Source organism: Cobetia sp. PDI-12MA, from assembly GCF_059507695.1.
Window position 1 is genome coordinate 3,735,099 of the sequence record NZ_CM183351.1, and the last position, 57,671, is coordinate 3,792,769.

Annotated in this window: 49 protein-coding genes, 3 rRNA genes and 1 pseudogene (1 of these 53 only partly in view); 20 read left to right on the forward strand and 33 right to left on the reverse strand. The window is 61.4% G+C overall.

The annotated features are described in order from the left end of the window. Positions 1-49: the end of a tetratricopeptide repeat protein gene (locus AC5WNI_RS15755; RefSeq protein ID WP_175090753.1), read on the forward strand. 917 nt of this gene lie to the left of the window's left edge; only the last 49 of its 966 coding nucleotides appear in the window; the start codon falls outside the window, past its left edge; the stop codon is at positions 47-49. Positions 50-648: 599 nt separating this feature from the next. Here the strand turns inward: AC5WNI_RS15755 and AC5WNI_RS15760 are convergent. Beyond that, on the reverse strand, positions 649-1,803 hold the full coding sequence (locus AC5WNI_RS15760) for a MalY/PatB family protein (RefSeq protein ID WP_175090754.1): 1,155 nt from the start codon (positions 1,801-1,803) through the stop codon (positions 649-651). Positions 1,804-1,923: 120 nt separating this feature from the next. Here AC5WNI_RS15760 and AC5WNI_RS15765 point away from each other — a divergent pair, with 120 nt between their 5' ends. From AC5WNI_RS15765 to AC5WNI_RS15805, 9 genes and pseudogenes are all read left to right on the forward strand, one after another. Further along, positions 1,924-2,349 carry a hypothetical protein gene (locus tag AC5WNI_RS15765; protein ID WP_175090755.1) on the forward strand — a complete coding sequence of 142 codons (426 nt, stop codon included), beginning with the start codon at positions 1,924-1,926 and terminating at the stop codon, positions 2,347-2,349. Between the two features lie 583 nt (positions 2,350-2,932). Further along, entirely contained in the window at positions 2,933-3,370 is a 438-nt protein-coding gene (locus tag AC5WNI_RS15770; RefSeq protein WP_175090756.1) for a universal stress protein, read from the forward strand. Positions 3,371-3,450: 80 nt separating this feature from the next. Beyond that, complete coding sequence (locus AC5WNI_RS15775; protein WP_175090757.1) at positions 3,451-4,992, forward strand: alanine/glycine:cation symporter family protein; 1,542 nt, start codon at positions 3,451-3,453, stop codon at positions 4,990-4,992. A gap of 215 nt (positions 4,993-5,207) precedes the next feature. Beyond that, the gene (locus AC5WNI_RS15780; protein WP_217485973.1) at positions 5,208-6,230 is read left to right on the forward strand and encodes a zinc-binding dehydrogenase; all 1,023 of its coding nucleotides are present in this window, start codon (positions 5,208-5,210) and stop codon (positions 6,228-6,230) included. Beyond that, on the forward strand, positions 6,227-7,048 hold the full coding sequence (locus tag AC5WNI_RS15785; protein ID WP_175090758.1) for a hypothetical protein: 822 nt from the start codon (positions 6,227-6,229) through the stop codon (positions 7,046-7,048). Before AC5WNI_RS15780 ends, AC5WNI_RS15785 begins: the two co-directional genes overlap by 4 nt. Before the next feature lie 46 nt (positions 7,049-7,094). After that, positions 7,095-7,484 (forward strand): annotated as a pseudogene (locus AC5WNI_RS15790) (acyl-CoA thioesterase); the annotation flags it as partial. 95 nt (positions 7,485-7,579) lie between these two features. Then, positions 7,580-8,059, forward strand: coding sequence for a Cys-tRNA(Pro) deacylase (gene ybaK, locus AC5WNI_RS15795; RefSeq protein ID WP_175090760.1), 480 nt, complete (start codon positions 7,580-7,582; stop codon positions 8,057-8,059). 66 nt (positions 8,060-8,125) lie between these two features. Next, the gene (locus AC5WNI_RS15800) at positions 8,126-8,455 is read left to right on the forward strand and encodes a hypothetical protein (RefSeq protein ID WP_175090761.1); all 330 of its coding nucleotides are present in this window, start codon (positions 8,126-8,128) and stop codon (positions 8,453-8,455) included. Next, entirely contained in the window at positions 8,433-8,960 is a 528-nt protein-coding gene (locus AC5WNI_RS15805) for a DUF501 domain-containing protein (RefSeq protein WP_175090762.1), read from the forward strand. Before AC5WNI_RS15800 ends, AC5WNI_RS15805 begins: the two co-directional genes overlap by 23 nt. Before the next feature lie 97 nt (positions 8,961-9,057). Here AC5WNI_RS15805 and AC5WNI_RS15810 read toward each other — a convergent pair whose 3' ends face one another. Continuing rightward, a complete protein-coding gene (locus AC5WNI_RS15810) occupies positions 9,058-10,398 on the reverse strand; it encodes a sodium-dependent transporter (RefSeq protein ID WP_495928560.1) in 1,341 nt (446 codons plus the stop codon). A gap of 317 nt (positions 10,399-10,715) precedes the next feature. On the opposite strand from AC5WNI_RS15810, the gene AC5WNI_RS15815 reads away from it, so the two are divergent. After that, the gene (locus tag AC5WNI_RS15815; RefSeq protein ID WP_175090764.1) at positions 10,716-11,258 is read left to right on the forward strand and encodes an LOG family protein; all 543 of its coding nucleotides are present in this window, start codon (positions 10,716-10,718) and stop codon (positions 11,256-11,258) included. 123 nt (positions 11,259-11,381) lie between these two features. Here the strand turns inward: AC5WNI_RS15815 and olsF are convergent, their stop codons facing one another. Further along, positions 11,382-13,163, reverse strand: a complete 1,782-nt coding sequence (gene olsF, locus AC5WNI_RS15820; RefSeq protein ID WP_175090765.1) for a bifunctional ornithine lipid synthase OlsF — start codon at positions 13,161-13,163, stop codon at positions 11,382-11,384. 212 nt (positions 13,164-13,375) lie between these two features. Here olsF and AC5WNI_RS15825 point away from each other — a divergent pair, with 212 nt between their 5' ends. Then, on the forward strand, positions 13,376-14,344 hold the full coding sequence (locus tag AC5WNI_RS15825) for an NAD(P)H-quinone oxidoreductase (protein ID WP_043336555.1): 969 nt from the start codon (positions 13,376-13,378) through the stop codon (positions 14,342-14,344). A 207-nt stretch (positions 14,345-14,551) separates the two neighbouring features. Here AC5WNI_RS15825 and AC5WNI_RS15830 read toward each other — a convergent pair whose 3' ends face one another. After that, the gene (locus AC5WNI_RS15830; protein WP_043336558.1) at positions 14,552-15,052 is read right to left on the reverse strand and encodes a 3'-5' exonuclease; all 501 of its coding nucleotides are present in this window, start codon (positions 15,050-15,052) and stop codon (positions 14,552-14,554) included. A 266-nt stretch (positions 15,053-15,318) separates the two neighbouring features. After that, a complete protein-coding gene (locus tag AC5WNI_RS15835; RefSeq protein WP_043336560.1) occupies positions 15,319-15,804 on the reverse strand; it encodes a tetratricopeptide repeat protein in 486 nt (161 codons plus the stop codon). Between the two features lie 317 nt (positions 15,805-16,121). On the opposite strand from AC5WNI_RS15835, the gene AC5WNI_RS15840 reads away from it, so the two are divergent. From AC5WNI_RS15840 to yaaA, 3 genes are all read left to right on the forward strand, one after another. Next, a complete protein-coding gene (locus AC5WNI_RS15840) occupies positions 16,122-17,153 on the forward strand; it encodes an NADP(H)-dependent aldo-keto reductase (RefSeq protein ID WP_175090766.1) in 1,032 nt (343 codons plus the stop codon). 81 nt (positions 17,154-17,234) lie between these two features. Next, positions 17,235-17,687, forward strand: coding sequence for a DMT family transporter (locus tag AC5WNI_RS15845; RefSeq protein ID WP_175090767.1), 453 nt, complete (start codon positions 17,235-17,237; stop codon positions 17,685-17,687). 107 nt (positions 17,688-17,794) lie between these two features. After that, a complete protein-coding gene (gene yaaA, locus AC5WNI_RS15850) occupies positions 17,795-18,583 on the forward strand; it encodes a peroxide stress protein YaaA (protein ID WP_285461967.1) in 789 nt (262 codons plus the stop codon). A gap of 25 nt (positions 18,584-18,608) precedes the next feature. Here yaaA and AC5WNI_RS15855 read toward each other — a convergent pair whose 3' ends face one another. Further along, positions 18,609-19,214: an isochorismatase family protein gene (locus tag AC5WNI_RS15855; protein WP_254627233.1), complete on the reverse strand. Its 606-nt coding sequence runs from the start codon at positions 19,212-19,214 to the stop codon at positions 18,609-18,611. Positions 19,215-19,288: 74 nt separating this feature from the next. Between AC5WNI_RS15855 and AC5WNI_RS15860 the strand changes: the two genes are divergently transcribed. Beyond that, positions 19,289-20,188, forward strand: coding sequence for a Tim44 domain-containing protein (locus tag AC5WNI_RS15860; protein WP_175090769.1), 900 nt, complete (start codon positions 19,289-19,291; stop codon positions 20,186-20,188). Positions 20,189-20,954: 766 nt separating this feature from the next. Here the strand turns inward: AC5WNI_RS15860 and rrf are convergent. The 3 genes from rrf to AC5WNI_RS15875 all read right to left on the reverse strand — a co-directional run bounded on the left by rrf (position 20,955) and on the right by AC5WNI_RS15875 (position 25,879). Continuing rightward, positions 20,955-21,070: ribosomal RNA gene (gene rrf / locus AC5WNI_RS15865) — 5S ribosomal RNA — on the reverse strand. Between the two features lie 138 nt (positions 21,071-21,208). After that, positions 21,209-24,096 (reverse strand): 23S ribosomal RNA (locus AC5WNI_RS15870). 242 nt (positions 24,097-24,338) lie between these two features. Then, positions 24,339-25,879: ribosomal RNA gene (locus AC5WNI_RS15875) — 16S ribosomal RNA — on the reverse strand. The 16S, 23S and 5S rRNA genes sit together here, the layout of an rRNA operon. Positions 25,880-26,183: 304 nt before the next feature. Between AC5WNI_RS15875 and AC5WNI_RS15880 the strand changes: the two genes are divergently transcribed. Beyond that, positions 26,184-26,525, forward strand: a complete 342-nt coding sequence (locus AC5WNI_RS15880) for a hypothetical protein (RefSeq protein WP_282627960.1) — start codon at positions 26,184-26,186, stop codon at positions 26,523-26,525. Between the two features lie 3 nt (positions 26,526-26,528). On the opposite strand, the gene pssA is transcribed toward AC5WNI_RS15880, so the two are convergent. Next, positions 26,529-27,380, reverse strand: coding sequence for a CDP-diacylglycerol--serine O-phosphatidyltransferase (gene pssA, locus AC5WNI_RS15885; protein WP_175090355.1), 852 nt, complete (start codon positions 27,378-27,380; stop codon positions 26,529-26,531). Between the two features lie 209 nt (positions 27,381-27,589). Beyond that, complete coding sequence (gene ilvC, locus AC5WNI_RS15890; protein ID WP_043337232.1) at positions 27,590-28,606, reverse strand: ketol-acid reductoisomerase; 1,017 nt, start codon at positions 28,604-28,606, stop codon at positions 27,590-27,592. A 320-nt stretch (positions 28,607-28,926) separates the two neighbouring features. Here ilvC and ilvY point away from each other — a divergent pair, with 320 nt between their 5' ends. After that, positions 28,927-29,856 (forward strand): HTH-type transcriptional activator IlvY, encoded by a 930-nt coding sequence (gene ilvY / locus AC5WNI_RS15895; RefSeq protein ID WP_175090354.1) that lies wholly within the window; start codon positions 28,927-28,929, stop codon positions 29,854-29,856. 91 nt (positions 29,857-29,947) lie between these two features. Here ilvY and ilvN read toward each other — a convergent pair whose 3' ends face one another. From ilvN to rluD, 5 genes are all read right to left on the reverse strand, one after another. After that, positions 29,948-30,439 (reverse strand): acetolactate synthase small subunit, encoded by a 492-nt coding sequence (gene ilvN / locus AC5WNI_RS15900; protein ID WP_043337227.1) that lies wholly within the window; start codon positions 30,437-30,439, stop codon positions 29,948-29,950. Then, positions 30,439-32,163: an acetolactate synthase 3 large subunit gene (locus tag AC5WNI_RS15905; protein WP_175090353.1), complete on the reverse strand. Its 1,725-nt coding sequence runs from the start codon at positions 32,161-32,163 to the stop codon at positions 30,439-30,441. The genes ilvN and AC5WNI_RS15905 overlap by 1 nt, the downstream gene beginning before the upstream one ends. Positions 32,164-32,739: 576 nt before the next feature. Then, the gene (clpB, locus tag AC5WNI_RS15910; RefSeq protein ID WP_175090352.1) at positions 32,740-35,388 is read right to left on the reverse strand and encodes an ATP-dependent chaperone ClpB; all 2,649 of its coding nucleotides are present in this window, start codon (positions 35,386-35,388) and stop codon (positions 32,740-32,742) included. A gap of 307 nt (positions 35,389-35,695) precedes the next feature. Beyond that, a complete protein-coding gene (gene pgeF / locus AC5WNI_RS15915; RefSeq protein WP_175090351.1) occupies positions 35,696-36,472 on the reverse strand; it encodes a peptidoglycan editing factor PgeF in 777 nt (258 codons plus the stop codon). A 39-nt stretch (positions 36,473-36,511) separates the two neighbouring features. Continuing rightward, a complete protein-coding gene (gene rluD, locus AC5WNI_RS15920; protein ID WP_054556942.1) occupies positions 36,512-37,465 on the reverse strand; it encodes a 23S rRNA pseudouridine(1911/1915/1917) synthase RluD in 954 nt (317 codons plus the stop codon). A gap of 94 nt (positions 37,466-37,559) precedes the next feature. Here rluD and AC5WNI_RS15925 point away from each other — a divergent pair, with 94 nt between their 5' ends. Further along, entirely contained in the window at positions 37,560-38,363 is an 804-nt protein-coding gene (locus AC5WNI_RS15925; RefSeq protein WP_054556941.1) for an outer membrane protein assembly factor BamD, read from the forward strand. 126 nt (positions 38,364-38,489) lie between these two features. Here the strand turns inward: AC5WNI_RS15925 and AC5WNI_RS15930 are convergent, their stop codons facing one another. Further along, positions 38,490-40,124, reverse strand: coding sequence for an NAD+ synthase (locus AC5WNI_RS15930; protein ID WP_175090350.1), 1,635 nt, complete (start codon positions 40,122-40,124; stop codon positions 38,490-38,492). Positions 40,125-40,304: 180 nt separating this feature from the next. Here AC5WNI_RS15930 and AC5WNI_RS15935 point away from each other — a divergent pair, with 180 nt between their 5' ends. Further along, entirely contained in the window at positions 40,305-40,568 is a 264-nt protein-coding gene (locus tag AC5WNI_RS15935; RefSeq protein WP_166020093.1) for a PP0621 family protein, read from the forward strand. Positions 40,569-40,617: 49 nt separating this feature from the next. Here the strand turns inward: AC5WNI_RS15935 and thiO are convergent, their stop codons facing one another. The 16 genes from thiO to ispH all read right to left on the reverse strand — a co-directional run bounded on the left by thiO (position 40,618) and on the right by ispH (position 57,661). Continuing rightward, a complete protein-coding gene (gene thiO, locus AC5WNI_RS15940; RefSeq protein ID WP_175090349.1) occupies positions 40,618-41,763 on the reverse strand; it encodes a glycine oxidase ThiO in 1,146 nt (381 codons plus the stop codon). Positions 41,764-41,895: 132 nt separating this feature from the next. Next, a complete protein-coding gene (locus AC5WNI_RS15945) occupies positions 41,896-42,351 on the reverse strand; it encodes a type IV pilin protein (RefSeq protein WP_153636655.1) in 456 nt (151 codons plus the stop codon). Between the two features lie 210 nt (positions 42,352-42,561). After that, positions 42,562-44,736, reverse strand: coding sequence for a pilus assembly protein (locus AC5WNI_RS15950; RefSeq protein ID WP_175090348.1), 2,175 nt, complete (start codon positions 44,734-44,736; stop codon positions 42,562-42,564). 1,243 nt (positions 44,737-45,979) lie between these two features. Then, positions 45,980-46,519, reverse strand: a complete 540-nt coding sequence (locus AC5WNI_RS15955) for a pilus assembly PilX family protein (RefSeq protein WP_175090347.1) — start codon at positions 46,517-46,519, stop codon at positions 45,980-45,982. Next, the gene (locus tag AC5WNI_RS15960; RefSeq protein ID WP_175090346.1) at positions 46,516-47,517 is read right to left on the reverse strand and encodes a PilW family protein; all 1,002 of its coding nucleotides are present in this window, start codon (positions 47,515-47,517) and stop codon (positions 46,516-46,518) included. Before AC5WNI_RS15960 ends, AC5WNI_RS15955 begins: the two co-directional genes overlap by 4 nt. After that, positions 47,517-48,023, reverse strand: coding sequence for a hypothetical protein (locus AC5WNI_RS15965; protein WP_153636659.1), 507 nt, complete (start codon positions 48,021-48,023; stop codon positions 47,517-47,519). Before AC5WNI_RS15965 ends, AC5WNI_RS15960 begins: the two co-directional genes overlap by 1 nt. Next, entirely contained in the window at positions 48,007-48,552 is a 546-nt protein-coding gene (locus tag AC5WNI_RS15970; protein WP_175090345.1) for a GspH/FimT family pseudopilin, read from the reverse strand. The genes AC5WNI_RS15965 and AC5WNI_RS15970 overlap by 17 nt, the downstream gene beginning before the upstream one ends. A 242-nt stretch (positions 48,553-48,794) precedes the next feature. Next, a complete protein-coding gene (locus AC5WNI_RS15975; protein ID WP_438940930.1) occupies positions 48,795-49,223 on the reverse strand; it encodes a type IV pilin protein in 429 nt (142 codons plus the stop codon). A gap of 56 nt (positions 49,224-49,279) precedes the next feature. Next, positions 49,280-49,618, reverse strand: a complete 339-nt coding sequence (locus tag AC5WNI_RS15980) for a hypothetical protein (protein WP_175090343.1) — start codon at positions 49,616-49,618, stop codon at positions 49,280-49,282. Positions 49,619-49,628: 10 nt separating this feature from the next. Continuing rightward, entirely contained in the window at positions 49,629-53,267 is a 3,639-nt protein-coding gene (locus AC5WNI_RS15985; protein ID WP_175090342.1) for a pilus assembly protein, read from the reverse strand. Between the two features lie 13 nt (positions 53,268-53,280). After that, the gene (locus AC5WNI_RS15990; RefSeq protein WP_175090341.1) at positions 53,281-53,859 is read right to left on the reverse strand and encodes a pilus assembly PilX family protein; all 579 of its coding nucleotides are present in this window, start codon (positions 53,857-53,859) and stop codon (positions 53,281-53,283) included. Continuing rightward, positions 53,859-54,848: a prepilin-type N-terminal cleavage/methylation domain-containing protein gene (locus AC5WNI_RS15995; RefSeq protein ID WP_175090340.1), complete on the reverse strand. Its 990-nt coding sequence runs from the start codon at positions 54,846-54,848 to the stop codon at positions 53,859-53,861. The genes AC5WNI_RS15990 and AC5WNI_RS15995 overlap by 1 nt, the downstream gene beginning before the upstream one ends. Continuing rightward, positions 54,845-55,345, reverse strand: a complete 501-nt coding sequence (pilV, locus tag AC5WNI_RS16000) for a type IV pilus modification protein PilV (protein ID WP_368447793.1) — start codon at positions 55,343-55,345, stop codon at positions 54,845-54,847. The genes AC5WNI_RS15995 and pilV overlap by 4 nt, the downstream gene beginning before the upstream one ends. A 62-nt stretch (positions 55,346-55,407) precedes the next feature. Continuing rightward, positions 55,408-55,908 carry a GspH/FimT family pseudopilin gene (locus tag AC5WNI_RS16005; RefSeq protein WP_175090338.1) on the reverse strand — a complete coding sequence of 167 codons (501 nt, stop codon included), beginning with the start codon at positions 55,906-55,908 and terminating at the stop codon, positions 55,408-55,410. A gap of 74 nt (positions 55,909-55,982) precedes the next feature. After that, positions 55,983-56,471, reverse strand: a complete 489-nt coding sequence (locus AC5WNI_RS16010; protein ID WP_175090337.1) for a type IV pilin protein — start codon at positions 56,469-56,471, stop codon at positions 55,983-55,985. Positions 56,472-56,692: 221 nt separating this feature from the next. After that, entirely contained in the window at positions 56,693-57,661 is a 969-nt protein-coding gene (ispH, locus tag AC5WNI_RS16015) for a 4-hydroxy-3-methylbut-2-enyl diphosphate reductase (protein ID WP_175090336.1), read from the reverse strand. Positions 57,662-57,671: the final 10 nt, after the last annotated feature.

The following is a 57,671-nucleotide window of genomic DNA, read 5'->3' on the forward strand; positions in this document are numbered from 1 at the left end:
TGAGCTGACCGTGCGCTTCCGTCGCCAACTGTTCGCCCTGATGTACTGATCGTGCTGGTGCGCTGATCGTAGCAATGAGTTGAACACGACACGCAGACGACAAGGCCCCGCCTCCGGTCAAGGAAGCGGGGCCTTGTCATTGATGGTCAGCCGTCGCGCCGACTCAAGGACTAACGACGACGGCTCCAGCCCTTGAGAAGCGAGGGACGGGCACGCGATTCGCGCACGCTGGGCGGAAAGTCCACCTCAAGCTCATGGCCCGCGGACATCACGGCGCCTGACGCAGGCGGGGCAGCAGATGACGCCGCGGGAGCACGGCAGCGGGAAGATGGCGGCGACGAACGCGCCAGGCGCAGGCTTCCGCCCTGACAACACCATTCACGACAGGCCGTCGCGCCTGCATCCCTGCTTGCTGGCCGCCCCTGTCGCGGCGTCTCTGCCACCTCATGTCTCATCGTCGCATCTCCTGATGACAAGCCCCTCCCGATGAGCGGCCTAGCTTCAGAGTTGACGATAATGATTCTCAATTCAAGTTTGCAATGAGCGATAGCTGCCAACGAAACGCTGCAGGCTGACCCAGATCAACTCCGGCTCTGTCGACTACCCTTCTTGGCCGCTTCGCTCGCCCCCTCGATCCCTTCGCCAACCTCAGTCTTTCTGCAGGCGCTCATCCATCTGCTGCAGCGCCTTCTCCAGCTGCACACTCGTGGTGCCGTAGTTCAAGCGCACGAAGCCCGGCCAGCCGAAGTCGGCGCCATCCGACAGCGCGACATCGCATTCCTCGAGCAGCGTCTGCTGCGGAGACTCCCCGAGCCCTGCCTTGCGCATATCCAACCAGGCCAGATAGGTGGCTTGCGGGCGCGACATGCTGACGCCGTCCCAGCGTGCCACATGGCTTTCCAGCAGATCGAGGTTGTCACGCAGCACGCTCAGCAACTCCTGACGCCACGGCTCACCCTCGCGCCACGCCGCCTCGGTCGCGGCCATGCCCAGCACATTGGTATCGGGCATCAAGCCATTGGCGGCGCCGGTGAAGCGTGCACGCAGCCTGGGGTCGGTGATCACCGCGCAGGCGAACGTCAGCCCAGCGGTGTTGAAGGTCTTGGAGGGCGCCCACAGGGTCACGCAGCGCGCCGCCAGTCGTTCGTTCAGGCTGGCCAGCGGGATATGGCGGGCCGTCGGGTCCACCACCAGATCGGCATGCAGCTCATCGGAGACCACCAGCAGATCGTGACGCTCGACCAGCTCCGCCAGCGCCTCGAGCTCTTCCTCGCGCCAGACGCGGCCGGTAGGATTGTGCGGGTGGCACCATAGCAGCAGCTCGGTCTCGGGCGTGATGGCCGCTTCCAGGGCCTCCAGGTCCAGACGCCAGGGGCCGCCTTGCGTCTCGGGCTCTGCCAGCGGCGCCATCTGCGCCAGTCGCCCGGTCTTCTGGGCCACCTTGAGGAAGGGCGGGTAGATCGGGGTCGTCGTGACCACGCCCGCGCCGGGAGAGGTCAATGCCAGACTGGCCAGGTGCAAGGCCGGCACCACGCCCGGCAGCCAGACGATGGCGTCACGCGGCACCTCCCAGCCATAATGCTCGCGACTCCAGTCACACAGGCTGTCATCGAGGCTCTCCGACGGCTTAGCATAGCCGTAGACCGGGTGCGCCACTCGCTCGGCCAGCGCTCGTGTCACGGCGGGCGGGGCGCTGAAGTCCATGTCGGCAATCCAGAGGGGCATGACGTCCGAGGCGTAGCGATCCCACTTCTGGGAAGGGTACTGGCGTCGATCGAGCGGGGTGATGAAATCGAATGGCAAGATGGAGTCTCCCTGTGGCGGGCAAATTTGGCAGGCAACGCGAGCAGTGCGCTCGACTCACACCGCCTTCTGGCGGCGAGAAGAATACCTGTGGACCAACTACAGCATAAGGCTTTGTGCATGTCTGAAGACACCTTTTACCCACAGGCCCAGCGCGGGCTGCCCGGTCTGTTGCGCGCCTGGCTGACCCATGGCCGTGGCGACAGCGAGCGCCTCGCCGTGCTGCTGGCTGATACCGCGCGCGTCGCAAGTCTTGGCCAGCCCACCAGCAACCCCGATGGCGAGACACTGGAACAGTGGGCCGTCGAGGGAGGTGCGCCGCTGTGGGCGCCCAAGGCAGCGCTGTTCCTGTTGATGCAGATGCCGGCACGCCCGGTGCCGCAGGGGCCGGATGATGCCTGCGCCTGGGCCTACTGCTGGTTGCGCATGCGCGAACACGACAGTCCCGCGGCCGCCCTGATGGCGCTGCCGGAACACCTGCGTCAGCCGCTGGCATGGCCCATCGAAGCCGCCTGGCAAGACCTGACGCACCAGCGGCTGATCTAGCCGCGCCGGTTGTCGAGCGCCCGCAGCGCTGTTGGTGAGCAGCGCTGCGTTTTTCTCCGTTTTCCTCTCCTTCCTCACCTCTCTCCTCGACCTACCCTCCTCTGCTTACCCGCTCTTGTCCGCTCTATTCTCTTGTCCGCTCTGCTCTATCTCTGTCCGCACCCTCCTTGCCGCTACTTCTCCTTGCCGCTACTTCTTCTTGTGGCTCCCTCTCCTTGCCCCTGCGTCACTCCCCGGTCACATCCTCTTCACTCCCGCTCCCCCTGCCACTGAAAGCGACCTTGATGGGGGGCCTGCTGGCGCCCGATAGGACAGCTCGTCCCGCTCTCGGCATTGCTGACAGCCATGGGTAGCAGTTTTCTCAGCGAATATTGTCACCACCGGCTAATGGCGTAGCGGAAACCTGAGTCTCGTCAACGCGTAACTGACGCCATTTCGTTTAATCATCGTTTTGTGAAGCGACACACCCGCAGGGATTTCTTGTGTGAGCGAGGAGTAAAGTTCTTTCAACCGCAACGAAACGGTAATTCAACAAGAATCCGCTGGCGCGACACGACGACCAGCAAGCTTCAGGAGAAGCTCCATGACCACCTCCCTGATTGTCGGACTGGATGGAACCCCGGGCGGCGACAGTGCCATTGCCTATGCCAAGCGCGTCGCCTCTCTGGTGGGCGCGGAAACCAGGATCATTCTCTGCTACGTGGTCGAATGGTCGCCCTACAGCTTCAACACGCCGGAGGAGAACGCCCAGCGTGCCAGCCGCCGCGAGAACGAGATCAAGCTGGCCCACGAACGTGTACTGACGCCCACCATCAGCGAGCTGGAAAAGGAGGGCTATCAGGTCGAGGGGCGTGTCCGCCACGGCGATGCCGCCGAGATTCTCAGCCTGCTGGCGCGTGAGGTGAATGCCGAGCAGATCATCGTCGGCCGCAAGGGGGAAAGCGTCCGCTCACGCATCTTCGGCAGCGTCACTGCCCATCTGATTCAAGAGGCCTCGGTGCCCGTCACCATCGTTCCCTGAGACAGGCGCCTCCCGCACCAGCCGCCTGCAGAGATTTGCACCAGACAATAACGACAATTCGCTTTTCGAGGTTACCTCTCATGAGTCGATTCCGCTCCCTGGCCCCCTGGGCTGCCGCCATGGCAGCCCTCATGGCCGCAAGCTCTGCCCGTGCCGAAGGCATGGACCAGGCCATCAGTGACATCGTCGGACCGATCGTCAACCCGATCGTCTCGACCATCTTCTATTCAGTGCCGGTGGCCGGCACCCAGTTCCCGCTGATCGTCGGCTGGCTGATCATCGCTGCCGTCATCTTCACGCTCTATTTCGGCTTCGTGCAGTTCCGCCTGTTCGGCCATGCCATCCGCCTGGTCAAGGGCGACTACACCGACCCGAAGGATGAAGGCGAGGTATCCCACTTCCAGGCACTGGCCACGGCGCTGTCCGGCACGGTCGGCCTGGGCAACATCGCCGGTGTCGCGGTCGCCGTTTCGCTGGGCGGCCCGGGCGCGACCTTCTGGATGATTCTGGCCGGTCTGCTCGGCATGGCCTCCAAGTTCTGTGAATGTACGCTTGGCGTGAAGTACCGCAACGTCAACGCGGATGGTTCCATCTCCGGCGGCCCGATGTACTACCTGTCCAAGGGTTTCGCGGAAAACGGCAAGGCGGGGCTGGGCAAGATTCTGGCAATCTTCTTCGCCATCTGCGCCATCGGTGGTTCCATCGGCGGCGGCAACATGTTCCAGGCCAACCAGTCCTATCAGCAGGCCGTCAACGTCACCGGCGGTGATGCCAGCTTCCTGGTCGGCTACGGCTGGCTGTTCGGTCTGGTGATGGCTGCCATCGTCGGCATGGTCATCATCGGCGGCATCAAGTCCATCGCGCGTGTCACCGAGAAACTGGTGCCGATGATGGCTGTCATCTACGTGATCGCGGCACTCATCATCCTCGGCTTCAACTTCAGTGCGATTCCGGCCGCCTTCGGCGCCATCATCGAAGGTGCCTTCGCACCGGTCGCGGTCGGCGGCGGTATCGTCGGCGTGCTGATCCAGGGCTTCAAGCGTGCTGCCTTCTCCAATGAAGCCGGTATCGGCTCCGCGGCCATCGCCCACTCTGCCGTCAAGACTTCCCAGCCGGCGACCGAAGGGATCGTCGCCCTGCTCGAGCCGTTCATCGATACCGTCGTCATCTGCACCATGACTGCGCTGGTCATCGTCATCACCGGCGCCTACCAGGTCGAAGGCCTCGGCGGCGTCCAGCTGACGTCCTACGCCTTCGAGACCGCCTTCCCGTGGTTCCCGTATGTGCTGGCCCTGGCAGTGTTGATGTTCGCCTTCTCCACCATGCTGTCCTGGTCCTACTACGGCCTGAAGGCCTGGACCTACCTGTTCGGCGAGAGCAAGGGCTCCGAGATCATCTACAAGCTGATCTTCCTCGCCTTCGTGGTCATCGGTGCCTCCATGAGCCTCGGCCCGGTCATCGACTTCTCCGACGCCATGATCTTCGCCATGTCCATCGCCAACATCATCGGCCTCTACTATCTGATGCCGGTCGTGAAGCGTGAGCTGGCCCAGTACATCGCCAAGCTGAAGTCCGGCGAGATCGCACCGGTGGACAAGAAAGCCAAGCGCCAGAACGCGTGATCCCCATCACGCCCAGGCAGGCCTGACACACCGTCAGCCGCCGTATCACCCCAGGCCCCTGCCCATCGGCAGGGGCTTTTTCGTTGTCGATCATGCAATTCCGTGCATTGGATGGCTGAAACCACCCAAGTCGGATTGCCGCAACGCAGCGCAATGGGTAGGGTGTGGCGCTCACTGGCCACACTGGCCGGAACCCGTATCAACGAGGACGTCTCATGCTCGCTTCCATGCATGCCATGGTGCTGCGCAATCCCGGCCCGGATGCCGACTTCGTGGCGACCGAATGCCCGCTGCCCACTCCCGGCCCCGGCCAGGTGCGCATTCGTGTCGCTGCCTCCAGCGTCAATCCACTGGATCTCAAGCTGGCCAGCGGTCAGGTGCCTCTCCTGCCGCCAGCGCCCTGCGTGCTGCACGGCGACGTGGCCGGTGTGATCGATGCCGTCGGCGATGACGTGCTGGCCTTCTCGCCCGGCGACGAGGTGCTCGGCTTTGCCGGCGGTGTCGCCGCTCATCCGGGTGCGCTGGCGGAATACATGCTCGCCGATGAACGCCTGATCACCCGCAAGCCGCGCCGCCTGAGCTTCATGGAAGCCGCCGCGTTGCCGGCAGTGTTCATCACCGCCTGGCAGGCACTGGTGGAGCGTGGCCGGCTGGAAGCGGGACAACGCGTGCTGATCCACGGCGGCGCCGGTGGCGTCGGCCATGTGGCATTGCAGATCGCCCGTTGCATCGGCGCGGAAGTCGCGACCACGGTGTCCAGCGATGACAAGGCCCGGGCAGCACGCGACTGCGGCGCGGACCACGTCATCCGCTACCGCGAGGAAGCCGTGGCCGATTACGTGGCCCGGTTGACGGGAGGCGAGGGCTTCGACCTGGTCTTCGATTGCGTCGGCGGCGACAACCTGGCCGCCAGCTTCGCCGCCAGCAAGCTGGGCGGGCGCATCGTGACCATCAACGCGCGCACCACGGTGGATCTCTCGCCGCTGCACGCCGGCAGCCGCAGCCTGGAAGTGCTGTCGATCCTGCTGCCGCTGACCGCTGGCATCGGACATGAACAGCAGCGCCAGGCGCTGGGCAAGCTGGTAGAGCTGGTCGAGGAAGGCGAATTCAAGGTGCGCCTCGATGAGCATCAGTTCGACTTCAGCGAGGTCGCCGAGGCTCATCGTCATCAGGCCTCCGGCAAGGCAGTGGGCAAGATCTCGCTGGTGCGTCGTCAGTTCTGGGACGCCGCCCAATGAGCGCAGCACTTCAGGGTGAGCTGGGCCTGCAACTGCTCAAGCTGCTGATCTCGGTGGCGGTGGTGATCGGGCTGTCACTGATCGCGGAGCGCCTCTCGACGCGCATGGCCGGGCTGCTGTCCGGCTACCCGCTGGGTACGGCCATCACGCTGGGCTTCATCGGCGTGGAGATTTCCCCCGAGTTTGCCGGCCAGAGCGCCGTCTATACCCTGGCCGGCTTCTCCTCGACGCTGGCGCTGGGGGTCGGTTACTGGCTATGCGGGCGTGCCCAAGGGCTGCGCGGCGTCATCAACGGCACCCTGGGCGGCCTGCTGGGCTGGCTGATCGCCAGTCTGGCACTGGCGCAGTTCGAGTTCACACGCGTCAGCGGCGTGATCGTGACGCTGATCGCCATCGTGCTGTGCATGCGCCTCTATCGCGGCGTACCGGAAAGCACGGCGCGCAAGTCACCCTTCTCCTGGGTCTCGCTGCTGGCGCGCGCCGGACTGGCCGCCGGCATCGTGTTCGGCATCACCGCGCTGGCCCACCTGCTGCCGCCCTCCTGGGCAGGCCTGGTGGCAGCCTTCCCGGTCACCATGTACCCGCTGCTGGTGATTCTGCATCTCACCCAGGGGCCGGTAGCCGTCGCGACCGTCATCAAGCACTACCCGGCCGGCCTCGGCTCGCTATTGTGCTATGCGCTGGTGGTCTCGCTCAGCTACCCCGGCATGGGGGTCGGCCTGGGCACCCTGCTCGGTTTCATCGTGGCGACGGCGTGGCTGGGCGTGTTCACGCCGTTGCAACGTCGACTAGCCTCACGACGTACAGCCAGCGCCTGAGCTTCCTGATAGGCTGAAATGCCGCATGGATGCCCAGGAGCGACGCATGTACTTCAAGACACTGGAACCGGCCTTCTTCGACACCGATGCCCTCGGGCACATCAACAACACGCGCCTGCCGGCCTGGTTCGAGTGGGCGCGCAATGACCTGTTCCGCGTCTTCGTGCCGGACCTCGATCCGCGCAAGTGGCCGCTGATCATGGCGCGCATCGAGGTCGACTTCCTTGCCGAGCTGCAATACGGCCAGCCGGTGGAGATTCGCACCTGGCTGTCGCGCCTCGGCGGCAGTTCCTTCACCGTGACCCAGGAGGCGTGGCAAAGCGGCGTCTGCGGCGCGCGCGGCCACTGCGTGCTGGTGCAGTTCGATCATCATGCCAAGCAATCCTTGCCCATCGAGGGCGAGCTGCGCGCGACCCTGGTCAGCCATGTGCACGAGCACACCGACAGCGCCGAACTGGATGTCCCGGCCCTGCGCGAGGCCGCCCGGGCTCTCGGGACGCACAGCGCCACCTCCGAGGGGAGCGTGCCGGCATGACACCCGCGCTCAAGCTGCTAAAGGGCAAGCCGCACCGCACACTCGAATATGCCCACGACCCGCGCGCTTCCGCCTACGGGGAAGAGGCCGCCCGCACGCTGGGGCTTGATCCCACCCAGGTCTTCAAGACACTCGTCTGCCAGCTGGAAGGCGGCAATGCACGTCAGCCGCTGGTGGTCGCCGTGGTGCCGGTCAGCGGTACGCTCGACCTCAAGGCACTGGCACGCGCCTGCGGGGCACGCAAGGCGGCGCTGGCAGCGCATGATGCCGCCGAACGTGCCACCGGCTATGTGGTCGGCGGCATCAGTCCGCTGGGGCAGAAGAAGCGCCTGCCACTGTGGGTCGATGACAGCGCCGCGACACAGGCGGAAATCTTCATCAGCGGCGGCCGTCGTGGACTGGAGATAGCGCTCGCCCCCGCGTTACTGTGTGAGCTGGGCAATGGCCAGTTCGCCCCGCTGGCTCGTGACGACTGATGGCCACGGGCGTGGCACACCATGACGCCCCCCGCCACCACAGCACCGCGTCAGCGAGGAGGCCCGATGGGCATTCGCTACAGCAAGTGGATCTATCCGGACATGATCGAGCTGCATGCGCAGGTCGAAGCGGCGCTGGAGCAATGGTTCAGTGAGCGCTTCGCCGACTACCCGCACATCAGCTTGCCGGGCCTTGACCCCTACGATTATGATGGCTGGTTCAATCGTCTGGCCCCGGAGCTGATGGCGCGCGGCAGTGACTACTGCGAGCGTGAATGGCATGGCTATGTGCCGAGCCCCCAGCAGCTCAACCAGGCTTTCTTCCGGGCCGTATCCCGGTCCAACAAGTGTGTGCTGGAGCCTGACCGCAAGCATGGTGATCCTGACCAATCATAGTCCCGACGCGCGGGAGCTCGAGATCATCGAGCGCCAGCTCGGGCGCAAGCCGCGCGGCATCCAGGCCGTGGCCGCCACCGATGGCGAGGGCACCCCGCTGGTGCTGCGCATGCATTCGCTGGTGGACGGCAAGCCCTTCCCGACCCTCTATTGGCTGTGCGATGAACGCCTCAAGATCTCACTGTCACGCATCGAGGCCGAAGGCGTCATCAAGGGGCTGGAAGAACGCCTCAAGACCGACGAGGAACTGCTGGCGCGCTACCGTGCCAGCCATGAGGCCTACGTCGCCGAACGCTGGAGCTTCATGAGCGAAGCCGAGCGCAACGCCATCGAGTCCCAGGGCTTCACTGAGCTGATGCGTGAACGTGGCGTCGGCGGCATCCGTGACTGGAATCAGGTGCGCTGCCTGCACACCCAGTACGCCCAGCATCTCGCCTACGCCGAGGGCAACGCCATCGGTCACTGGGTCGATGCCCATTACGACGTGCTGTCCGAGCTGCCCTGAGCTCTGGCGACGCTCGCCCCGATGCCGTCGGCTTGAATGCAGAAGACGAAGAAGCCCGCCAATTGGCGGGCTTCTTGCGTCGGGACGAGCGTCAGGTCTACAGCGAGTGCGCGAAGACCAGCGCGATGCACAGCGGGCAGATCAGGCGCACGTACCACGGCCAGATCTTCCAGAACAGGCTGGACTCGATGTCCGGCGCCCCGCTCTGGATCTCCTTGAGCAGCGCATGGCGCGACATCGCCCAGCCGACCAGCAGGCTCATCACCAGCGCGACCAGCGGCTGGCTGTACTGGGTGGTCAACATGATCACCAGGCCGAATAGTGCCCCGAAGTTGGCGGCGATGGTCAGGCTGATGGCCATGATGGCGGCACCGACGGCCAGAGTGGCGGCACGCCGACCCAGCCAGCCACGCTCGACCACGAAGGATACCGGCACTTCCAGCATCGAGATGGAAGAGGTGATGCCCGCCACGCTCATCAGCGCGAAGAATGCCACCATCAGGACGTCACCTGCGCCGCCCATCTGGCCGAACAGCGCCGGCAGCGTGTCGAACAGCAGAGTATCCGAGCTCTTGAGCAGGCCGTCGGCATCGAAGATCTCGACCCCCAGATGACGCGCGGCATACATGGCCGGAATCACCAGCAGACCGGCGAGGAAGGCGATGCCGACATCGATCAGCGTCACCAGCACGCCCAGACGCGGCAGGTGCTGCTCCGGCCCCAGATAGGAGCCGTAGATCAGCATCGCGCCCACGCCGAGCGACAGCGAGAAGAACGCCTGGCCCATCGCGCTCAGCATCAGGTCGGCATCGAAGATGCGGTCCCACTGCGGCGTCAGGTAGACACTCAGGCCTTCATCGGCACCCGGTAGGGTCAGTACGTAGCCGATCAACCCGACCAGCAGCATCAGCAACAGCGGCATCAGACGCGTGGACCACTTCTCGATCCCGCCGCGCACACCACCGACCACGATCGCCATCGTCAACGCGAGGAAGACTGCCGTCAGCGAGACATTGCGCGTGAAGTCGAAGGTGGTCAGCCAGCTGGCGGCGGAGCTCATGCCCAGCGCCTCGCTGACCGGCGCGGCGGTATAGCCCAGCAGCCAGCCCGCGACGATGGCATAGAAGGCCAGAATCAGGCTGGCGGTCAGCATGCCCGTCCAGCCCGCCAGCGCGCCGAAGCGCTTGGTGATGCCTCGACCGAGACTCATGCTGGTGACGATGTTGGCCTGACCATGGCGGCCGATGACAAGCTCAGCCATCAAGGCCGGCCATGCCAGCAGGAAGGCCAGCACCAGATACATCACCACGAAGGCTCCGCCTCCGTTGTTGGCCGTCTGGGACGGGAAGCCCCACACGTTGCCAAGTCCTACTGCCGAACCAGCGGCGGCCATCAAGAAGCCCAGCCGACTGGCAAAGCGTCCGCGCACCTGCGCCATCTGCCTCTCCTGCCTTGTTGTTCCGCGTCCGTCGAAGACGACGTCGCGATGAGTTGGGGTGCATCCCGGTGCAAGCTCACGGGGCGCCAGCGCCCGCCAGCCGTCGCCTGCGGGGGCGGCAAGGGTAGCAGAGCAGGCCCGCGAATGCAGGCGACAACGCCGAAACTCAGCACGCGGCCCGCATTGGCCACGGGGCAATGCCGAGTTCCTCATGGGCGTCATAGCGTCGCCGCACAACTCGCGTAGGATAGGAAGGACATGACATCAAGGCACGGCAGCAGCAGTGAGCGCCGCCGAGAAACATTCAGGAGAGCAACATGCATCGCATCTGTGTCTATCTGGGCTCCCGCGAGGGCGTCTCCCCGCAGCACCGTCAACTGGCCGAGGCTCTGGGCACGGCCATCGCCGAACGCGGCTGGGGACTGGTCTACGGAGGTGCGCGCGCCGGGCTGATGGGGGCATTGGCAGATGCCGCGCTGGCAGCAGGCGGTGAGGTGATCGGCGTGATCCCGCAGGTGCTGGTCCGCAACGAGAAGGCGCATACCGGTCTGACGCGCCTGATCGAGGTGGCGGACATGCATGAGCGCAAGGCGCAGATGGCCGCATTGGCAGATGCCTTCGTGACCCTGCCCGGCGGGATTGGCACCCTGGAGGAGTTGTTCGAGACCTGGACTTGGCAGTATCTGCGCTTTCACGCCAAGCCGATCGCTGTCCTCGACAGTGACGGCTTCTTCGCGCCCCTGCTCGAGTTTCTGGACCGCACCGTCGAGGCAGGCTTCCTCGATGCGGACACTCGCGCACGCCTGATCAGCGAGCGCGAGATCGCGCCCCTGCTGGAGCGTCTGGCGCCCGAGACGTGAGGCATGAGACGTAAGGCCTGACAGGCTGTCGTGTCACTCCCCATCAAGCGCGTACGCCGCCGCCATGGGGAGTGACGATGCGAGCGGCCGCCTCAGTTCAGCGCGCTCTTTCAGCAGTGCGCCTCAGCTCAGCACCGCCTCGCCAACAACCTCAACGGTATCGTCCGAGGCGGCCTGTTGCTGAACGGGGCTGCCGATATAACGCGCCCGCTTGCTGGCGGTGACCTGCTCGACATCGACCATCACCAGGCCGTCGATGCAGTAACCGAAATCGGCGTCGACACTGAAATCGAGAAAACGGGTGCCACCGGGTTCGGTGACCTCGGCGTACTGCTTGTAGAGCGTCGGTACCGTCACGCCCATCGCATCCAGCTGGGCACGCAGGCGGCGGAAATCGCCATCGGCATCCTGGCCATCGAACAGGCGCTCCGCCTCATGGGCGGCGCTGCCCGGCACGCTCCGGGCGACAGGCGCCCGCGCGCGCGCCAAGCCTTCATCGTCGCCATAATAATGACGGTAGTAGCTGACGGTCAGCGCCCTGGCGGGCTCCGGGTAGCTGTTGGAAAGCGTGACCGGGCCGAACAGCCAGCGAATCTCGGGATGACAGCGCAGATAGGCGCCCAGCCCCTGCCACAGGTAATCGAGGCTGCGCCGCCCCCAGTAACGCGGCTGCACGAAACTGCGCCCCAGCTCCAGACCGTCCTGCATGCGCTCGAACATCTCCGGTGTAAAGCGGAACAGGGTCGGGCTGTAGAGCCCCTTCTCGCCATGTACCGCCATGATCTTTCGCACCTCTCCGATGCGATAGGCACCGGCGATCTCGAGGTCGGCGTCATCCCACAGCACCAGATGCCTGTAGTGGGCGTCATAGCGATCGATATCGCGCCGCTCGCCGGTGCCCTCGCCGACACGCCGGAAACTGATCTCGCGCAGACGACCGATCTCGCGCATCACGCTGGAGCCCGGGAAGGCATCGAACAGGTAGATCTTCTTGCCGTCACGAGTCTCGCCCAGCAATTCACAGGGCGTCAGCTCTTCCCGCAGCGCCTGGCGTTCCTCCGGATGGCCGATGGCCTTCTCTGTCACGAACAGGCCACGCTTGCCGCGCCCGATGCGATACAGATGCTTGCGTAGCAGACGCGTCTTGGCGTTGGTATTGAGGGCATCACTGTCGAGGCGCTCCAGCGGAATCAGCTCGCCGATGCGCAGCTTGAGCTGCCGCTCGCGCTGGCGAAACATCTCGTGGGCCAGCAGGGGCGTGCCGAAGCTGCGATTGATCGACGACAGCGCATAGAAGAGCGTCGAGTTGCGACCGCTGACGTGGATAGGCAGCACCGGCGCATTGGTCTTGCGCGCGAAATGCAGGAAACCCGACAGCCACTTGCCGTCGCGCGGCCCGGTCGGGCCTGCACGCGAGACCTCGCCGGCCGGAAAGATGATCACGGCCTCTTCATTCATCAGCGCATCGCAGATCTGACCACTGCTCTTGCGATAGCCACGTCGACTGAGGTTGTCCAGTGGCAGCAGCAAGGGTGCCAGCGGCTCGACCTTCATCAGGATGTCGTTGGCGACGATCTTGACGTCGCGGCGCACTTCGCCGACCAGCTTGAGCAACGCGAGTCCATCCAATGACCCCAGCGGATGATTGGCGACGATGACGACACGCCCGTAGGCCGGAATGTTCTCGCGCTCCCGCGAGGACACCGAGTAGCCGAAGGAAAAGTGATCGAGCACGCGGTCAATGAAATCAAAGCCGCGCTGGTCCGAGTTCTCGCCGAGGAAGGCATTGATCTCCCCCTCATGCACCAGGCGTCGCAGCATGGCCAGAGCTGGCCGTCGGATCAGCGGGTGACGTTTGGCAAAGGCAGGATACTTGGCAGCGATGACGCGGGCAGTATCGATCATGCTCTCTCCTTGGCCGCACGGAGTGCGGAGCGCGATGTCTGGATCATGGGGCTTGATATCACGTCAGGTTCGCGCCACTTCATGACAGATGCGTCACAGTCCCCGTACAGTGAGATGACAGTCGCCCACGTGGACCGCGGCCGATGCGCCTCGGCACAGAGATCATCCGCGTACGAACAGGCAGCGCGACTGCCACGCCAAGGAGAGAGCGAATGTTTGCGATAGCCGTCGAGAATGAATCACTGGTCTGGCAGGAAACCGAGGCCCCGCACGGGATTGCCTCGGATGAGGTGCGTATAGAAGTAGCCTGGGCCGGCGTCAATCGCGCCGATCTGATGCAGCGTGCCGGCCAATATCCGCCCCCCGAAGGCGCCAGTCAGATTCTGGGACTGGAAGTCAGCGGCACCATTCGTGAGGTTGGCCGCCACGTCGAGCGCTTCAAGGTCGGTGATCCGGTCTGTGCGCTGCTGTCCGGTGGCGGCTATGCCGAGGAGGTGGTCGTCAATGCCCTGCAGGTGTTGCCAGTGCCGGAGGGCTATAGCCTGAGAGACGCCGCCGCCCTGCCGGAGATGTTCGCCACCGCCTGGCTGAACCTGTTCATCGAGGGCAATCTCAAGCACAAGGAGCGCGTACTGCTGCACGCAGGTGCCAGCGGTATCGGTACTACCGCCATCCAGCTTTGCGGGCTGTTCGGGCATCCGTGCTTCGTGACCGTCGGCAGCCAGGAGAAGCTGGAGACCTGCCTGCGCCTCGGCGCGGATGCCGGCTGGAACCGCCACGATGGCAGCTTCGTCGAGGCCGTGAACGACTGGGGCGGTGCCGACATGATTCTCGACCCGGTAGGCGGCGGTTATCTGGCCGACAATCAGCAGGTGCTGAAGCAGGACGGCCGCATGGTGTTGATCGGCCTGATGGGCGGGCGCATGGATGAGCTGGATCTGGGCCGCATGCTGATGAAGCGTCAGCGCCTGATCGGCTCGACCCTGCGTTCGCGCTCTCCCGATGGCAAGGGCATGGTGCTGGATGCGCTCTACGTGCATGTGTGGCCACGCCTGGCGCGGGGTGAGCTGCGCCCGCATATCGACAAGAGCTGGCCGATCCAGGAAGCCGATGCCGCGCATGCCTATGTGCAGGACAACGCCAGCACCGGCAAGGTGCTGCTGGCGGTGACAGGCGCCTGAGCCTCATCATGGCGCTGATGACATCCGCAGCATGAAAAAACGGCAGTATAAAAAAGCGGCAACCCGTTGGGCTGCCGCTTTTTTGGCTTTATTGGCACGATCTCGTGCTTGCAGCTCCGCCTGACAACTTCTGACCTGACAACACCCGGCTTGACTGCAGTGTCGCTAATGCCGCCAAGCGTAGACCCCGAGGCGCCTCGCGCAGGCTTATTCGCTGCGCCCGATCGACTGGGCCTTCTGCCAGGTAAGTTGCAACAGGCGGGCGTCGTCTCCGGCGCGATGGCGCTGGATGCCACCCTCGGCGATCACCGCTTCCTTGAGCTCCGCCCAGCAATTCAGCTGCTCCTCATCGAGCAGCCGTCTGAGCGCCTCGAGACGGAAGCGCGGCAGCATGCCGGCATGATAGAACAACAGCGAGAGCCAGGTATTGTCGTAGCCCCAGCTGTCGCTGTAGGCGATTCCGGCCTCACCCAGCTCATCATTGACCCACTGCGCCACCTCGCGCACTGGCCGCCCTTCGCGTGCCAGCCGTGCCCGTGAGATGCCGTGCAACAGCTCCGCCTTGGGGTCCCAATGCACCCACTCATCAAGAGGCTGTATCAGGAAGGCGCAACTGCTGCCGTCGGCACGCGCCAGCCCGATCTCGATCGGATAGCTACCACGGCCAAAGCCGGAGGCTTCAATATCGAGCAGAATAGGCAGCGTCACACGAATCTCCCAAGGTATCTCAGGCAGACAGGGCCCGGGCGAGAAGAGGTTGAATGTCCTCAGGTTACGGGAATTGCCCCCTGCTTGGCGAGTCCTGAACACGACGCTGTCAACGCAGACATCAGGTCGATCTGCTCCATCACGCAGGCATCACGTTCAAGAGACGCGCCCGGGAAGGCCAGAGACGACAACGCCCTCACGAAGAGGGCGTTGTCAGTGGCAGCGAGGGCAGTACAGCAGCTGGTGCATCCGATCAGTACATCAGCTCAGTGCAGGTCTGCCTCACCACCCGTGCGGGCGTGGGCTTCCCACTGCTCGGCCTTGTGCGGGCAGACCGCCAGGCCAAGGGAACCTTCACGATAGGCTCGCGCCAGGCGCTGGGCCGCGAGAGCATGGCGGCACTCGGCCGCACGCGCGTACCAGGTCACGGCCTTGGCCGGATCGCTCTGATACTGGGCACAGCCATACTCATAGATACGCGCCGCCTGATACTGGGCATGCACGTCACCGGCCTGCGCGGCCTTGATGACGAAACGCGCGCCCTTGGCCTTTTCCTGAGCGGAGTTGCCGCGCTGGAACAGCATGTGCCCGTACAATGACAACGCACCGGTGTGACCGGCGTTGGCGCAGTGATTGAACAGACGCATGGTCAGACGATGCTTCTGCTGAGAGCCGGACAGCCAGGAGGCGTGGAACAGACGCTCCGCCAGGCGGTATTTCAGTCCAGTCATCAGGGTTGGGGCCTGCGGCATGACGAGTAACCTTGATACAGAATAAGAGGGGTGACGCCGTGTCCTGGCCCGATCCTGAGCCCGCGACGCTATTCTCCTTGCCAACACTGTCAGTTTGCCCTTGCGGGCGGCCTAGAAAGACTGCTCCCCTGACAGCGGGGCGCCAAGCATACTCGCGCAATCGGGGGGACTCAAGCCCGCCTTGTGGGTTTTTGTTACGCTGCTAATATGTGCGCCATCCTTGGGATAAAGTACGCGCGCGAACCACGCGCCACGCGCGTGCTGGAAGCACTCGTCCTGCCCGCTACATTGACACCTACCCGATAAGGGGATCCTGCATGCAACGTAGAGCTCTTGGCCGTACTGGCATCGACGTCAGTCTGCTATGCCTTGGCACCATGACCTTCGGCGAGCAGAACAGCGAAGCCGATGCCCACCAGCAGCTGGACCGCGCGCTCGACGCTGGCATCGACTTCATCGATACCGCCGAGATGTACCCGGTGCCCCCGAATGGCGAGACCCAGGGCCGTACCGAGGAATACATCGGCAGCTGGCTGGCGGCACGCGGCAATCGTGATCAGGTCAAGATCGCCACCAAGGTCACCGGCCCGGGCATGGATTACCTGCGCGGTGGTTCACGCCTGACGCGTGAGCAGATCATCGCCGCCTGTGACGACAACCTGCGTCGTCTGGGCACCGATTACATCGATCTCTATCAGCTGCATTGGCCGGACCGCAAGACCAACTTCTTCGGCAAGCTGGGCTACCAGCCGACCGAAGATGAAGACATGACGCCGCTGGAGGAAAGCCTGTCAGCCCTCGGCGAGCTGGTCACCGCCGGCAAGATCCGCGCCGTGGGCCTGTCCAACGAGACGCCGTGGGGCGTGATGCAGTGCCTGAACCTGGCCGAGCGTCTGAATCTGCCGCGCGTGGCCAGCGTCCAGAACCCGTACAACCTGGTCAACCGCAGCTTCGAAGTGGGCCTGGCCGAGTTTGCGCACCGTGAAGATGTCGGCCTGCTGGCCTACTCGCCGCTGGCCTTCGGCACCCTGTCCGGCAAGTATCTGGACGGTGCCCGTCCACAAGGCGCTCGCCTGACGCTGTTCGAGCGTTTCCAGCGCTACAACGCCGAGCCGGCTCAGCACGTCATCGCCTGCTACGTGGACATCGCCCGCCGTCACGGCCTGAATCCGGCCCAGATGGCCCTTGCCTTCGTCAACACTCGTCCGTTCCTGACCAGCAACATCATCGGTGCCACGACGATGACCCAGCTGGAAAGCAACATCAAAAGCCTCGAGGTGGAGCTGAGCGAAGAAGTGCTGGCCGAGATCGAGATGATCCACAACACCGCGCCCAACCCGTGTCCCTGAATCACCTCTGACCCGTAGCGGATACACAACCCCCGACAGGCCGGCCATCATGACCGGCCTGCTCGTGACCAAGGACCCCTCATGAATCTCGCTGAATTGAGCATGATCCTCATGGCTGTCGCCGCCGGTGCCATGATGCCGATTCAAGCTGGCGTCAACTCCACACTGGCCCTGCAGACTCACAGCTCGCTCATGGCTGCCATGGTCAGCTTCGTGGTCGGCTCGATCGCGCTCGTCGTCATCGTGCTGGCCATGCGCCTGCCCATGCCGGGCGTCGGCGCCCTCAAGGCGGCCCCCTGGTGGAGCTGGACCGGCGGTCTGTTGGGTGCCTTCTTCGTCGCGGCCAGCGTGATACTGGTCCCCAAGCTGGGCGCTGCCACCATGATGGCCACCTTCCTGGCGGGGCAGCTGACGGCCTCGGTAGTGCTGGACCACTTCGGCTGGGCGACCTTCCCGCAGCATGATCTTTCGCTGGGGCGCGTGGCAGGCGTCCTGCTGCTGTTCGCGGGGGTCTTCCTGATCCGCCGCTATTGATGCCTCTGGCGTCACGCAGTGCAATCTATGGCCCCGATAGTCCTGACGGACTCGGGGCCATCTTGTCTGCCTGATATACTGAGACCTTTCCCTGCCTGGAGGTCTACATGCTGAGTGTGATTTCGCCCGCCAAATCGCTGGATTTCGACAGCGCCCCCGTGACCTCCCGTCATAGCCAACCCGATTTTCTCGAGCAGGCTCAACCACTGATCGACATCCTGCGCGAGCAGTCGCCGCAGGACATCGCAAGCCTGATGAAGCTCTCCGACAAGCTGGCCGGCCTCAATGCCGCTCGCTTCCAGGAATGGCAGCCGCCCTTCACGCCGGAGAATGCCAAGCAGGCAGTACTGGCCTTCCAGGGGGATGTCTATCAGGGCATGGCGGCAGAGACGTTCAGCGAGGAAGACTTCGAACGCGCACAACACAAGCTGCGCATTCTCTCCGGCCTCTATGGACTGCTGCGCCCGCTGGATCTTATCCAGCCATACCGCCTCGAGATGGGGACGCGTCTGAGCAATCCAGCCGGCAAGGATCTGTATGCCTACTGGCGCAAGACACTGACACCGGCACTGGAACAGGCCGTCGAAGAGAGTGGCACACCGATACTGGTCAACCTGGCCTCCAATGAATACTTCAAGGCCATCGATGCCAAGGCGTTCCGCCATCGCATCGTGACGCCGGTCTTCAAGGACGAGAAGAATGGCCAGTCCAAGATCATCAGCTTCTACGCCAAGCGTGCACGCGGCCTGATGAGCGCCTGGATGCTCAAGCACGATATCGAGACAGCCGAAGACCTCAAGGACTTCGACGTAGCCGGTTACCGCTTCTCCAATGCCGCCTCCGAGGTCGATACGCTGGTCTTCACGCGCAGTGAGGCCGACGCGGCACGCGCCTGATACGTGATGGCAGGCACTTCACGCCTCACCCCCCCAGCCCCGGGAAAGTCAGGTGTTCCGCGGCGCGCGGTTTGAAGTAACGGCGATGAATATCGCCGAACAGGACGTGGTCTGCACACCCAAGCCATTCATACGCCACCATCTCGGCACTGACGATACTGGCGCCCGCGGCCTCGCAGCGGGCCACTCCCAGCGCCGCCTCCCGCGGGCGGCGACTGGCGATCCCATCGGCGACCAACGCCACTCGATAGCCTGCGCCGCATAGGGACAGCACGGTCTGCATCACACAGACATGCGCCTCGGCACCACACACCACCAACTGGTCACAGCCACTCTGCTCCAATGCCTTGCAAAAGTCCTGCGCATCCAGCGCACTGAAACTGCGCTTGGTGAAGCAGCGTGTGCGTTCGCTCAACAGGTGCGTCATCGGGGCACTTGCGCCTAGCTTGTCGGGGCAATGCTCGGTCAGCCAGACGGGAATTTCCAGCGCCTGGGCGATTCCGCCCAGCCAGATGGCACTGTTGATGGCTTCGGTTCCGCCATTCAGAACCGGCATCAGGCGAGCCTGGAAATCGATCAGCAACAACAATGATCGCCTCGCCATCAGATGTTGAGACTTTTCGTCGTCCATTGGTCCTCCCACGACGATTCTAAGGCTAGAATGGAGCTTCCACTTACACGCTAGCGCATCCAAGGAGATCCCACATGCGCCATCTGTTCATCATGCTGATGGTCGGCTTGCTCGGCTTCGGTCTGAGCGTCGAACACGCAGAGGCCAAGCGCCTCGGCGGCGGCAAGAGTTTCGGTAGCTACTCACGCTCCGCTGACAGCGGAAAATCCTCCAGCTCACTGTTCGGCAGCAACAAGGCCACCAACAGCAGCACTGCAGCGAAGTCCAAGCCCTCCAGCGGCTTGTCCAAGTTTGCCGGGCCTATGGCAGGCCTGCTGGCAGGCGGTTTGCTGGCATCGCTGTTCTTCGGCGGCGCCTTCGATGGTCTGCGCATGACAGACTTCCTGATCATCGCGGTGATCGCCTTCATTGCCTTCAAGTTCCTCAGCGCGCGCAAGAAGGCCGCCATGGCGAGCGGCGGGCCGGCAGGTAGCGGTGGTGGTACCTCTACACGCCACGATGACCAGCCCCGCAATGTGCAGGCGCGTGAAGCGCATCAACCGCAAGGCGAGTCGCTGGCTCCTGCCGGTGGTATCGGGGCAGGCCTGACAGGCGGCGCCCCGACCAGCGAACCGGCCTGGTTCGACAAGGAGCAGTTCCTCGGCGGTGCTAAGGAACACTTCATGACCCTGCAGCGCGCCTGGGACAACAATGACCTGCCGCGCATTCAGGAGTACGTCACGCCAGAGCTCTACAATCTGCTGCGTGAAGAGCGCGCTCAGCAACCGGCCAACAACCGTACCGAGATCGTGCGTCTGTTTGCTGAACTGGGCAGCGTGCAGGAGATTGGCAAGCAGGCGGAAGCAACGGTCCTGTTCCACGGCGTGCTGGATGAAAATGGCGAGCAGAACGAGTTCAACGAGACTTGGCACCTGGTCCGTGAGCTGCGCGATGGCGCCGACTGGCACATCCAGGGCATCGAGCAGAACAGCTAAGACGCTCCTCTCACTGACATGACCTTCATTCCGTGAGGGCCACATCAGATGCCAAGGCGGCCGGATGATCACTCATCCGGCCGCTTTTTTTGTGTCTCGCTGCAGAAGATCACCGGAGGCTTCGCAACAGTTCGCCGAAGACCACAAAGGCACCGCCCCGAATGGCAGGCATAAAAAAACCGGCCACTGGGGAAGTGACCGGCGGATAGGCTGCTCGACTGCAAGGCAGGAGCGCCAGATCGCAAAAAGTCTGCTGATGGGATAGCACAGACAAGTTTCTAAGCAAGGGAACGTCGAAACTCACATACTCAGAGTCGCCAATAGCGCTTTAGTTCAGCCTGATCGCATAAAACATGCGCAACACTGAGGTGCAGAACCCGCGACGCCTGATCAGCTCCCACCATCAGCCAGCTGTACCCAGGATTCCAGCAAGAGTTGCCTGCCCCTGGAAACTCTTCATGCTCGACAAGCCCTTGTGGGTAATTCAGGTGCCACTCCCATGTTCCGGTTGTCCACAGGCGGATCCCTGCGCGCTTCCCTTCATCAGCAGGACTGGTTGCGCTTCTACGCTCTGTCACATACTGAACCGCCCCTGCAGCAAGGCTACAGGGCGGTTCAGTATAAGTGCCTGACGAGGATCGGGGCGGCCATCCGCGACTCTTGCAGGGAGAAACTGTTCTAGCCGCATTCTTTCCTGAGCCCACTTTTCCTGCGCACAAAGAGAACCGCCCCTGCAGCAAGGCTGCAGGGGCGGTTCAGTATAAGTGCCTGACGATGACCTACTCTCACATGGAGAAACTCCACACTACCATCGGCGCTAAGCGGTTTCACTTCCGAGTTCGGCATGGGATCGGGTGGTTCACGCTCGCTATGGTCGTCAGGCGAAACGGTGGCATCTTGCGATGCCTGAGTCCCGAGGCTTGTGGCCTCGCGACTCGCAATATGAATCATGCTGACCGATATGTCGTCGATCCTGTCGCAATCCCGGCGGTTTGCCGGAGCAAACCCCTTGGGTGTTATATGGTCAAGCCTCACGGGCAATTAGTACTGGTTAGCTCAACACATTGCTGTGCTTCCACACCCAGCCTATCAACCTTGTAGTCTTCAAGGGCCCTTCAGGAGGCGCAAGGCCTCAGGGAAGTCTCATCTTGAAGGGGGCTTCCCGCTTAGATGCCTTCAGCGGTTATCCCGTCCGAACGTAGCTACCGGGCAATGCCATTGGCATGACAACCCGAACACCAGAGGTTCGTCCACTCCGGTCCTCTCGTACTAGGAGCAGCTCTTCTCAAACTTCCGACGCCCACGGCAGATAGGGACCGAACTGTCTCACGACGTTCTAAACCCAGCTCGCGTACCACTTTAAATGGCGAACAGCCATACCCTTGGGACCGACTTCAGCCCCAGGATGTGATGAGCCGACATCGAGGTGCCAAACACCGCCGTCGATGTGAACTCTTGGGCGGTATCAGCCTGTTATCCCCGGAGTACCTTTTATCCGTTGAGCGATGGCCCTTCCATACAGAACCACCGGATCACTAGAACCTACTTTCGTACCTGCTCGACGTGTCTGTCTCGCAGTCAAGCACCCTTATGCTCTTGCACTCAATGCACGATTTCCAACCGTGCTGAGGGTACCTTCGTGCTCCTCCGTTACTCTTTAGGAGGAGACCGCCCCAGTCAAACTACCCACCATACACTGTCCTCGATCCGGATGACGGACCTGAGTTAGAACGCCAATGATGTCAGGCTGGTATTTCAAGGTTGGCTCCACCGCATCTGGCGACGCGGTTTCAAAGCCTCCCAGCTATCCTACACAGACAACATCAGCATCCAGTGTAAAGCTATAGTAAAGGTTCACGGGGTCTTTCCGTCTAGCCGCGGGTACACAGCATCTTCACTGCGATTTCAATTTCACTGAGTCTCGGGTGGAGACAGCGTGGCCATCATTACGCCATTCGTGCAGGTCGGAACTTACCCGACAAGGAATTTCGCTACCTTAGGACCGTTATAGTTACGGCCGCCGTTTACCGGGGCTTCGATCAAGAGCTTCGGACGAATCCTAACCCCATCAATTAACCTTCCGGCACCGGGCAGGCGTCACACCCTATACGTCCGCTTGCGCGTTTGCAGAGTGCTGTGTTTTTAATAAACAGTTGCAGCCACCTGGTATCTTCGACCGGTAGGAGCTTACGGAGCAAGTCCTTCACTCGAACCGGTGCACCTTCTCCCGAAGTTACGGTGCCATTTTGCCTAGTTCCTTCACCCGAGTTCTCTCAAGCGCCTTGGTATTCTCTACCTGACCACCTGTGTCGGTTTGGGGTACGGTCGCATGTGATCTGAAGCTTAGAGGCTTTTCCTGGAAGCGTGGCATCGATGACTTCCTGACCGTGGTCAGTTCGTCTCGCATCTCGACCTCAGAGGAACCGGATTTGCCTGATTCCTCGGCCTACATGCTTTCACCAGGACAACCAACGCCTGGCTCACCTAGCCTTCTTCGTCCCCCCATCGCAACCACATCCGGTACGGGAATATTAACCCGTTTCCCATCGACTACGCGTTTCCGCCTCGCCTTAGGGGCCGACTCACTCTGCTCCGATTAACGTAGAACAGAAAACCTTGGTCTTCCGGCGGGGGAGTTTTTCACTCCCCTTATCGTTACTCATGTCAGCATTCGCACTCGTGATACCTCCAGCAGACTTCTCAATCCACCTTCATTGGCTTACACGACGCTCCTCTACCGCTCATCCAGAGGATGAACCCGTAGCTTCGGTACCTGATTTAGCCCCGTTATATCTTCCGCGCAGGCCGACTCGACTAGTGAGCTATTACGCTTTCTTTAAAGGATGGCTGCTTCTAAGCCAACCTCCTAGCTGTCTGAGCCTTCCCACATCGTTTCCCACTTAATCAGGATTTTGGGACCTTAGCTGACGGTCTGGGTTGTTTCCCTTTTCACAACGGACGTTAGCACCCGCTGTGTGTCTCCCACGCTGCACTCACTGGTATTCGGAGTTTGCCTCGGGTTGGTAAGTCGGGATGACCCCCTAGCCGAAACAGTGCTCTACCCCCAGCGGTGATACGTGAGGCGCTACCTAAATAGCTTTCGAGGAGAACCAGCTATCTCCGGGCTTGATTAGCCTTTCACTCCGATCCACAGCTCATCCCAGCATTTTTCAACATACTTGGGTTCGGGCCTCCAATTGATGTTACTCAATCTTCACCCTGGCCATGGATAGATCGCCCGGTTTCGGGTCTATACCCTGCGACTGGTCGCCCAGTTAAGACTCGGTTTCCCTACGCCTCCCCTATACGGTTAAGCTCGCCACAGAATATAAGTCGCTGACCCATTATACAAAAGGTACGCGGTCACACCACGAAGGTGCTCCCACTGCTTGTACGCATACGGTTTCAGGATCTATTTCACTCCCCTCGCCGGGGTTCTTTTCGCCTTTCCCTCACGGTACTGGTTCACTATCGGTCAGCCAGGAGTATTTAGCCTTGGAGGATGGTCCCCCCATGTTCAGTCAAGGTTTCTCGTGCCCCGACCTACTCGATTTCACGTGACTCAGACTTCGACTACGGGACTATCACCCTGTATCGTCAGGCTTCCCAGCCTGTTCGTCTGTCAGTTGTCACGCTTAAGGGCTGGTCCCCGTTCGCTCGCCGCTACTTGGAGAATCTCGGTTGATTTCTTTTCCTCCGGGTACTTAGATGTTTCAGTTCCCCGGGTTTGCCTCTATAGGTTATGTATTGGCCTATAGATACTCACCTGATGGTGAGTGGGTTTCCCCATTCGGAAATCGTTGGGTCGCAGGGTATTTGCCACCTCGCCAACGCTTATCGCAGGCTATCACGTCCTTCATCGCCTCTGGCTGCCAAGGCATCCACCGTATGCGCTTAATCGCTTGACCATATAACCCCAAGGGGTCTGTCAAGGATTACGAATCTGTCGGACCTCTCCGACATATCGTGTTGATGGAGATGTGCTTGGCGCACATTCCATCGTCAGCATGATTCACATTGTTAAAGAGCGGCTGTTCAGAGAACAGTGAGAAGCGCGCTCTATTGAGCACGCTTGCCACTGCCGGCTAAGCCAGCAATAAGATCAGGTAATTCGTTGTGAGCACTTGCCGCGAGCGATAGACAGTGTCGATAAGGAGGTGATCCAGCCCCAGGTTCCCCTAGGGCTACCTTGTTACGACTTCACCCCAGTCATGAACCACACCGTGGTGATCGCCCTCCCGAAGGTTAGGCTAACCACTTCTGGTGCAGTCCACTCCCATGGTGTGACGGGCGGTGTGTACAAGGCCCGGGAACGTATTCACCGTGGCATTCTGATCCACGATTACTAGCGATTCCGACTTCATGGAGTCGAGTTGCAGACTCCAATCCGGACTGAGGCAAGCTTTATGGGATTGGCTCCACGTCGCCGTATTGCAACCCTTTGTACTTGCCATTGTAGCACGTGTGTAGCCCTACCCGTAAGGGCCATGATGACTTGACGTCGTCCCCACCTTCCTCCGGTTTGTCACCGGCAGTCTCCTTAGAGTTCCCGACATTACTCGCTGGCAAATAAGGATAGGGGTTGCGCTCGTTACGGGACTTAACCCAACATTTCACAACACGAGCTGACGACAGCCATGCAGCACCTGTCTCAGAGTTCCCGAAGGCACCAATCCATCTCTGGAAAGTCCTCTGGATGTCAAGGGTAGGTAAGGTTCTTCGCGTTGCATCGAATTAAACCACATGCTCCACCGCTTGTGCGGGCCCCCGTCAATTCATTTGAGTTTTAACCTTGCGGCCGTACTCCCCAGGCGGTCAACTTATTGCGTTAGCTGCGCCACTAAGTCCTCAAGGGACCCAACGGCTAGTTGACATCGTTTACGGCGTGGACTACCAGGGTATCTAATCCTGTTTGCTACCCACGCTTTCGCACCTCAGTGTCAGTGTCAGTCCAGAAGGCCGCCTTCGCCACTGGTATTCCTCCCGATCTCTACGCATTTCACCGCTACACCGGGAATTCTACCTTCCTCTCCTGCACTCTAGCCAAGCAGTTCCAGATGCCGTTCCCAGGTTGAGCCCGGGGCTTTCACACCTGGCTGACTTAGCCACCTACGCGCGCTTTACGCCCAGTAATTCCGATTAACGCTTGCACCCTCCGTATTACCGCGGCTGCTGGCACGGAGTTAGCCGGTGCTTCTTCTGCGAGTGATGTCTTTCCTCGGGAGTATTAATCCCGAGGCGTTCTTCCTCGCTGAAAGTGCTTTACAACCCGAAGGCCTTCTTCACACACGCGGCATGGCTGGATCAGGCTTTCGCCCATTGTCCAATATTCCCCACTGCTGCCTCCCGTAGGAGTCTGGGCCGTGTCTCAGTCCCAGTGTGGCTGATCATCCTCTCAGACCAGCTACGGATCGTCGCCTTGGTGAGCCGTTACCTCACCAACAAGCTAATCCGACATGGGCTCATCCGATAGCGCAAGGTCCGAAGATCCCCTGCTTTCTCCCGTAGGACGTATGCGGTATTAGCCTGAGTTTCCCCAGGTTGTCCCCCACTATCGGGCAGATTCCCATGCATTACTCACCCGTCCGCCGCTCGACGCCTCCTAGCAAGCTAGGATCGTTTCCGCTCGACTTGCATGTGTTAAGCCTGCCGCCAGCGTTCAATCTGAGCCATGATCAAACTCTTCAGTTGAAAGCTTGATAGTCTGTTAAGCAGACCAAACTTGGTTCAGAGTCAAACTTCTCGTGAGAGGCTTGCTCCGATATTTGGCGACCTTGTCACCACTCATCGGCAAGCGCTCACACGAATTACCTGATCAAATTTTTAAAGAGCATCGCTGTGAAGCGAGGAGGCACATTCTACCCGGAACGCTTGAGAAGTCAAGCACTTGATGATGAGTCAATCGACTGCCTCTAAGCATCATCAAGCGGTGAGGAGCGTTGCCCGATCACCTGTCCCGTAAGGAGTGCGGCGCATTCTAGCGAATCGCCCGGGATTGTCAATCGATGATTTCGAAGCGTGCTTCAAAAACATCAAGCAAAACAATCACCTGCAAACCTCTTTCACCGCTGGTAACGCCATGCGTCCCCGGCAGCGGATGCGTACTTTACGCACGAACCGCCGTGAGGGCAAGGGCTTTTTCAAGAGATTGTCATTCTCGGGACATGCAGATGACATCTCCGCTCAGCCCTTCTCTTCTCTCCTCGATCTTGTCTCTCTTCATCTTCTTGCTCTTGCCTCGTTTTTGCTTGCTGACATCTTCCCTTGGCCAGCAACGCATTCGGCCCCGCCAAGAATGGCGGGGCCGAATATCGATCATCACACTGCTGGCAGCTGACGCTTACTTGTTGCCGCGCAGCTTGCGCCCCAGCGCCATGATCGGGCCACTGGCGACATAGCAACCGAACAGGCCCAGCAGCATCACGGACGGCTCCAGCGAGATGACCACGAAGGCCAGCACGATGGCGAGCAGCGCCACGAAGGGCACCGGCCCCTTGAGGTCGATTTCCTTGAAGCTGTAGTAGCGGATGTTCGACACCATCAGGATACCGGCAGCCGCGACCACGAAGACCATCAGCGACTTGAAGGCGAAGGTCTCGGCGTCGAAGTTGTGCATGGTCCATACGCAGCCGGCCACGAGTGCCGCCGCTGCCGGACTCGGCAGACCGATGAACCACTTCTTGTCGGTGGAGCCGATCTGGACATTGAAGCGCGCCAGACGCAGTGCAGCGCCTGCCACGTAGACGAAGGCGGCGATCCAGCCGATCTTGCCGACATCCTGCAGAATCCAGCTGAAGGTGACCAGCGCCGGCGCCACGCCGAAGGACAGCATGTCCGCGAGGCTGTCGTACTCGGCACCGAAGGCGCTCTGGGTGTTGGTCAGGCGCGCCACACGACCGTCCAGGCCGTCGAGCACCATCGAGACGAAGATGGCGATGGAGGCGTTGGCAAACTCCCCGTTCAGCGCGCACACCACAGCGAAGAAGCCGGAGAACAGCGCGGAGGTGGTGAACAGGTTGGGCAGCAGATAGATGCCACGCCGACGAACGGGCTTGCCGTCCTCGATGGCTTCTTCCACGACTTCGCTGTCGTCGGTGAACTCCTCCACTACCTTGTCCAGCACTGAACTGCTGCGGCGTGTCTGTGCTTCGGGGACTTCGTCTGCGCCGGGATGTCGATTTTCGTCAGTCATGGGATTCCTTGCATCATGCCTCGTCGTGGCAGGGTAACCACATTCTACACCTGCCAGTGAGCGCGAATAGTGGTGACACCCTAGCGGCCTCACCGTCGACTGTCACTTCCCTCCCCCATTCGATAGCGCTTATAGAGCAACAACGCAAGCGGGGCGCCCTCCTGATGGAGAGCGCCCCGCTCATTTCACGCCGGATCCAATAGTCAGGATCAGTTGCGTGACTTGTCGACCAGCTGGTTGGCAGTGATCCACGGCATCATGCCGCGCAGCTTCTCACCAGTCTGCTCGATCGGATGCTCGGCGTTCTGGCGACGACGGGCCGTCATGGACGGGTAGTTGGTGTTGCCTTCCTGGATGAACATCTTGGCGTATTCACCGCTCTGGATGCGCTTGAGCGCATTGCGCATGGCGACACGGGACTGCTCGTTGATGACTTCGGTGCCGGTCACATACTCGCCATACTCCGCGTTGTTGGAGATGGAGTAGTTCATGTTGGCGATGCCGCCTTCGTACATCAGGTCGACGATCAGCTTGAGCTCGTGCAGGCACTCGAAGTAGGCCATTTCCGGCGCGTAGCCCGCTTCGGTCAGGGTCTCGAAGCCCATCTTGACCAGCTCGACCGCGCCACCACACAGGACAGCCTGCTCGCCAAACAGATCGGTTTCGGTCTCGTCCTTGAAGGTGGTCTCGATGATGCCGGTACGGCCGCCGCCGACGCCTGCCGCGTAGGACAGTGCGATGTCCTTGGCCTGGCCAGTCGCATCCTGGTGGATGGCGATCAGGTCCGGGATACCGCCGCCCTTCACGAACTCGGAACGCACGGTGTGACCCGGTGCCTTCGGCGCGATCATGATGACGTCGAGGTCAGCACGCGGCACGACCTGGTTGTAGTGGACGTTGAAGCCGTGAGCGAAGGCCAGGGTCGCGCCCTGCTTCAGGTTCGGTTCCACCTGGTTCTCGTAGATGGCCTTCTGGTTCTCGTCCGGCGCCAGAATCATGACCAGGTCGGCAGCCTTGACCGCTTCCTCGACTTCAGCAACCTTCAGGCCAGCCGCTTCGGCCTTGGCCCAGCTGGAGGAAGAGCGACGCAGGGCTACGGTGACGTCGACGCCGGATTCCTTCAGGTTGTTCGCGTGGGCGTGGCCCTGGGAACCATAACCGAGGATGACCACTTTCTTGCCCTGGATGAGGGAGAGGTCACAATCCTTGTCGTAATAGAGTTTCATCGTCATTGCTCCTGGCGGCTCACCCCGTCAGCGGGATGGCGTGAGATCTTGAAAGAGTGTCTGTTGTTCTTGCGACCCTTCCCGCGAGGGAAAGGCGTATGACAGTGTCCAGCGCCGACGGCCATCTGTCTCGGCCGCTCTGCGTCCCCGGGAGGTCGTGCGCCTTGAATCAAGGTCTGCCGTCCTCCTCCTGCGCGGCGATGAGTCCACCTTACCTGCACCCAAGCATTGCGTAAAATGCTATATTTGCACCATCATATGCCGCAATACGCAACACAAGCCATTTCTCCCTTCAGCACTCACCGACAGCGGACTCCGGCATGGACAATCGCCAACTCAAGCAATTCCTGACCCTCGCCGAAACGCTGCATTTCGGGCGCGCCAGCACAGCCTGCCACCTGAGCGCCTCTGCACTGTCACGGGCCATCCGGGCCATGGAAGAAGAGCTGGGCGTCAGCCTGTTCGAGCGCGACAACCGCAGCGTCGCGCTGACACCGGCGGGTGAACGCTTCCGTCGTCATGCTCGCGAACTCCTGAGTCAATGGGATGACATTCGCCAGTCACTGCTGGAAGACAGCGATGAACTGCGCGGCGAGCTCTCCCTGTATTGCTCGGTGACAGCCAGCTACAGCTTCCTGTATGAGATTCTGGCCACCTTCCGTGCCCGCCATCCGCATGTAGAGCTCAAGCTGCATACCGGCGACCCCGCCGTGGCATTGGAACGCGTCCTGATGGGCCACGAGGACCTGGCGATCGCCGCGCGCCCCGACGTGCTGCCTTCCCGACTAGCCTTCACCGACTTCGCCGAGTCGCCGCTGCGCTTCATTGCCCCGCGCCGTGATGGCCCCGGCCATCAGCTGGAAGGCATCGACGAGGCGGACGATTCGGCGGCGAGTGATGACCACATCGACTGGACCCGCGTGCCGATGATCTTGTCGGAGACCGGCCTGGCGCGTGAGCGCTTCGATGCCTGGTGCCATGAGCGTGGCATCAAGCCTCGCCTATATGCCCAGGTCGCCGGCAACGAGGCCATCGTCAGCATGGTCGGGCTAGGCTTCGGGATCGGCGTGGTGCCACAGATCGTGCTCGACAATTCGCCGCTGGCCGATCAGGTGCGCATTCTCGATGTCGATCCGCCGCTGACCCCCTACAAGGTCGGCCTGTGCGTACAGGAAAAACGCCTGCGTCACCCGCTGGTGCGCGCATTGTGGGAGCAACTGCCCGGCTCGCCGCAGCGCCCCGCTGACTGATACCTGGTAGCGAGCCAACGAAAATGGCGCAGCAACGAAAACGGCGCCCCGAGGGGCGCCGTTCTTGACTTGCGTTTCCACCACCACCGTCTTACAGGCTCAATACCTTCTCACCGCGGGCAATGCCGGAGACACCGGTACGCGCCACTTCCAGCACGCCTACCGGCTGCATCGCCGCCAGGAAGGCATCCAGCTTGCCACCGTCGCCGGTGATCTGGATGGTGTAGAGGCTCGGCGTGATGTCGACGATCTGGGCACGGAAGATGTCCGCCGTGCGCTTGATCTCGTCACGCTGGGCACCCAACGCCTTGACCTTGACCAGCATCAGCTCGCGCTCGATGTGGCTACCCTCGGTGAGATCCACCAGCTTGACCACATCCACCAGCTTGTTGAGGTGCTTGGTGATCTGCTCGATGACGCGATCCTCGCCGACCGTGGTGACGGTCAGACGGGACAGGGTCGCGTCTTCGGTCGGGGCCACGTTGAGGGTCTCGATGTTGAAGTTGCGCTGTGAAAACAGGCCGACGACCCGTGACAGCGCGCCCGGTTCGTTTTCCATCAGAATGGAGATGATATGGCGCATCAGGTCCGCTCCGTCTTCGTAAGCAGCATGTCACGCATGGAGCCGAGAGGCACCTGCATCGGATAGACGTGTTCACGCGGGTCGACATAGATGTCGAGGAACACCAGCTCGTCCTTGTTGCGGAAGGCGTCTTCCAGCGCAGGCTCGAGCTCCTCCACCGTGTGCACCTTGATGGCCCGGAAGCCATAGGCGCCGGCCAGCTGCACGAAGTCAGGCAGCGACTCCATATAGGAATGCGAGTGACGGGACTTGTAGTTCAGGTCCTGCCACTGACGCACCATGCCCAGCGACTGGTTGTTGAGGTTGATGATCTTGACCCCGATCCCGTACTGCTTACAGGTCGAGAACTCCTGCATCATCATCTGGAAGCTGCCTTCACCGGTGAACAGCACCACATCGTCTTCCGGGTAGGACATCTTGATGCCCATGGCCGCCGGGAAGCCGAAGCCCATGGTGCCCAGACCACCGGAGGTGATCCAGCGGTTGGGGCGCTGGAACTTGTAGTACTGGGCGGCGAACATCTGGTGCTGACCGACATCAGTGGCGACGAAGGCTTCGCCACGCGTCGCACGGTGCACGGCTTCCACCACCTGCTGCGGCTTGAGCGGCTCGCCCGGGGCGGACGGCTCATACAGCTTGCCTTCACGCTCGGCACGCCAGCCATCGATCTGGGACCACCAGGCCTCCAGTGCGTCAGGATTGGCCAGCTCACGGCCCTGCACCAGGCTGATCATCTCGTTGATCACGGCATCGGCCGGACCGACGATCGGCACATCGGCGCGCACGGTCTTGGAGACCGAGCTCGGGTCGATGTCGACGTGGATGATCTTGGCCGTCGGGCAGAACTTCGAGGTGTTGTTGGTCACGCGGTCATCGAAGCGCGCACCGATGCAGATGATCAGATCGGCGTGGTGCATGGCATTGTTCGACTCGTAGGAGCCGTGCATGCCGGGCCAGCCCAGGCACTGCCGATCCCCCTGCGGGTAGGCACCGATGCCCATCAGCGAAGTGGTGATCGGGAAGTTGAGGCGGCGTACCAGATCAGTCAGCGCTTCGCTGGCACGCCCGGACACCACGCCACCACCGGTGAAGAACAGCGGGCGACGTGCCTTGAGCATCAATTCGACGGCTTTCTTGATCTGACCACTGTGGCCGCGGGTGACCGGGCTATAGGAGCGCATGCGTACCTTTTTGGGGTAGCTGTACTCATAGCGTTCGGTCGGGGCGGTCATGTCCTTCGGGATATCGATGACGACCGGCCCCGGGCGACCACTGGAAGCCAGATAGAAGGCCTTCTTGATCACCTCGGGAATCTCGCTCGGATGCTTGATCGAGAAGCTGTGCTTCACGATCGGGCGAGTCACACCGACGATGTCGGTTTCCTGGAAGGCGTCTTCACCGATCAGGTGACTGGCGACCTGGCCACACAGCACGACCATGGGAATCGAGTCCATGTAGGCCGTGGCGATACCGGTGACGGCATTGGTCGCGCCCGGGCCTGAGGTGACCAGCACCACACCCGGCTTGCCGGAGGCGCGCGCGTAACCATCGGCGGCGTGGGTCGCGGCCTGCTCGTGACGGACCAGAATGTGCTGGACCTTGTCCTGGCGGAACAGGGCGTCATAGATATGCAGCGCCGCTCCACCGGGGTAGCCGTAAATATATTCCACGCCCTCGTCGTGCAGGGCGCGGGCGATCATGTCAGCGCCGGAAAGCAATTCCACTTGGTTATTCTCCCCTGGAGGTCTCGAGTGCGTCCGGCGGCAATGCGCAAGCCGGATCGAGTGCGACCTGAATGTCGCTACCGCAGAAATTGCGGCACCTGATGCCAAACCCTGGCGTCTGCGGCCCGGTTAGGGCCTGCACTCTTGTCGCATCGGTTGGATGCGGTCGGGGCTGATGGCCGGTCGGTACGGTTGGCGTACCCGGACCGGCGTATCCTTTGACAGGCGGACAGCGACTCAGCGTCTGTCCTTCACGCGGCGCTTCGAGGGTCGCCCGAATGGCCGCGCCCGCAATCAGGAATGGTCAAGAGTCCAACAGCCGCAAGTGGCTGTCAACTCAACCTTACGCCAGTGTGCGCCGCCTGCGCCAAATGCCACACCGGTAACAACGAATCCGGCCATAAGCGTGCGCAAAACCTCACCAACAGCCATAAAATCGCAATTTTCTGCTTCGTGAATTTCAGCCTACCTCACGCTGGGTTGTCTATTTGCGTTCGGACGGCAGACACGAAAACGCCCCTCCGCAAGCGGAAGGGCGTTTTCGTCACGGTGGGGCGGCGCTCACGGGCACACGTTTCAGCGCGTGAAGGTCAGTTCCCCGCCCTCTTCGTCGACACGGATCACATCACCGGGCACGAAGTCGCCACCCAGCAGCGCCTGGGCCAGCGGGTTCTCGATACGACTCTGGATGGCGCGCTTGAGCGGACGAGCGCCATAGACCGGATCGAAGCCTGCCTTGGCCAGCAGCGCCATCGCGGCATCGGTGATATCGAAGCCGAGATCGCGATCGGCCAGACGCGCCTTGAGACGTTCAAGCTGGATGCCCGCGATGGAAGCAATCTGCGCCTGCCCCAGCGCGTGGAACACGACCACTTCGTCGATGCGGTTGATCAGCTCCGGTCGGAAGTGATTGCCGACGACTTCCATCACCGCCGTCTTCATGTCGTCGTACTGGAAGGCCGCCTTGCGCTCGGCACGCTCGTCGGCACTTTCCGTACTGCCATCGTCTTCCGCCAGCTCGCCATTGAGGCCGCTCATGCGCTGAATCATTTCCGAGCCCAGGTTGGAGGTCATCACGATCACGGTGTTGCGGAAATCGACGGTACGCCCCTGGCCATCGGTCAGACGGCCATCTTCCAGCACCTGCAGCAGGATGTTGAAGACATCCGGGTGTGCCTTCTCGACCTCGTCGAGCAGCAGCACGGAGTATGGCTTGCGGCGCACGGCCTCGGTCAGATAGCCGCCCTCTTCATACCCGACATAGCCGGGAGGCGCGCCGATCAAACGAGCCACGGAGTGCTTCTCCATGAACTCGGACATGTCGATGCGCACCATCGCCTCTTCGGTGTCGAACAGGAAGCTGGCCAGTGACTTGCAGAGCTCCGTCTTGCCGACGCCGGTCGGGCCAAGGAACAGGAAAGAGCCGTTGGGACGATTCGGATCCGACAGCCCCGCGCGTGAGCGACGCACCGCATTGGACACCGCGATCACCGCCTCGTCCTGACCGATCACCTTCTCGTGCAGCGCCTCTTCCATGCGCAGCAGCTTGTCACGCTCGCCTTCGAGCATCTTGGCGACCGGGATGCCGGTCCAGCGCGAGACGACCTCAGCAATCTCTTCCTCAGTGACATTGGAGCGCAGCAGCACGTGAGCAGAGGTATCCGCCTCGCCTTCGCCGGCTTCGCTGATCTGCTTCTCGAGCCCCGGGATCACGCCGTATTGCAGTTCCGACATACGGCTGAGGTCGCCGGCACGACGCGCCTGCTCCAGATCGATACGCGCCTGTTCCAGCTCCGCCTTGAACTGGGCCGCGCCCTGGATGCTGGACTTCTCGGCCTTCCAGACTTCATCGAGGTCGGCGTATTCACGCTCCAGCTCCGAGATCTGGTCCTCAAGCGCGCCGAGGCGCTTGAGCGCCGCCTCGTCGGTCTCCTTCTTGAGCGCTTCCCGCTCCATCTTGAGCTGGATCAGGCGGCGATCGAGACGGTCCATCTCCTCCGGCTTGGAATCCAGCTCCATGCGGATGCGTGACGCGGCTTCATCGATCAGATCGATCGCCTTGTCCGGCAGCTGGCGGTCCGTGATGTAACGCGAGGACAGGCGTGCAGCGGCGATGATGGCGCTGTCGGTGATGTCGACCCCGTGGTGTACCTCGTAGCGCTCCTTCAGGCCACGCAGGATGGCGATGGTGTCTTCCTCGCTGGGCTGGTCGACCTGCACCTTCTGGAAGCGGCGCTCGAGTGCGGCATCCTTCTCGATGTACTGGCGATACTCGTCAAGCGTGGTGGCACCGACACAGTGCAGCTCGCCGCGCGCCAGCGCCGGCTTGAGCATGTTGCCGGCGTCCATCGCGCCTTCGGCCTTGCCCGCGCCGACCATGGTGTGCAGCTCGTCGATGAACAGGATGACCTGGCCTTCTTCCTGCGCCAGCTCCTTCAGCACCGACTTGAGGCGCTCCTCGAATTCGCCGCGGAACTTGGCCCCCGCCAGCAACGAGCCCATGTCGAGAGACAGCACGCGCTTGTTCTTGAGACCTTCCGGCACCTCGCCATTGACGATACGGCTGGCCAGCCCCTCGACGATGGCGGTCTTGCCGACACCAGGTTCACCGATCAATACCGGGTTGTTCTTGGTGCGGCGCTGCAGCACCTGGATCGTGCGACGAATTTCCTCGTCACGCCCGATCACCGGATCGAGCTTGCCATCCCGTGCGCGTTCGGTGAGATCCAGGGTGTACTTGTTGAGCGCTTCGCGATTGTTCTCGGCATCGGCATCGCCCACGGCTTCGCCACCGCGCAGTGCATCGATGGCGGAGGTCAGGGCGGGCTTCTTGATGCCCGAGGAGGTGAACAGCTTGCCGAGATCACCGCCCAGCTCCAGCGCGGCCAACAGCGCGAGCTCGGAGGCGATGTATTGATCGCCGCGCTTCTGCGCTTCGCGATCGGCCAGATTCAGAAGCTTGCCGAGGGCCTGCGAGGGCGCGACATTGCCGTCGAACTGGGACACGGTCGGCAGGTCATCCAGCTGGCGCTTGAGACCACTCATCAGACTGGTGGCATCGCCGCCCGCCTTGTTGACCAGTGCCTTGAGACCGCCATCGCGGTCTTCAAGCAGGGCCAGCAGCAGATGCTGCGGGTGAATTTCATTGTGGCCTCGCCCGACGGCGAGCGACTGGGCATCCGCCAGAGCGTTCTGCAGCTTGCTGGTCAGTTTGTCGATGCGCATGGTGCTGTCTCCTGAGAGTCATGGCGGTACTCCTTTTCTCAGGAGCTTCGCCTGTAACTTTTCGTATCTGACTCTCAAGATGGGGACTGGCGCACGGCTTTCAAGGCAGGATTCGCCGCACTGCAGCATGTTGTGCCATTTGCCTGATCCAGGTCAGTTTCCCGCCCCGCCGGCCATCACCTTTGCCACACACAGAAACGCCCCGCCAACCTGGGACATCAGGTCAACGGGGCGTTTGTGGGTACTGAATGTCGAGCTTGTGGAATGCGCAGACCAGGCCCCTGGACAGTGATTTCTGCTCGGCGCCTCAGCGCAGCCAGATCACCGTGGCGAGGCGCCCGGTCACGCCATCATCACGCCGGTGGGAGTAGAAACGCGACTCCGAGGCGGTGCAGAAGTGGCCACCACTGACATGACCGACTCCGGCACGCTCGAGACGCAGACGTGCCAGCTTGTAGAGGTCGCACATGTAGTGACCAAGCCGGTAGGGACTGGCCTCGAAGGCATCATCGGCCTCAGGCAGGTCCGCGATGAAGGCATCATGCACCTCGGGGCCGACCTCGAACTGCGCATTGGAGATCGCCGGCCCCAGCCAGGCCATCAGCTCGCCGGGGTCATCGCCGAGACGCTCGATGGTAGCTTCCAGCACGCCTGCGACCAGCCCGCGCCAACCCGCATGTGCCACGCCGACACGCGTGCCCTGCCGATCACAGAACAGCACCGGCAGGCAGTCCGCCGTCATCACCACACAGGCCTGCCCGGTGCCGGTACTGATGCAGGCATCCGCCCGTGGCGGCGCATCCGGCCGGCCCTCGGCATGGCAGACATCGAAGGCATCCACCACCTGAGTGCCGTGCACCTGATCCAGCCACGCCAGCGGACGGCCGTCATCGACCTCCGCCGCGAGAAGCTCACGCACCTGCGCCACCATCGCCGGGTCATCCCCCACATGCAGCGCCGGATTGAAGCCGGCATACGGCCCCTGGCTGGGGCCGCTCTCACGCGTGGTCACGAAGGCCTGCACCGGGCTCGGCGCGGGCCAGTCCGGCAGTATCAGGGTCGGGCGTAGACTCTCGTCGTGCATAACCTCTCCTTGTGCGGCGTGTCGCGCGAGCCTGCCGCCTCAGCGAGCGATGTCTTCCTTGAGATAGTCGATCAGCACCAGCATGTCACCCGGCATCTCGGCGCGGAATTCGACTTCCTTGCCCGTGATCGGGTGGATGAAGGCGAGACGGCGGGCATGCAGTGCCTGACGCGGGAACTGGCGCAGCAGCTCCTTGAGCGGGTCACTGGCCCCCGGCGGCAGCTTCAGACGCCCGCCGTAGACCGGGTCTCCAACCAGCGGATAGCGCTGGTGCGCCATGTGCACGCGAATCTGGTGGGTACGCCCGGTTTCCAGCTTGCAGCGGATATGGGTGTGGCCCCGGAAACGTTCCACCACGCGGAAGTGGGTGACCGCCGGCTTGCCACTGTGGGTAACGGCCTGACGCTTGCGGTCCTTGGGGTGACGCCCGATGGGCGCATCCACGGTAGCACCGGAGGTCAACACGCCCGTGACGACGGCATCGTACTCGCGTGACACGGTACGGGCCTGCAGCTGCTCGACCAGGTCCGCCTGGGCGGTCAATGACTTGGCCACCACCATCAGTCCGCTGGTGTCCTTGTCGAGACGATGCACGATACCGGCACGCGGCATCATGGAATTGCCCGGACAATGATGCAGGATGGCGTTGAGCAGCGTGCCATCGTGGTTACCCGCGCCCGGGTGCACGACCATGCCATGCTCCTTGTTGATGACCAGCACGTCGTCATCTTCATAGACGATCTCGAGCTCGATATCTTCCGGCTCGTGGCTGACTTCTTCTTCAAGCTCGGCGGTCAGGGCCAGACGTTCACCGCCATAGACCTTCTCGCGAGGTTTTACGGCGGCACCGTCGAGGGTCAGCGCACCGGTCTTGATCCAGTGCTTGAGACGCTCGCGGGAATAGTCGGAGAAGATCTCGGCGCAGGCCTGATCAAGGCGCATGCCAATCATCGCCTCCGGGATCCGCTCTTCGCGGTTGATGGTGTCTGCCATATTGCTCTCTGAGGCCGTTTCGCACGAAAGGGCCTTTGCTTTATAGTGAGTGCGGATCGGCGGATTCTAGCATGCCCGCCATGGATTGCCCGAGATGAGGAAACCGATGCGCGCCCTTCCCTTGACTGCCCTCGCCCTGGCCAGCACCTTGCTGGCTGGCTGTGCGTCCAACGAGCCGGCACCGGATCTTCAGGAGCAGGACCTGTATCGTCAGGCCCAGGTTTCTCTGGATACCAGCCGCTTCAACTCCGCTGTGCAACAACTTGAAGCCCTGGATACTCGCTTCCCGTTCGGCAGCTACGCCGAACAGTCGCAGCTGGAGCTGATCTACGCCTATTACCAGGTCGACAACTGGGAGGCGGCACGCGCCGCGGCCAGCCGTTTCATTCGCCTGCACCCCGATCACCCGCAGGTCGATTATGCCTACTACATGCGTGGACTGGCAGCGTACAGCGCGGGCCGTTTCAGCCTGGAATCCCTCGATCTGATCGATATTTCCAAGCGTGACCTGGGCGCGACACGCGATGCCTACGTCGACTTCGGTGAGCTGGTACGTCGTTTCCCCAACAGCACCTACGCGGCAGATTCCCGTCAGCGCATCATCTATCTGCGCAACGTACTGGCACGCGGCGAGCTGCAGACAGCCGATTTCTACCTGCGCAAGCAGGCCTATCTGGCTGCCGTGAAGCGTGGTGAGTGGGTCATTGAGCACTACCCTAACACTCCTGCCACCCGCGACGCGCTGGCCGTGATGGTCGAGGGCTATCTGGGCCTCGGTCTGCGTGACCGTGCCAGCGAGACGCTCAAGGTGCTGATCCAGAATGATCCGGACAATGAACGTCTGGATGGCCGTACCTTCGAGCCGCGTTACGTGAAGGCTGACGACCTGACGGTCTGACGACTGGCAGGCAACACCATCGAAAAGCCCGTGATCATCGATCACGGGCTTTTTCGTGCTGCCAGCATGGCCAGAATCGTCGAATTCAGGCGCTTTCAGCGTCTTGCGAAAAGAATCCGCAATCCGTCATTCGCCAGCCACCCAGCCATTGACGATCGGGTAGCGACGATCACGCCCGAAGCCCCGCGGCGTGACACGCACGCCGACCGGTGCCTGACGACGCTTGTACTCGGTACGGTCGACCAGACGCACCACGCGATAGACATCCTCTTCCTCGAAGCCTGAGCGGATGATCGCCTCGGCACTCATGTCACCCTCGATGTAGTGGGTGAGAATCGCATCCAGGGTGTCGTAGTCCGGCAGCGAATCGCTGTCGAGCTGGTCTTCGGCGAGCTCGGCGGACGGCGGGCGCGTGATGACGCGCTCCGGGATCGCCGGGCCCATGGTGTTGCGCCAGTTGGCGAGACGGAACACCCAGCTCTTGTAGACATCCTTTAGCGCGTTGTAGCCGCCGACCATATCGCCGTAGAGCGTGGCGTAACCCACCGCCATCTCGCTCTTGTTGCCGGTGGTCAGCACCATCAGGCCCTTCTTGTTGGAGATGGCCATCAACAGCACGCCACGGCACCGCGACTGCAGATTCTCCTCGGTGGTGTCGCGCTCGCTGCCGGCGAAGCTCTCCGCCAGGGTCTCGGTGAAGGCCTCGACCATCGGCGCGATGGGCATCACCTCGTAATTCACACCCAGCAGCTTGGCCTGCTCGGCGGCGTCTTCCTTGGAGATGACCGCAGTGTAGTGATACGGCATCATCACGGCGTGCACGCGGTCCGCGCCCAGTGCATCAACGGCGATGGCCAGCGACAGGCCGGAATCGATGCCCCCGGAAAGCCCCAGCACCACACCCTTGAAGCCACTCTTGTTGACGTAGTCACGCAGCCCGGTGACCAGTGCACAGTAGAGTGACTCTTCCGGCGACAGCAGCTCGGCGATCTCGCCGCTCTGCGGCGCCCAGCTGCCACCTTCCTTCTTGAGGAACTGCACCGGCATCAGGCCGACATCCCACCACGGCGCCTGCACGCAGGTCTTGCCGTCGGCATCGATGGCGGCAGAGCCCCCGTCGAAGACCAGCTCATCCTGACCGCCGATCTGGTTGACGTAGACCAGCGGGCAATTGACCTCGGCTGCCCGCTCGGCGAACAGCTGATTGCGCTCGGCCGGCTTCTCCAGGTGATAGGGCGAGGCGTTGAGGCTGACGAGAATCTCGGCACCGGCATCCCGCGCCTGACGGACCGGCGTGCCGTCCCACAGGTCTTCACAGATGACGATGCCCAGACGGGCGCCGCGGCACTCGACCACACACGGCTCGGTGCCCGGCGTGAAGTAGCGCTGCTCATCGAAGACCTGATAGTTGGGCAAGGCCTGCTTGGCATACTCGGCGATCCACTCACCATCCTTGAGCACGCCGGCCAGGTTATAGCGCTTGCCGTCACGCATGCCGGGGTAGCCGACGATGACCATCACGCCCGGCGCGACTTTCTTCGCCATCTGGGCGCGCGCCTCCTCGAGGCGGGATTCCATGGACTCGCGCAGCAGCAGGTCTTCCGGCGGGTAGCCGGTCAGACACAACTCGGGCAGCACTACGACATCGGCCTTGTGCTCAAGACTCGCTTCACGCACCGATTCGATGGCACGCGCAGTGTTGCCGGGAATATCACCGACCAGCGGGTCGAGCTGGGCCATCACCAGAGTCAGATCTTGCATGCGGTAAGGATCTCTCGATTGGCGGTTCGATAAGGGGCCAGTACACTGTGGCCAGACATCTGGCTCAGATCACTGAGCCGTGCACCGGCCCACCTGTCATCATGTTGGCCGCCATTGTCCCGCAAGGTCGCGCCGCTGGCAAAAGCCACGCGCGCCGCCTCATCTGGGAGTCATATAGGAATGAGCCTGTTGATCATCCGTCTGCTGGTTTTCGTCGCCCTGTTCTGGGCCGGCCTGCGCCTTTACCGCATGTATCGCCAATGGAAGCTGAGTCAGGACAGCCACAATGACGGCCAACCTGCCGAGCGCGAAGCGCAGAACATGGTGCGCTGCGCCTACTGCGATCTGCATCTGCCGGAAAATGACGCCATCCGCCATGAGGCGCTGCATTTCTGCTGCCAGGAACACCAGCAGCACTTCCTCGACGAAGGACCGCGCAAATGATTCGCCACCGAGACGAGATGCTCGCTGGCGAACGACAACACACAATCCCTCAGGCCCAGCGGGTCTCGACGGCATCTGATGATGTATCCAGCGCAGCGATCTCGGCCAGCAGGGCCTCGGGCTGATAGGAGGCTGGGTCGATGATCGGTGTACGCCCGAGCAGTTGATCCGCCAGCAGGCGGGTCGAGGCCGGCGCCAGTACCAGCCCGTTGCGGTAATGGCCGGCATTGACGTGCAGGTGGCGGCGTTCAGGCACGGCACCGATGAAGGGCGTGCCGGTCGGCGAACCGGGGCGCAGTCCCGCCCAGTGGTGCTCGACCTCACACTGCGCCAGCGCGGGGATGATCTCGCAGGCGCTCTTGATCAGTGACTCGCGTGCCTCAAGGGTGGTCGCCTTGTCGAAACCGACCTCCTCCAGCGTCGAGCCGGCCACGATGCGACCATCGCCCCGCGGTATCACATAGCGCCCATTCTTGAGTACCACGCGCTCCACCAGCCCCTTGGGCGCCTTGAACAGCACCATCTGGCCGCGTACCGGCCGCACCGGCAGCGCAAGCCCCGCCTCACTCAGAATCTCTCGACTCCAGGCACCACCGCAGACCACGACCTGTCCGGCAGACAGCACCGAATTGGCGGTCTGTACGCCGATGGCGGTGTCGTCCTGCAGCAGAATGCCCTGCACCGCGACATTCTCCAGCAGGCGCACGCGCGGGTGAGCGTCGAGCGCGGCACGCAGTGACTTGCCCAGACGCGGATTGCGGATACTGCCCAGCGTCGGCATCCACAGCGCCGACTCGCAACCGGACGCGACCGCCGGAGCCTTGTCATAGACGAAGTCGGCGTCCACGCGCGTCAGCGGCTTGGCATATTCCCGGGACCAGGCCAGTGCCTGCTCGGCATCCTCGACATTCAGGTACAGCAGACCCTGCTGGCGATATTCGGGGTCGATACCGGTAGTCTCGATCAGGCGCTCGGCCAGCGTGGGATAGAAGCCTTCCGACCAGGCAGACAGGCGCGAGATCGGCGCGCTATAACGCCACGGATACAACGGCGAGACGATACCCCCGCCCGCCCATGACGCCTCACGCCCACACTGGCCTCGCTCGACCAGCGTGACCTCGGCCCCGCCATCTGCCAGCTCCAGCGCAGTCAGCATGCCGATCACGCCACCGCCTACCACCACAAAGTCATTCACGCCTGTTCGCTCCTGCCATCAGCCCGGGAAAGGGATCAAGAATACGCCGCCCGCAAGGTGGTGCAAGCGAGCCGCAGGCAATCCAGCATTGCGCCGAGTCTCCAGCATTGGCCATAGCCGAGCGCTTCACGGCTACCAGCAATCACCATCGCCGGTCGTGTCGCGGACACCGGTATTGGTAAGAGTCAGCGCGGGGCAGTCGGCATCGGCACTCTGAGGCGCCACCGCGGTCGCGATGAGCGTGAAGCGGGTCGTCGTGGCGCCATCCTCCAGGCTCAGGGTGTAATAGCCTTCCGGCGACTCGGTGGCACGTCCCAGCCCTTCCTCATCACAATCACTGTCGCCGGCGATGCTGGTCGCGTAGCCACCGCAACGCGCCATGTAGCGCTCCTGGGCCTGGGCCAATGACATCAGTGCCGCCTGCCCATCGGCACGACGCGAGCGGATTACCTGATCCTGATAGCTCGGGTAGGCGATCGCCGCGAGAATGCCGACGATGACGATCACGATCATGATCTCCGTCAGGGTGAAGCCTGAAGCGTACCGGCGCCGAGACAGACGCGAACGGGAAGAGAGAAGACTGGCCATGAAGTGCTTCCTTGAAGAACGTGAATGAAGGACTTGGGTGAAAGGCTAAGACGAAGGACTTGAGTGAAAGACCAAGGCGCAAGACTCGGCTAAAAGACTCCGGGCAAGCCTGCCTGAAGGAAGTAGACCTTGCTGAAAGGCAAGGCGCCGCCACCCGGGGGAAGGCGTGGCGGCGCAGCGTGTCATCCTGGCCTGATGTACGAGGCGGGCTCAGCGCAGTTGATACCAGGAGACACGGCCGGTGTCCGTCGAGCTGGATACGTTGAGATCATAGGACGAGACACCGCCCTCCTCGCTGCCCAGCGAACTGGTGCCCACGTAGACCGTATCGCCGACACTGACACTGGACGTCGGTGTGCCGCTCAACTTGACGCTGACGATGACATTGCCGACGGCGACGGTGTCATCAACGAGAGTGCCGACCAGGTCATCGGCGCTGAAGGCCTCATCCTGATTGAAATCGAAGATGGTCACATAGCTGCCTTCGCTATCGTCATAGGTCGGCAGGCCTGTCTCGGTATCCAGCGCGACCAGCCACCCACCGCCGGTACTTTCACAGAAGTTGGTTCCGGTACTGGACGTGCTGGTGGAGAAGACCACCAGGTTGGAGAGCAGATTGGCCGGCTCGACCAGCTCTTCCTGCTCGGAGGCATCCAGATCCAGATACCAGCCGAAGCGATCCGTGTCTTGATCCTCGAGCTGGCTGGGATAGTAGGCAAAGCTGTCGCCGCCAAGGGTCCGGCCTGTCAGCTCGCCGTTGGTGTAACTGCCGCTGACGAAGTTGCGTGCCTCAAGGTCACTGCGCGTCAGGCTGGTATGACTGCCGCCGGCATCCAGCACGGTGTAGAGGCTCTGGGTGACCCAGGCTTCGTCCTCGGCATCAGCGTACATGTCCTGCCCGGTTCCGAAGGACACCAGCAGGTTGGGCGAAGACATGGTCTGCGTGCCTCCGGAGTAACGGCTCAGCGTCGGCTTGACCGTGATCGGTTGCAACGCATCCGTCTGGCACTCCCCGCCAGTCAGGCTGGTAGCACAGGCCGTGAACAGGCGCGTGACACTCCACTTGCTGCTGTCGTCGTCACTGAGGTCAAACTTCCACAGTCGCCCCTGCAGGTCTCCGCCATAGGCGAAATCGACGGTGCCATTGCTGTCGAGGTCCGCGACCTGCAGGTTCGCCAGTCCGCCGGTCACCCCGCTGGGGGACAGCTTGGCGATCACGCCGCCGGCGTTGACGCCATCAAGCTCCAGCGCGAACAACGTCGGCGCAGCGTTCTCATCGGCCGTTTCCAGCCCATTGCCGACCAGCACCGCACTATCACCGTTGTTCAGTGACACGATATGCGCGCTGCCGTAGACATGCCCCATGTCATCATCGTCGCTGGCACCGAACTCCCAGCGCACCACATCATCTTCGTCGAAGTCTTCGCCTGCCACGGCCTTGGTGACATTCAGTGCGAACAGGCCGCGTCCACCGCCAGCGAGACCGGATACCAGCCACTCCTCACCATTCAGGCTGGCCAGACGCAGTTCACCGTCGACGTAGTAGCGATGCTGATAGCCCGGATCCGTCAGATACCCCAGCCCTGCGTCGTCCTCCTCGCTGTAGAGCAGCTCCGGAATGTAGGCAAACTGCTCGTTGCCGGTCTCGAGGTCGAAGGCATGCAGCATGCCGTCGTTGGCCCCGACGAAAACACTGCCCTGTGTCGTCGAGTCGTCACGAGTCACGACGACAGGCGATGAGCCGATGATGTCTCCCAGCTGGACGCCAGTGCGATTACGCAGACCATCACCTTCGTATTCATCGCTGCCCCGCAACCACTCGATCGCCGCCTTCACATGGTCATCGGTGGAGTTGCCACCGACCTCCATGCGCGCGAGATCGTTGCGCTGGCTGGAGCTCAAGCGACCCACGTTGTCGGTCGTGAACTCGACTCCATTGCCGCCGGACATGGTGAAGACCGTACGCGATTCAAGGCCATTCTCACCCTCCAATGCCTCACTCAGCTGGGTGGCAGCACTCCAGACTTGGTCGTCGTCCTCGACCTCCTTGCCCTCCTGGACCGACGAGGCCACCACGTCTCCCGTCCAGGTCGAGGCGGAATAGCGGCTCTCGACCAGTCGGCTGTCCGTCTCGACACTGGCCGTCGTCAGGTTGGTGGAGAGACCACTGACACTGTTGCCGACCGCGACGATCTCGGAGGCGATTGCCGCCAGCGCCGAGACGAGGTCCGTCGGGCTGGAGGCATTGAAGTAGGAGCCGCCGCCATCGATGGCGGCCTGTTCCAGGTCATCGATGGTGCTGGAGCTGCTCTCCAGAACACGCTTTTTATCACTCCATTCATCACTGTCTGAATCAACTCCAAATGCGACAGTGTAGGTCGTCATTATTTGATTTTCATAGGTGCCGCTCCCAAAATCAGGAAGCAAATCATTATTAGCATAATAATAGGCCACATCTGCCAAGGTAGTGCTACCAGCCTCAACATACTTATAGGAGAACCAAGAATAAACCAGGTTATACCATGACCTACCATCTTTATTAGCATCGCCTATAGTATCTTCGAGCTCAGATGATAAGGCTGTACTGCCTGAGTTCCAAAAACCATCTGTAACCAACACTGTGAAATTCTGTTGGCACATCCCTCCCTCGTCATTAGAGAGAATAGGAGAGTTACCTAAGGTTGGATAATTTCCCTTATAGTATTCACCTGCATGGTAAAGTGCTTCCCGCAAGGGTGTCCCACGATAGCTCGAACTGTCACTTATCTCCGTATCTACTATAGCCTTTTGGACCTCTTCTAGATGCTTGTTACCGCTATCACTTGTAGTCACTAACTCGACCACAACTCCTAAAACATTGGTCACTAACTCAACAATTTTATCGACTATATCATCAACAATAACTTTTTCTGACCCAGATCGCGGATTTATAGTCAAATAACCAGTGCGATAATCGGTACCAGACAATAGCTCCAAACTCGCGGCTTTACCTACGCTTAGTCGATTACGATAGTAAGTAAACCAATTTGCATAGTTAACTTTTTCTTCCTTAGAAAGAGTTGGGCTAGATATCATGACTTTCGTATTGCTTTTGCACCCCTGCCCAGTATAGTAACGAAAGTTAAGTTTCGGATCGGTCAAATCAACCACATTATCCCATGAACTTCCTTTACTGAAGTCAATCCATGCAGCAGTAGGATCCATGTTGTCATAACGTTCTTCAGACTTGCCTTTTTTCCAGGGAAGATAAGTCTGATCCGGGTCGTAGGCCTGCTTATTCTCTTCCGCACAAAAGAACTTATTATCCAAGTCCAGTGGCTGATAATCTCCACAAATCGTGCGATTACCCTTGGTCCAACAATCATTGTAAACCAGATCGTAAGACTGCTCAGACTCTCCACCCTCAAAAGTGTCTTCAAAAGACATCGAGCCCGAGTCATCCAGCACCAGCAGGACATTGGGGGTGACGCCGACGCTCTGGGTGGTGGGCAACTGGAGTAGCGTGTCGCTGTCTGCCAGCACGGGCAGGGTGACCATCATCAGTCCGCCTGACATCAGGGCTGGAAGGTGAAGACGACGCAAGCCGCTGCGGCGGGGTGAGTGCTTCGATTTCATCGATAGATTCCCTTCAATCGGCCATCATGATTTCGCTTTGCACCACTGCCAGTGCACGCTTCCTGCTATCAGGGTCACCAGCGCTCTCAAGACTCCAACCGGCGGCCGTGATGCGAAAGGCATTCAACAACTGACTGCTGCTCAGGTTATCGTCATTCAGCACGCCTTCCGTCGTCTCTCCGAGATACTCGATGACATAGTTGCCGTTGTCCGCCGCATCACCGCTCAAGACCCCCTCTCCCTCCCAGGCATCTGCCTGCAGAGGATCGAAGCCCAGCTCCTCCCCCGCCGTCACGTCGTAGAAGCCGTCCCCATCGAAATCATCCAGGGTCAGCTCCCCCTCGAGCAGACGACTCTCCGCCTGCTGCTGAAGGCTCTCGGCCTCCGCATAGGCGTTGTCATAGAACTGGGTATTCATCAACATGCGGGTCTGCAACTGGGTATCTTCATTGCCCGTCACCGCCATCACGCCCACCACGATCAGCATGATCAGCACGACCAGCAATGCCATGCCTTGCTGGCGCGGCGGACGGGGAGAACTCGACTGGTTCATAGACCGATATTCCTCGGGCTCAGAGTGATATCGAAGGTGCGTTGCAACTCCCCCCCCCCCTCTCCCTCGACATTGATCGTCGGCGGCGTCTTGAGGGTCAGGCGGATGTGGATCCGTCTGACGCTGCTCCAGTCGTTCGCGGCTTCCACTTCCGCCACGCTGCGCTCCACTGCAAAGCGACTCGCGCTACCGCTGCCGGAGGCCGTATCGAAGGTCAGGTCCAGTGCTTCGACGTATCGTGCCACTTCTTCGCCACACCCTGCTGCCGGATCGCCATCGACATCCTCGCCGTTCAGGCAGAGCCGAACGGGGGAGTCGTCATCGGCCTGTGACAGCAACAGGTACCAACGCTGCAGCGGATAGACATACGCCTGGGTCTGTATGGTGCCGCCATAGCCGTGCTCGACGGCGCTCGACAGCTCGAGCGAGTTGTTTCCATCACCCGAGAGGCGTGCAATGTCGCCGCTCTCACAGTCGCTGAGCAGCACGACGCTATCCGTTTCCAGCGTGCCGGAGGTGTAGTCCTCAAGGGTCAGCGAGGTATCGCCCTGGGCGACGCTCGCCCCGAGCTGCCAACCGCGCTGCGCTCCCAGCGCCGGTACCTGCAAGGCCAGACGGTCGTAGGTAATCCCCGCCACCGTGTCGGACTCGGCCGTCAGAGGAGAATCGGACAGCGCATGGCTGCCGGTACCATCACTGACACTGCTCACCGACGCACAGCCGGAAAAGCCGGCATTGCGCACCAATGGCTGCAGGCGGCGTGTGACATGGCGCGCAGACTCCTGCAGGTAAGACACGGCAGACGTGGTGTTGAGGGTAGAGCGCGAGGCCAGAAAGTATTCCAGCGCCATGGCGGAAATGAACAGTCCCAGCACCAGCGCCAGCATCAATTCGACCAGGCCGACGCCCTGCTGGGCACGCCGTGAGGGAATCGAGCGCGGCGCCCGAGGCGAGCGCGACGCGAAGGCTCGCAGCGGGAGGGAGGCTTTCGACGACATCAGGGCACCACTCGTATCTGTAGGGTCTCGCTCAATGCCTGAGCATCGGCGTCCATGCTGTCTTCGTTCTGCCCGAGCTGCGCGGCACCGCTCCAGCCGAGGGTCAGGGTGAGAAGGTCACTGCCGCTGCTGGCGATGGACCCGACTGGCGCGTTCAGACTGCTGTCCTCAAGCCTGTCCGCCCACACCGCCACATCACGGGCCGCTAGCTCGGCAACACTGCAGGGACAACCGCCCGGATTTCCTGCCCCCGCGGTGGAAAGCCCATCGTAGTCATCCACGCCATCGGGATTGGCCTGAATGCGCTCAGCCATGCTGACCAGGAGAATACGGGCTTCGGTACGCGCGTAACTCTCGTTGTTGGCCTGCAGACTTTCCATCTGCATGAGCCCGAACCCCAGCAATGTCAGCCCCATCAACAGCAGAGCGATCAACGCCTCCAGCAGGCTGGTACCTTGCTGGCCACCGCTTGCACGGGACACGCCAAGCTCAGCAACTCTGGTCATCGCTGCCATAAGTCTCCGTCAACACTCGTCCAATGGGAGTCAATTCAAGCTGGCGATGGCCCTGCCCGCCTGACTGATCGCAGATCAACAACCAGGTGGAATCAGAGGTCGCGCCCTGATCATCGAAAGTCACGCCGGCAACACCCGCCTGCACGGTGATGGCGGCATCAAACACGCGCAACAGGTCATCGCCCAGCGACGCCCGGGCCTCGGCCTGACTGCCCTGCACCACCGCCCAGCCATTGCTCCAGCTGGTGGAATTCATGCAGGCGTCACCCTGCGCATTCAGAGGGCAGAGCGTGATGTCGTTGCCGCTGGCCACCGCCTCGCTACGCGCATAGTTGATGGAAGACACGAGCGTCTCGGCCGTGCCGGTGACGGCGTTGCGCGCGACCACCCCCTGCCAGGCGGGGACGGCAACCGTGATCGTGATCACGAGAATGGCCAGCGTGATCATCAGCTCAATCAACGTGAAGCCTTGCTGGCGGCCCTGCTGACATCCATGCCGAAGTGCAGGAAAAAGCTGCATCGTCTTACCCCTGAAAGCCACGCAGACCAAAGCACCCTGCAGGGCGTGAAATTGGGCAATTTAACGTCTATGAACCACAGATGGAATCATTATGTTACACAAGATTACCCATCATCCCGAAAACTCCCCAGAATCACCGTTATTCCATATTTCTCGACTGGACCTCACTCACCAAACAAAAAGCCCCGATCATCGTAGATCGAGGCTTCATGCGCTTGCCATGCAATGTCGGCTGTCAGTGCCTACCAACAATCGCTGCTGTCAGTGCCTTCCGAGTCCTCAAGGACTGCCGCCCCCTTCACTCCCAACTCCGTGAGCGTAAAGGTGGCACAGTCCTCATCATTGGCCTGACTGCCGGTAGCAGTAGCGGTCAGGGTATAGCTGTCTGCATCTCCCGCAACGGCCAGATTATAGAAACCTTCCTCGCTGACAGCATCTGCCTGCCCCAGCCCGATACCATCGCCGCCGGCTCCGAGCGCATCTCCACAGCTGGTCGCCGCTGTCACGCTGGCCGTCGCGTATTCACCGCAGGTTGCCATGATGCGCTCCTGGGTCTGCGCAAGCGCCAGCAAGGCGGTGGTGGCGTCGGTGCGACGTGAGCGCTCCACCTGGTCCTGATAGCTGGGATAGGCGATCGCCGCCAGAATGCCGATGATGGCCACGGCAATCATGAGCTCCAGCAGACCGAAGCCGCCTTGTGCTCGAGAACCTGCAGTTCGCCTGATCATCAGCGCCCCCGACGCAGCAGCGTGATGTCGATGACCTGCTTCGGCTCACCACGTGGGTCGAAGCGCACCTCGACCTTCTGCCCCGGCGTGAGGTGGAAGGCCTTCAGCTCGCGCCCATTGCGGGTGAGTATCCGGCTCTCCGGCTGAAGCACGAAACCCATGTCGTCGACGAGCAGCTGATCTCCCTCACGCTCATCGATGACGCCGGTAACGCTCTGCTCCATGACCAGCGGAATCGGGGTATCTTCCGCCAGGGCCTGGGAGCTCCAGCTCGTGAAGAGCAAGCCCGCCGCCAGCATCAGTCCACTACTAGTCAGCTTGAGTCGTGATGTCTTCATGGTCTCTCTCCTAGCGCAGCTGATACCAGGCACTACGGCCTTCCAGGCCGTCGATCCCGAAATCCATGGCCATTTCGACCACCTGATTGGTACCGCCCTGGCCGACGTACTGGGTATCACCCAGGAATTTCGGTGAGGTGGGCTCGCCTTCTGTCTTGATCGATAGCACGACCTGATTGTTTACGTTGTCGCTCGCGTTGACCTCGCCGTCATCGTTGTAATCAAAGACCTGCTGCACATTGTTGTAGCTGCGCACCGGTTGTAGCCCATTGCGCAAGCTGAGCGCATTCAGCCAACCGCTGGCACCGCCAGTACAGGGACCATTGGAGCCCGGGATGGTGGTATTGAAGACAATCAGATCACCACGGACAGCCGGGATGGTCACCAGACGCTCACCGGAGTCCGGTAGCTCCAGGTACCAGCCGTACTGCATACCATTGTTGTTCTGATTGGAATAATCGACGCCTACCCCTGTGACCGTACGCGCGTCACTCACACCACTGATATTGGAGAAGCTCTGCTTTTCCAGCTCGCCGTGATAACGACGAGTCGAAGACCCGGTATGCAGCACGCTGTAGAAGGATTGGGTCGAGGTATCGACCGCATCCTGCAGCGTCAGCAATTGCCCGGTGCCCCAGTACACATTCAGGTACGGCGTATCGACGGTGCTGTTGAAGACACCGCTGCGTGCCACGGCTACCCGCGATGTGATGGGCTGTCGGTAAGCTGCCGGACAGGTCGATGACGTGCTGTTCAGGGCAACGGCACATGACTGGAAAAGACGCGATATTTCGCTGCTGCCGATGTTGCTCAGCGAGAACTCGCGCATGTCGAACACCCAGACATTGCCATGCAGATCGCCGGCATAGACCCAGTCGGTGATGCCATCGGCGTCGATGTCAGCCAGCTCAGGACTCGACATGCCATTGCAGTCACTGCTGGCAGAGGTGCACGACCCGCCGGCATTGCTGCCCTGTTGAGAATCCAGCAGCGCATAGTTGTCGGGGTCTTCCAGGTCCACGATGAACAACTTGGCACGCCCATCGCTGTCGGCGTTGTAGCCATTGCCGAAGATGGCATACCACTTGCCGTCGTCCAGACGCGCTACCTGAATATCGCTGAAGGTATAGCCAAGGTCCTCGTGGGTGAATTCCCACTGCACGATCTCGGCCGGTGAGGTGCCATTGGATTCACCCAATGACTCGAAGCCTTCAGGATCGGTGATATCCAGCATGTAGACCGCCTTGCCACCAGCGCCCAACCCACCCAGCAGGACCGAGTGCCAACCGGGCGCATCCTCATCGCCCAACTGGACATGCACGTCACGCGCGACCGGAGTGGCATCGACATAGTACTGGTGCACATAGTTCTGATCAGCGAGCTGGCGAATACCGCGCCCGCTCTCGATGCTGAAGGCGGCATACGGCATGTAAGCGAACTTCTCTTCACCGGTCTCCATGTCGATGGCGTGCAGCATGCCGTCGTTGGCACCGATGTAGATCATGTTCTGGCGGTCCTCATACAGCGTCTTGAAGGAGCGGTACGAAGACACTTCCATGTCATTGCGATAGCTGGCCGAAGGCGGCCCGACGATCGCCGGCGAGGCGTGGACGATATCTCCTAGATAGTTGTCATCACGATCGCGGAACAAGGTCCCTTCATACTCGTCATCGCCCTTGAGATAGCCGATGAGGTTCTCGAGCTCTGAGGTCCTCACGGCCAGCGGGGTGCCATTGAGTTTCAGGAAGGTGCCACTGGTATCCAGGATCTGCCCTGTCAACTGCGTCACGGTATCGCCGACCAGGTCTAGCACTCCGCTCTGTCCACCGGTCAGTCCCACGGCATTGGCAAGGCCATTGCCATTGCCCAACCCCAGACCCAGCCCGTTGCCAATGATGCCAGATACGCCATTTGCAGCTTCACGCACGGATATCAGCACAGTATCGGTCAATAGCGTCTCATCGAGGAATCCGACTAGATCGAGAATCTGTTCGGCCTCCAGTGATCCGGCCTCCTCGATATCGAAGAAGAAGGCCTTCTCATCCACTTCAGAGATCCCCGGATTGTAGGTAATCACCTTGCGGCTGGAGCTACGGCTATCATCCTCACGCAACCACTCCGCGACGGACCAATCAGAGGTGGCGCTCAAGGTGCCATTGGTGCCGATCTTGCGTGCAACGACATCGCCCGACCAATCAGCGGGATCATAGATGGTCTGAATCACGTACGCGCCGCTGGTCTGCCCACCACTGCTGATGTCCAGGCTACCGGTACTGGCCGCGCGTCCTGCGATCGACTGAGCGATATTGTTCAACGCATCAATCAATGCCTGCGGATTGGCGGCGCTGAGATATTCACCACGCCCGTTCCAGGCCGCATGGCGAAGATCGTCGATGGTGGTATTGGCGTTGGCGACCGGCTGCGGCCAGGTAAAGGCAGATTCAAGATCAGCAGGGTTCTCGGACAGCGAGCCATCCACACCGAAACCGACGGTGTAGGTCACCATGTGCTGAGCGGAGTTTTCATCCACTCCCGGTATGGTCGGTACGCTGTCGATCAAGTCAGTCCGCAGGTCCTCGCGATAATATTTCATCGCGACATCACCAAGCGTATTGGAATAGCTGTCACGGTGACTGGCACTGATGAATTCGCCGCTGCCACCGTCGACGTTACCGACACTGGGGCTGGAGCCATTCCAGTAGCCATCGGTCATCAATATGGAATAGTTCTGCTGACACATGCCGCCCTCATCCGCACTCAGAATGGGAGCCGAACGACCAGTGCTGGAGTAATACTCACCGGCGCTCTTGAGCGCGGTACGCAGAGGAGTGCCACCGGAGGGATAGGCGGTAAACAGCTCCTCCAGCAGGGCTTCACGCTCATCAGTATCCGTCATGTCCGCAACGTTGCGATTGTTGCGGCTCTGGATGGTGCGCAGCCCGACCCGGGACTCATTGGCGTTGATCACACCGGCCATGGCAGATTTGGCCACCAGCATGCGGTCGCGATAGTAGGTGAACCAGTTGGCGAAATTGACTTGCTGAGCCGCGGACAGGTCTTCCACTTCAACGACATGATCATCGTCCAGATACAGGCGCCCAGAATTGCTGCGATAGACGCCGCATTCACCGTAGTCATAGTCCCCATCACCATTGTCGTCCCAGCGGACGTAGTAGGCGTCATCGCTCATCCTGGCCCAGCTGGTAGGCTCGTAGGGATCTTCACGGACATTCGACAGGCTCATGTTCTGATAGGCGATTCCCGCTCGATCAGCGCCCGCCCAGGGGGTGTAGGTCAGCGCAGGGTTGTAGGCCATGACATTGAAGCCCATGCAGGCCCCGATCGCCCCGCCAAGGTCTGATGAGTAAACGATACGATCATCGGCATCATGATTGTTCTCTATCCAGATCCCTCTCTTGGAATACACCCCGGTGTACCCCATCAGCGAGGAAGCCGGCTGGTAACCCCAATGCTCGACCCCCTTGTTAAGGGTATCCTCCCAGGCCATGCTGCCCGAATCATCCAGAATGAACAGGATATTGGGCTGGACTCCGGTCGCTTCCGTGACCGGAGCGCGGGCAATTTCCCCGGGAGCCGCCAGACAGGGCAAGGCGACAAGGCACAGGGCACCACTCAGCAGATAACGCATGTTCTTGCTCCTCTCAGAAGTAAGGGCCCAGTTCCATCTCGCTTTGCACTACTGTCCAGGAGGCACCATTGCCGCCCCCAGTGCCCATCGCGTTGATACGGAAGGCATCCAGGCGCGTGCCCACCGCATTCACTTCGTTGCTGGCATTCAGCGGCGGCTCGCCGACCTTGCCTAGATACTCGATCACATAGGCCCCGATGACCGCACCGGTATCACTGTCCAGCGTCTGGATACCGTTGGCTTGCCAATCCGCTTCCGAGAGCGGGTTGATCGGCGGCGCATCCTCGGGCAGTGCCAGCATCAGGCCAGCTGAATCATCGAAGCTGTCAAGGCTCCAGGTACCATCCTCCAGGCTATCCTGCAGCGCACGCTCACCGATGCTCAGACTGGTTTCCGCGTTGTAATAGGACTGCTCGAAGTTCCGGCTGTTGACGGCCATGCGTGTCTGCAGCTGACTGTCCTCGACCCCGGTGACGGCCAGCAGCCCGATCACGACCAGCATGATCAACACGATCAGCAAGGCGATGCCTTGCTGACGTGCTGGCCCCCGGGTGGCCGCGCAGACGGTAGACATTGAAGACGAGGTATTCATCAACTGCCCCTCAGTTGCAGATTGCGCGGTGTGAACGTGAGATTGAAGGTTCGCGTCAAACGGCCATCGTTATTCCCGCCCGGTACCACTCCCGGCAGGCTCTCGAGCGTCAGAGCGATCTCGATACGGCGTACCTCATCCCAACGGCCTTCGCTGCGCACCGTGGCGGCCGGCACCTTGACGCGATCGACACTGCCGTTGCCGGTGGTATCCAGACTGAAGCTGACATCGAAGCCCTGTACGCCGGAGGCCAGTTCTTCCCGTGCGAAAGCGGCATCGATTCGATCGAGATACAGTGCACGCACCGAGGAATCGTTGGCCTGGTCATCCAGCCGCAGCTCCCAGGCCTGCACCGGGTAGAGATAGGCGTTCGAGGACTGAGAGCTGCCGTAGGAGCGTGACAGAGTGTCATTGGTTTCCACATTGCCCTGGGTGGTGCCCGACACCCTGAAGACATCGGTGCTGCTGCAATCACTGACCAGCGCATACTCGTTGGTCACGAAGGCATCTTCGCTACCGTTGCGCACGGACAGTGGGCCACCCAGCGACGTCATGCTGCTGGTCAGCGTGGTTTCATCGCCATCCTTGCTGGCAGCGACGAACGTCAGATTGAAATAGCTGAGGCCCCGTTGGGTACGCTGCTGACCACCGAAAGGCGCCGTGAGGTCGTGGGAGGCATCCACCGAGCTGGCATTGGTGATATCGCGGCTATTGGCACAACCTGCGTAGCCCACATTGCGCATAAGTGGCTGGAGCCGGAAGGACACGTAACGGGCCGATTCCTGCAGATAGGAAAGCGCCTCCTGGGTGCTCACGGTGCTGCGTGAGGTCGAGAACATCTGCACCGCCATCGCCGTGATCAGCAGCCCCAGCACCAGGCTGATCATCAGCTCGACAAGCCCCACGCCCGCCTGGCGCTTCAAGCCATGCGGACGGGCAGTGTCGGGGGCCAAGCGTCGGCGGGCCGATGCAGGTAAACAGCGGTTCATGGCTCTACCTCGAAACGATAGGTCTGCTGGTCAACTCCCCCGCTGATGGGGTCACTCCACTGTACCTGGACACTGACGTCGTGAACGCCGATGCCGGCGCCGCCGACGACACGCTCGTCGACTTCCACGCTGCCGACGCCGCTGGTCAGCGTGGAGCCGATGATGGCGTCACGCCAATCAATGATGTCCTGGTCCGCCAGCTCTGAGGGTATGCAGTCCGAGCTGCATCCATCCGCCGGCGCATTGGTGGTGTCGGCGTCATCATATTGGTCGATGGCCTCAAGGTTGGCGCGGATACGTTCAGCCATGTCCAGCGACAGCAGTTGTGCCACGGTATTGCTGTAGCTGACGCGCTGATGCTGAAGCGTCTGAACTTGCAACAACCCCAGCCCCAACAGGGAAACCCCCAGTAGCATGACCGCGACCAGCGCCTCGATCAGGCCGACGCCGCGCTGAGAATGCCGGGTGCAACGGCGCCGTTGCAGGCGCGTCAGCAATGCCTCCCTCAGCGCTCTCGGCTGTAGGACTTTCCTGAGGGATGTGGTCATCAACGATGCTGTCATGAGCAGTCCCCCCCGGATTCAAGGCGGACACGGCCTGAAGGAGCCACTACCACAGAGGTAGCATCGGACGCCGCACAGAACACCAGCGTGCTGTTGCCACTAGTCAGCGTGCCGCGATCGTTGTAGGTGATCCTGGCGGCGCCACCCGACTGGGCAACCGCATTGCTGTCCTGATGAATCCACAGGCGATCGTCGAGGGTGAAGTTGGAAGTGCTCCCGATATAGACGACCCAGCCACTCGCCCAGTCATCGTCGCAGGCCGTGGGGTTGGGGGTGGCCACGCTCGGCGCATAGGGACAGACACTCACATCGACACCGCGCGTGGTGGCGGTGCTGCGCGCCATGCCGAGCGCATGGGTCAGGGCACGCACATCGGACTCCACCTGAGAGCGCTGCACCAGGCCTTGCCAGGCCGGCACCGCCCAGGTCGCGATGATGGCAATGATCGCCACCGCCACGACCAGCTCGATCAGGGTGAAACCACGGGATTGGCGCATGAGAGATACGTCTCCTTGCCGCTGAGGGTCGACCGGCCATGCCGGACTCGAGTCTGTCTCTTGGGGACTCATCATCACCAGCACCGGCCTCCTCCTTCGGCACCGGTATTCATGTCCTGGTCCATCCACAGTACGCCGCAGTCGTCATTGAGTTGTGCCCCTTGAGGCGTCGCCTGCAGGACGAAGGACGAGGCAGACAGACTGCGATACGTGATCAGGTAGCGAAGATTGCCACCACCATCCTCTATACGGCTGACGCCATCCGTCGGCTGGTCATCATCCCCCACGGGTGCCTCGGAGAAATTCTGATAGTAGAAGCCATGCAGCTGTCTGGCCTGCTGCCCCAGCGCCTGCTGGGCATGCGAGCGCCAGCTGCGCTCCACATAACCGAGATAGGAGGGAATGGCGACCGCCGCCAGAATGCCGATGATCGCGACCACCATCATCATCTCGATCAGGGTGAAGCCCTGAGCCCGACGCCTGCCAGGTGCCCCGCGCCCCGGTTTCGGCTCACGGCGTGCACCTGCACTGCTGACACCGGTGACCGAGAACAGTCGTGGCATGGGGGATTCTCCAGAGTACGAACTATACCTCCATTATGTATCATTTCGGTAACCACGTATTACATTTTTTTTCAATGCGCACCAGATTGATCAACGATCGTGCTCAAGAATGCTGTCACTTATACAAGAAACTGCTGAATTGAATGGTAAAATGCGAATGGCACCCACAAAAAAGCCGCGACAGAGTCGCGGCTTCTTCACCGGCAGGAACTTACAAGGTGTTACAGCTCGCGGATCTGGTCCGAGGCGATCAAGCGCTCCTTGAGTTCCTTAGGCATGGAGAAGACGATGTTCTCCTCCTGACCCTCGAGTTCCTCGGGTGCCGAGGCTCCCAGCGCCATCAGGCGATCGATCACGCCCTGCACCAGCACTTCGGGGGCGCTGGCCCCTGCGGTGATACCGATACTGCCGATCCCCTCGAGCCAGCTGGCCTCGATCTGCTGCGCATCGTCGATCAACCAGGCGGGGGTCTGCATGCGCTCCGCCAGTTCACGCAGGCGATTGGAATTGGAGCTATTGGGGCTGCCGACCACCAGCACCACATCGCAGGCTTCCGCCAGCATGCGCACGGCATCCTGGCGATTCTGGGTCGCGTAACAGATGTCATCCTTGCGCGGGCCCTGAATCGCCGGGAAGCGTTCGCGCAGCGCATCGATCACGCGCGCCGTGTCATCCATGGACAGTGTGGTCTGGGTGACGAAGGCCAGCTTCTCCGGGTCCTTGACCTCCAGACTCGCCACATCGGACTCGTCTTCTACCAGATGGATGGTGCCACCCCTGGAAGTGTCATAGCGGCCCATGGTGCCCTCCACTTCGGGGTGGCCCTCATGACCGATCAGCACGCAATCCTGGCCCTTGCGCGCATAGCGCAGGACTTCCATGTGCACCTTGGTCACCAGCGGACAGGTGGCATCGAAGACCTTGAGGTTGCGACGCTCGGCCTCTTCCTGCACGGCACGTGAGACACCGTGCGCCGAGAAGATGACGATGACGTCATCCGGCACTTCGTGCAGTTCCTCGACGAAGATGGCGCCGCGCTCCTTGAGGGAGTCGACCACGAAACGGTTGTGCACCACCTCGTGACGCACGTAGATCGGCGGCCCGAACACGTCGAGCGCCCCGTTGACGATATCGATGGCGCGATCCACTCCGGCGCAGAAACCGCGCGGGTTGGCCAGCTTGATCTGCATGACAGGCTCC

What these genes read in the sequence shown, in the direction of transcription:
- AC5WNI_RS15765 (WP_175090755.1), top strand. Translation starts at nt 1,924, where the DNA reads ATGTCTGAAGACACCTTTTACCCACAGGCCCAGCGCGGGCTGCCCGGT.
- AC5WNI_RS15770 (WP_175090756.1), top strand. Translation starts at nt 2,933, where the DNA reads ATGACCACCTCCCTGATTGTCGGACTGGATGGAACCCCGGGCGGCGAC.
- AC5WNI_RS15775 (WP_175090757.1), top strand. Translation starts at nt 3,451, where the DNA reads ATGAGTCGATTCCGCTCCCTGGCCCCCTGGGCTGCCGCCATGGCAGCC.
- AC5WNI_RS15780 (WP_217485973.1), top strand. Translation starts at nt 5,208, where the DNA reads ATGCTCGCTTCCATGCATGCCATGGTGCTGCGCAATCCCGGCCCGGAT.
- AC5WNI_RS15785 (WP_175090758.1), top strand. Translation starts at nt 6,227, where the DNA reads ATGAGCGCAGCACTTCAGGGTGAGCTGGGCCTGCAACTGCTCAAGCTG.
- ybaK (WP_175090760.1), top strand. Translation starts at nt 7,580, where the DNA reads ATGACACCCGCGCTCAAGCTGCTAAAGGGCAAGCCGCACCGCACACTC.
- AC5WNI_RS15800 (WP_175090761.1), top strand. Translation starts at nt 8,126, where the DNA reads ATGGGCATTCGCTACAGCAAGTGGATCTATCCGGACATGATCGAGCTG.
- AC5WNI_RS15805 (WP_175090762.1), top strand. Translation starts at nt 8,433, where the DNA reads ATGGTGATCCTGACCAATCATAGTCCCGACGCGCGGGAGCTCGAGATC.
- AC5WNI_RS15810 (WP_495928560.1), bottom strand. Translation starts at nt 10,398, where the DNA reads ATGGCGCAGGTGCGCGGACGCTTTGCCAGTCGGCTGGGCTTCTTGATG.
- AC5WNI_RS15815 (WP_175090764.1), top strand. Translation starts at nt 10,716, where the DNA reads ATGCATCGCATCTGTGTCTATCTGGGCTCCCGCGAGGGCGTCTCCCCG.
- olsF (WP_175090765.1), bottom strand. Translation starts at nt 13,163, where the DNA reads ATGATCGATACTGCCCGCGTCATCGCTGCCAAGTATCCTGCCTTTGCC.
- AC5WNI_RS15825 (WP_043336555.1), top strand. Translation starts at nt 13,376, where the DNA reads ATGTTTGCGATAGCCGTCGAGAATGAATCACTGGTCTGGCAGGAAACC.
- AC5WNI_RS15835 (WP_043336560.1), bottom strand. Translation starts at nt 15,804, where the DNA reads ATGCCGCAGGCCCCAACCCTGATGACTGGACTGAAATACCGCCTGGCG.
- AC5WNI_RS15840 (WP_175090766.1), top strand. Translation starts at nt 16,122, where the DNA reads ATGCAACGTAGAGCTCTTGGCCGTACTGGCATCGACGTCAGTCTGCTA.
- AC5WNI_RS15845 (WP_175090767.1), top strand. Translation starts at nt 17,235, where the DNA reads ATGAATCTCGCTGAATTGAGCATGATCCTCATGGCTGTCGCCGCCGGT.
- yaaA (WP_285461967.1), top strand. Translation starts at nt 17,795, where the DNA reads ATGCTGAGTGTGATTTCGCCCGCCAAATCGCTGGATTTCGACAGCGCC.
- AC5WNI_RS15855 (WP_254627233.1), bottom strand. Translation starts at nt 19,214, where the DNA reads ATGGACGACGAAAAGTCTCAACATCTGATGGCGAGGCGATCATTGTTG.
- AC5WNI_RS15860 (WP_175090769.1), top strand. Translation starts at nt 19,289, where the DNA reads ATGCGCCATCTGTTCATCATGCTGATGGTCGGCTTGCTCGGCTTCGGT.
- pssA (WP_175090355.1), bottom strand. Translation starts at nt 27,380, where the DNA reads ATGACTGACGAAAATCGACATCCCGGCGCAGACGAAGTCCCCGAAGCA.
- ilvC (WP_043337232.1), bottom strand. Translation starts at nt 28,606, where the DNA reads ATGAAACTCTATTACGACAAGGATTGTGACCTCTCCCTCATCCAGGGC.
- ilvY (WP_175090354.1), top strand. Translation starts at nt 28,927, where the DNA reads ATGGACAATCGCCAACTCAAGCAATTCCTGACCCTCGCCGAAACGCTG.
- ilvN (WP_043337227.1), bottom strand. Translation starts at nt 30,439, where the DNA reads ATGCGCCATATCATCTCCATTCTGATGGAAAACGAACCGGGCGCGCTG.
- clpB (WP_175090352.1), bottom strand. Translation starts at nt 35,388, where the DNA reads ATGCGCATCGACAAACTGACCAGCAAGCTGCAGAACGCTCTGGCGGAT.
- pgeF (WP_175090351.1), bottom strand. Translation starts at nt 36,472, where the DNA reads ATGCACGACGAGAGTCTACGCCCGACCCTGATACTGCCGGACTGGCCC.
- rluD (WP_054556942.1), bottom strand. Translation starts at nt 37,465, where the DNA reads ATGGCAGACACCATCAACCGCGAAGAGCGGATCCCGGAGGCGATGATT.
- AC5WNI_RS15925 (WP_054556941.1), top strand. Translation starts at nt 37,560, where the DNA reads ATGAGGAAACCGATGCGCGCCCTTCCCTTGACTGCCCTCGCCCTGGCC.
- AC5WNI_RS15930 (WP_175090350.1), bottom strand. Translation starts at nt 40,124, where the DNA reads ATGCAAGATCTGACTCTGGTGATGGCCCAGCTCGACCCGCTGGTCGGT.
- AC5WNI_RS15935 (WP_166020093.1), top strand. Translation starts at nt 40,305, where the DNA reads ATGAGCCTGTTGATCATCCGTCTGCTGGTTTTCGTCGCCCTGTTCTGG.
- AC5WNI_RS15945 (WP_153636655.1), bottom strand. Translation starts at nt 42,351, where the DNA reads ATGGCCAGTCTTCTCTCTTCCCGTTCGCGTCTGTCTCGGCGCCGGTAC.
- AC5WNI_RS15950 (WP_175090348.1), bottom strand. Translation starts at nt 44,736, where the DNA reads ATGACGACCTACACTGTCGCATTTGGAGTTGATTCAGACAGTGATGAA.
- AC5WNI_RS15955 (WP_175090347.1), bottom strand. Translation starts at nt 46,519, where the DNA reads ATGAACCAGTCGAGTTCTCCCCGTCCGCCGCGCCAGCAAGGCATGGCA.
- AC5WNI_RS15960 (WP_175090346.1), bottom strand. Translation starts at nt 47,517, where the DNA reads ATGTCGTCGAAAGCCTCCCTCCCGCTGCGAGCCTTCGCGTCGCGCTCG.
- AC5WNI_RS15965 (WP_153636659.1), bottom strand. Translation starts at nt 48,023, where the DNA reads ATGACCAGAGTTGCTGAGCTTGGCGTGTCCCGTGCAAGCGGTGGCCAG.
- AC5WNI_RS15970 (WP_175090345.1), bottom strand. Translation starts at nt 48,552, where the DNA reads ATGCAGCTTTTTCCTGCACTTCGGCATGGATGTCAGCAGGGCCGCCAG.
- AC5WNI_RS15975 (WP_438940930.1), bottom strand. Translation starts at nt 49,223, where the DNA reads ATGATTGCCGTGGCCATCATCGGCATTCTGGCGGCGATCGCCTATCCC.
- AC5WNI_RS15980 (WP_175090343.1), bottom strand. Translation starts at nt 49,618, where the DNA reads ATGAAGACATCACGACTCAAGCTGACTAGTAGTGGACTGATGCTGGCG.
- AC5WNI_RS15985 (WP_175090342.1), bottom strand. Translation starts at nt 53,267, where the DNA reads ATGCGTTATCTGCTGAGTGGTGCCCTGTGCCTTGTCGCCTTGCCCTGT.
- AC5WNI_RS15990 (WP_175090341.1), bottom strand. Translation starts at nt 53,859, where the DNA reads ATGAATACCTCGTCTTCAATGTCTACCGTCTGCGCGGCCACCCGGGGG.
- AC5WNI_RS15995 (WP_175090340.1), bottom strand. Translation starts at nt 54,848, where the DNA reads ATGAACCGCTGTTTACCTGCATCGGCCCGCCGACGCTTGGCCCCCGAC.
- AC5WNI_RS16005 (WP_175090338.1), bottom strand. Translation starts at nt 55,908, where the DNA reads ATGCGCCAATCCCGTGGTTTCACCCTGATCGAGCTGGTCGTGGCGGTG.
- AC5WNI_RS16010 (WP_175090337.1), bottom strand. Translation starts at nt 56,471, where the DNA reads ATGCCACGACTGTTCTCGGTCACCGGTGTCAGCAGTGCAGGTGCACGC.
- ispH (WP_175090336.1), bottom strand. Translation starts at nt 57,661, where the DNA reads ATGCAGATCAAGCTGGCCAACCCGCGCGGTTTCTGCGCCGGAGTGGAT.